Source organism: Ruegeria sp. AB9, assembly GCF_056542585.1.
Genome location: NZ_JBQGAA010000013.1, coordinates 56569 through 112689, shown reverse-complemented (window position 1 = coordinate 112689; position 56121 = coordinate 56569). Strand labels below are relative to the sequence as shown.

The 56121-nt window shown below is 59.2% G+C and carries 55 protein-coding genes (1 of these 55 only partly in view); 23 read left to right on the top strand and 32 right to left on the bottom strand.

Annotated elements, in window-relative coordinates; genetic code table 11:
• Positions 1–81 precede the first annotated feature (81 nt).
• Entirely contained in the window at positions 82–525 is a 444-nt protein-coding gene (locus ACR0K5_RS20260; RefSeq protein WP_480631349.1) for a type II toxin-antitoxin system Phd/YefM family antitoxin, read from the top strand.
• A 74-nt stretch (positions 526–599) separates the two neighbouring features.
• Here ACR0K5_RS20260 and ACR0K5_RS20255 read toward each other — a convergent pair whose 3' ends face one another.
• From ACR0K5_RS20255 to lepA, 5 genes are all read right to left on the bottom strand, one after another.
• Positions 600–1052 carry a hypothetical protein gene (locus ACR0K5_RS20255; protein WP_480631348.1) on the bottom strand — a complete coding sequence of 151 codons (453 nt, stop codon included), beginning with the start codon at positions 1050–1052 and terminating at the stop codon, positions 600–602.
• 106 nt (positions 1053–1158) lie between these two features.
• Positions 1159–1479: a hypothetical protein gene (locus tag ACR0K5_RS20250; protein ID WP_480631347.1), complete on the bottom strand. Its 321-nt coding sequence runs from the start codon at positions 1477–1479 to the stop codon at positions 1159–1161.
• A gap of 80 nt (positions 1480–1559) precedes the next feature.
• Positions 1560–1913, bottom strand: a complete 354-nt coding sequence (locus tag ACR0K5_RS20245) for a hypothetical protein (protein ID WP_480631346.1) — start codon at positions 1911–1913, stop codon at positions 1560–1562.
• Between the two features lie 558 nt (positions 1914–2471).
• Positions 2472–3329, bottom strand: coding sequence for a DUF2971 domain-containing protein (locus ACR0K5_RS20240; RefSeq protein WP_480631345.1), 858 nt, complete (start codon positions 3327–3329; stop codon positions 2472–2474).
• 136 nt (positions 3330–3465) lie between these two features.
• Positions 3466–5265, bottom strand: coding sequence for a translation elongation factor 4 (lepA, locus tag ACR0K5_RS20235; protein WP_480631344.1), 1800 nt, complete (start codon positions 5263–5265; stop codon positions 3466–3468).
• Positions 5266–5384: 119 nt separating this feature from the next.
• Between lepA and ACR0K5_RS20230 the strand changes: the two genes are divergently transcribed.
• The 3 genes from ACR0K5_RS20230 (at position 5385) to ACR0K5_RS20220 (ending at position 7968) form a co-directional block, all read left to right on the top strand.
• On the top strand, positions 5385–6470 hold the full coding sequence (locus ACR0K5_RS20230; RefSeq protein ID WP_480631343.1) for a hypothetical protein: 1086 nt from the start codon (positions 5385–5387) through the stop codon (positions 6468–6470).
• A 169-nt stretch (positions 6471–6639) separates the two neighbouring features.
• Complete coding sequence (locus tag ACR0K5_RS20225; RefSeq protein WP_480631342.1) at positions 6640–6948, top strand: hypothetical protein; 309 nt, start codon at positions 6640–6642, stop codon at positions 6946–6948.
• Positions 6949–7014: 66 nt separating this feature from the next.
• Positions 7015–7968 (top strand): LysR family transcriptional regulator, encoded by a 954-nt coding sequence (locus ACR0K5_RS20220; protein WP_480631377.1) that lies wholly within the window; start codon positions 7015–7017, stop codon positions 7966–7968.
• On the opposite strand, the gene ACR0K5_RS20215 is transcribed toward ACR0K5_RS20220, so the two are convergent.
• Entirely contained in the window at positions 7965–8408 is a 444-nt protein-coding gene (locus tag ACR0K5_RS20215; RefSeq protein WP_480631376.1) for a low molecular weight protein-tyrosine-phosphatase, read from the bottom strand. The genes ACR0K5_RS20220 and ACR0K5_RS20215 overlap by 4 nt on opposite strands.
• A gap of 28 nt (positions 8409–8436) precedes the next feature.
• Between ACR0K5_RS20215 and ACR0K5_RS20210 the strand changes: the two genes are divergently transcribed.
• Both ACR0K5_RS20210 and ACR0K5_RS20205 read left to right on the top strand, forming a co-directional pair.
• Complete coding sequence (locus ACR0K5_RS20210; RefSeq protein ID WP_480631341.1) at positions 8437–9135, top strand: NAD-dependent deacylase; 699 nt, start codon at positions 8437–8439, stop codon at positions 9133–9135.
• Positions 9136–9196: 61 nt separating this feature from the next.
• Positions 9197–9805: an HdeD family acid-resistance protein gene (locus ACR0K5_RS20205; RefSeq protein WP_480631340.1), complete on the top strand. Its 609-nt coding sequence runs from the start codon at positions 9197–9199 to the stop codon at positions 9803–9805.
• A 92-nt stretch (positions 9806–9897) separates the two neighbouring features.
• Here the strand turns inward: ACR0K5_RS20205 and ACR0K5_RS20200 are convergent, their stop codons facing one another.
• The 4 genes from ACR0K5_RS20200 to meaB all read right to left on the bottom strand — a co-directional run bounded on the left by ACR0K5_RS20200 (position 9898) and on the right by meaB (position 12612).
• Positions 9898–10371 (bottom strand): copper chaperone PCu(A)C, encoded by a 474-nt coding sequence (locus tag ACR0K5_RS20200; RefSeq protein WP_480631339.1) that lies wholly within the window; start codon positions 10369–10371, stop codon positions 9898–9900.
• Between the two features lie 39 nt (positions 10372–10410).
• Entirely contained in the window at positions 10411–10761 is a 351-nt protein-coding gene (locus ACR0K5_RS20195) for a hypothetical protein (protein WP_480631338.1), read from the bottom strand.
• 406 nt (positions 10762–11167) lie between these two features.
• Positions 11168–11455: a 50S ribosomal protein L28 gene (gene rpmB / locus ACR0K5_RS20190; protein WP_008756960.1), complete on the bottom strand. Its 288-nt coding sequence runs from the start codon at positions 11453–11455 to the stop codon at positions 11168–11170.
• 185 nt (positions 11456–11640) lie between these two features.
• Entirely contained in the window at positions 11641–12612 is a 972-nt protein-coding gene (meaB, locus tag ACR0K5_RS20185; RefSeq protein WP_480631337.1) for a methylmalonyl Co-A mutase-associated GTPase MeaB, read from the bottom strand.
• A 173-nt stretch (positions 12613–12785) separates the two neighbouring features.
• Between meaB and hrpB the strand changes: the two genes are divergently transcribed.
• The 3 genes from hrpB (at position 12786) to ACR0K5_RS20170 (ending at position 17432) form a co-directional block, all read left to right on the top strand.
• Positions 12786–15239, top strand: coding sequence for an ATP-dependent helicase HrpB (gene hrpB / locus ACR0K5_RS20180; RefSeq protein ID WP_480631375.1), 2454 nt, complete (start codon positions 12786–12788; stop codon positions 15237–15239).
• 166 nt (positions 15240–15405) lie between these two features.
• A complete protein-coding gene (locus ACR0K5_RS20175; protein ID WP_480631336.1) occupies positions 15406–15864 on the top strand; it encodes an NUDIX hydrolase in 459 nt (152 codons plus the stop codon).
• Positions 15865–15953: 89 nt separating this feature from the next.
• The gene (locus tag ACR0K5_RS20170) at positions 15954–17432 is read left to right on the top strand and encodes an inorganic phosphate transporter (protein WP_480631335.1); all 1479 of its coding nucleotides are present in this window, start codon (positions 15954–15956) and stop codon (positions 17430–17432) included.
• Positions 17433–17441: 9 nt separating this feature from the next.
• Here the strand turns inward: ACR0K5_RS20170 and ACR0K5_RS20165 are convergent, their stop codons facing one another.
• The 3 genes from ACR0K5_RS20165 to ACR0K5_RS20155 form a co-directional block, all read right to left on the bottom strand.
• Positions 17442–18416, bottom strand: a complete 975-nt coding sequence (locus tag ACR0K5_RS20165) for a 2-dehydropantoate 2-reductase (protein ID WP_480631334.1) — start codon at positions 18414–18416, stop codon at positions 17442–17444.
• A gap of 79 nt (positions 18417–18495) precedes the next feature.
• Positions 18496–19458 carry a pirin family protein gene (locus ACR0K5_RS20160; RefSeq protein ID WP_480631333.1) on the bottom strand — a complete coding sequence of 321 codons (963 nt, stop codon included), beginning with the start codon at positions 19456–19458 and terminating at the stop codon, positions 18496–18498.
• 121 nt (positions 19459–19579) lie between these two features.
• Positions 19580–20410, bottom strand: a complete 831-nt coding sequence (locus tag ACR0K5_RS20155; protein ID WP_480631332.1) for a phytanoyl-CoA dioxygenase family protein — start codon at positions 20408–20410, stop codon at positions 19580–19582.
• A 220-nt stretch (positions 20411–20630) separates the two neighbouring features.
• On the opposite strand from ACR0K5_RS20155, the gene ACR0K5_RS20150 reads away from it, so the two are divergent.
• Together ACR0K5_RS20150 and ACR0K5_RS20145 are read left to right on the top strand one after the other, a co-directional pair.
• Complete coding sequence (locus tag ACR0K5_RS20150) at positions 20631–21119, top strand: twin-arginine translocation pathway signal (protein WP_480631331.1); 489 nt, start codon at positions 20631–20633, stop codon at positions 21117–21119.
• A gap of 6 nt (positions 21120–21125) precedes the next feature.
• The gene (locus tag ACR0K5_RS20145; protein WP_480631330.1) at positions 21126–21719 is read left to right on the top strand and encodes a ferric reductase-like transmembrane domain-containing protein; all 594 of its coding nucleotides are present in this window, start codon (positions 21126–21128) and stop codon (positions 21717–21719) included.
• Here ACR0K5_RS20145 and argF read toward each other — a convergent pair.
• Together argF and ACR0K5_RS20135 are read right to left on the bottom strand one after the other, a co-directional pair.
• Positions 21716–22642, bottom strand: coding sequence for an ornithine carbamoyltransferase (gene argF, locus ACR0K5_RS20140; protein ID WP_480631329.1), 927 nt, complete (start codon positions 22640–22642; stop codon positions 21716–21718). The two genes, ACR0K5_RS20145 and argF, sit on opposite strands and share 4 nt — an antisense overlap.
• 72 nt (positions 22643–22714) lie before the next feature.
• On the bottom strand, positions 22715–23902 hold the full coding sequence (locus ACR0K5_RS20135; protein ID WP_480631328.1) for an acetylornithine transaminase: 1188 nt from the start codon (positions 23900–23902) through the stop codon (positions 22715–22717).
• Positions 23903–24174: 272 nt separating this feature from the next.
• Here ACR0K5_RS20135 and ACR0K5_RS20130 point away from each other — a divergent pair, with 272 nt between their 5' ends.
• Together ACR0K5_RS20130 and ACR0K5_RS20125 are read left to right on the top strand one after the other, a co-directional pair.
• Complete coding sequence (locus ACR0K5_RS20130) at positions 24175–25059, top strand: DMT family transporter (RefSeq protein ID WP_480631327.1); 885 nt, start codon at positions 24175–24177, stop codon at positions 25057–25059.
• A 105-nt stretch (positions 25060–25164) separates the two neighbouring features.
• Positions 25165–26400: an MFS transporter gene (locus ACR0K5_RS20125; protein ID WP_480631326.1), complete on the top strand. Its 1236-nt coding sequence runs from the start codon at positions 25165–25167 to the stop codon at positions 26398–26400.
• Here the strand turns inward: ACR0K5_RS20125 and ACR0K5_RS20120 are convergent.
• Positions 26397–27200, bottom strand: a complete 804-nt coding sequence (locus ACR0K5_RS20120; protein WP_480631325.1) for an ABC transporter permease — start codon at positions 27198–27200, stop codon at positions 26397–26399. The genes ACR0K5_RS20125 and ACR0K5_RS20120 overlap by 4 nt on opposite strands.
• 126 nt (positions 27201–27326) lie before the next feature.
• On the opposite strand from ACR0K5_RS20120, the gene ACR0K5_RS20115 reads away from it, so the two are divergent.
• Together ACR0K5_RS20115 and ACR0K5_RS20110 are read left to right on the top strand one after the other, a co-directional pair.
• The gene (locus tag ACR0K5_RS20115) at positions 27327–27902 is read left to right on the top strand and encodes a GcrA family cell cycle regulator (RefSeq protein ID WP_480631324.1); all 576 of its coding nucleotides are present in this window, start codon (positions 27327–27329) and stop codon (positions 27900–27902) included.
• A 5-nt stretch (positions 27903–27907) separates the two neighbouring features.
• Positions 27908–28552 (top strand): NUDIX hydrolase, encoded by a 645-nt coding sequence (locus tag ACR0K5_RS20110; protein WP_480631323.1) that lies wholly within the window; start codon positions 27908–27910, stop codon positions 28550–28552.
• Between the two features lie 2 nt (positions 28553–28554).
• Here the strand turns inward: ACR0K5_RS20110 and ACR0K5_RS20105 are convergent, their stop codons facing one another.
• Positions 28555–29631: a DUF2235 domain-containing protein gene (locus ACR0K5_RS20105; protein ID WP_480631322.1), complete on the bottom strand. Its 1077-nt coding sequence runs from the start codon at positions 29629–29631 to the stop codon at positions 28555–28557.
• A complete protein-coding gene (locus ACR0K5_RS20100; RefSeq protein ID WP_480631321.1) occupies positions 29609–31900 on the bottom strand; it encodes a xanthine dehydrogenase family protein molybdopterin-binding subunit in 2292 nt (763 codons plus the stop codon). Before ACR0K5_RS20100 ends, ACR0K5_RS20105 begins: the two co-directional genes overlap by 23 nt.
• Positions 31901–32014: 114 nt before the next feature.
• Between ACR0K5_RS20100 and ACR0K5_RS20095 the strand changes: the two genes are divergently transcribed.
• The 4 genes from ACR0K5_RS20095 (at position 32015) to ACR0K5_RS20080 (ending at position 37664) form a co-directional block, all read left to right on the top strand.
• Complete coding sequence (locus tag ACR0K5_RS20095; RefSeq protein ID WP_480631320.1) at positions 32015–32743, top strand: dienelactone hydrolase family protein; 729 nt, start codon at positions 32015–32017, stop codon at positions 32741–32743.
• Between the two features lie 79 nt (positions 32744–32822).
• Positions 32823–35984, top strand: coding sequence for a valine--tRNA ligase (locus tag ACR0K5_RS20090; protein WP_480631319.1), 3162 nt, complete (start codon positions 32823–32825; stop codon positions 35982–35984).
• A 144-nt stretch (positions 35985–36128) separates the two neighbouring features.
• On the top strand, positions 36129–37292 hold the full coding sequence (locus ACR0K5_RS20085; RefSeq protein ID WP_480631318.1) for a benzoate/H(+) symporter BenE family transporter: 1164 nt from the start codon (positions 36129–36131) through the stop codon (positions 37290–37292).
• Between the two features lie 39 nt (positions 37293–37331).
• Positions 37332–37664 carry a DnaJ family domain-containing protein gene (locus ACR0K5_RS20080; protein WP_480631317.1) on the top strand — a complete coding sequence of 111 codons (333 nt, stop codon included), beginning with the start codon at positions 37332–37334 and terminating at the stop codon, positions 37662–37664.
• Here the strand turns inward: ACR0K5_RS20080 and ACR0K5_RS20075 are convergent, their stop codons facing one another.
• The gene (locus ACR0K5_RS20075; protein WP_480631316.1) at positions 37665–38447 is read right to left on the bottom strand and encodes a crotonase/enoyl-CoA hydratase family protein; all 783 of its coding nucleotides are present in this window, start codon (positions 38445–38447) and stop codon (positions 37665–37667) included.
• Between the two features lie 66 nt (positions 38448–38513).
• Positions 38514–39644: an SMP-30/gluconolactonase/LRE family protein gene (locus ACR0K5_RS20070; RefSeq protein WP_480631315.1), complete on the bottom strand. Its 1131-nt coding sequence runs from the start codon at positions 39642–39644 to the stop codon at positions 38514–38516.
• A gap of 27 nt (positions 39645–39671) precedes the next feature.
• On the opposite strand from ACR0K5_RS20070, the gene ACR0K5_RS20065 reads away from it, so the two are divergent.
• On the top strand, positions 39672–40787 hold the full coding sequence (locus tag ACR0K5_RS20065) for a pyridoxal phosphate-dependent aminotransferase (RefSeq protein ID WP_480631314.1): 1116 nt from the start codon (positions 39672–39674) through the stop codon (positions 40785–40787).
• A gap of 128 nt (positions 40788–40915) precedes the next feature.
• Here the strand turns inward: ACR0K5_RS20065 and ACR0K5_RS20060 are convergent, their stop codons facing one another.
• The 6 genes from ACR0K5_RS20060 to ACR0K5_RS20035 all read right to left on the bottom strand — a co-directional run bounded on the left by ACR0K5_RS20060 (position 40916) and on the right by ACR0K5_RS20035 (position 49725).
• Positions 40916–42106 carry a pyridoxal-phosphate-dependent aminotransferase family protein gene (locus ACR0K5_RS20060; protein WP_480631313.1) on the bottom strand — a complete coding sequence of 397 codons (1191 nt, stop codon included), beginning with the start codon at positions 42104–42106 and terminating at the stop codon, positions 40916–40918.
• 51 nt (positions 42107–42157) lie between these two features.
• Positions 42158–42790 carry a bifunctional 4-hydroxy-2-oxoglutarate aldolase/2-dehydro-3-deoxy-phosphogluconate aldolase gene (locus tag ACR0K5_RS20055; RefSeq protein ID WP_480631312.1) on the bottom strand — a complete coding sequence of 211 codons (633 nt, stop codon included), beginning with the start codon at positions 42788–42790 and terminating at the stop codon, positions 42158–42160.
• Positions 42791–42793: 3 nt separating this feature from the next.
• Positions 42794–44599, bottom strand: coding sequence for a phosphogluconate dehydratase (edd, locus tag ACR0K5_RS20050; protein WP_480631311.1), 1806 nt, complete (start codon positions 44597–44599; stop codon positions 42794–42796).
• 2 nt (positions 44600–44601) lie between these two features.
• Positions 44602–46047 carry a glucose-6-phosphate dehydrogenase gene (zwf, locus tag ACR0K5_RS20045; protein ID WP_480631310.1) on the bottom strand — a complete coding sequence of 482 codons (1446 nt, stop codon included), beginning with the start codon at positions 46045–46047 and terminating at the stop codon, positions 44602–44604.
• A gap of 149 nt (positions 46048–46196) precedes the next feature.
• Positions 46197–48440 (bottom strand): phosphoenolpyruvate--protein phosphotransferase, encoded by a 2244-nt coding sequence (gene ptsP, locus ACR0K5_RS20040; protein ID WP_480631309.1) that lies wholly within the window; start codon positions 48438–48440, stop codon positions 46197–46199.
• 46 nt (positions 48441–48486) lie between these two features.
• Positions 48487–49725, bottom strand: coding sequence for an aspartate kinase (locus tag ACR0K5_RS20035; protein ID WP_480631308.1), 1239 nt, complete (start codon positions 49723–49725; stop codon positions 48487–48489).
• A gap of 165 nt (positions 49726–49890) precedes the next feature.
• Between ACR0K5_RS20035 and ACR0K5_RS20030 the strand changes: the two genes are divergently transcribed.
• Complete coding sequence (locus ACR0K5_RS20030; RefSeq protein WP_480631307.1) at positions 49891–50247, top strand: hypothetical protein; 357 nt, start codon at positions 49891–49893, stop codon at positions 50245–50247.
• Here the strand turns inward: ACR0K5_RS20030 and ACR0K5_RS20025 are convergent.
• From ACR0K5_RS20025 to ACR0K5_RS20005, 5 genes are all read right to left on the bottom strand, one after another.
• The gene (locus ACR0K5_RS20025) at positions 50241–50879 is read right to left on the bottom strand and encodes an SDR family oxidoreductase (RefSeq protein ID WP_480631306.1); all 639 of its coding nucleotides are present in this window, start codon (positions 50877–50879) and stop codon (positions 50241–50243) included. The two genes, ACR0K5_RS20030 and ACR0K5_RS20025, sit on opposite strands and share 7 nt — an antisense overlap.
• Positions 50880–50881: 2 nt before the next feature.
• The gene (locus ACR0K5_RS20020; protein WP_480631305.1) at positions 50882–51337 is read right to left on the bottom strand and encodes a DUF1178 family protein; all 456 of its coding nucleotides are present in this window, start codon (positions 51335–51337) and stop codon (positions 50882–50884) included.
• 72 nt (positions 51338–51409) lie between these two features.
• A complete protein-coding gene (locus ACR0K5_RS20015; RefSeq protein ID WP_480631304.1) occupies positions 51410–51871 on the bottom strand; it encodes an NUDIX hydrolase in 462 nt (153 codons plus the stop codon).
• A gap of 139 nt (positions 51872–52010) precedes the next feature.
• On the bottom strand, positions 52011–52754 hold the full coding sequence (locus tag ACR0K5_RS20010) for an EcsC family protein (protein ID WP_480631303.1): 744 nt from the start codon (positions 52752–52754) through the stop codon (positions 52011–52013).
• Between the two features lie 52 nt (positions 52755–52806).
• Complete coding sequence (locus ACR0K5_RS20005) at positions 52807–53301, bottom strand: GNAT family N-acetyltransferase (protein WP_480631302.1); 495 nt, start codon at positions 53299–53301, stop codon at positions 52807–52809.
• Between the two features lie 71 nt (positions 53302–53372).
• Here ACR0K5_RS20005 and ACR0K5_RS20000 point away from each other — a divergent pair, with 71 nt between their 5' ends.
• Together ACR0K5_RS20000 and ACR0K5_RS19995 are read left to right on the top strand one after the other, a co-directional pair.
• Positions 53373–53978, top strand: coding sequence for a flavin reductase family protein (locus tag ACR0K5_RS20000; RefSeq protein WP_480631301.1), 606 nt, complete (start codon positions 53373–53375; stop codon positions 53976–53978).
• On the top strand, positions 53978–54616 hold the full coding sequence (locus ACR0K5_RS19995) for a CatB-related O-acetyltransferase (protein WP_480631300.1): 639 nt from the start codon (positions 53978–53980) through the stop codon (positions 54614–54616). The genes ACR0K5_RS20000 and ACR0K5_RS19995 overlap by 1 nt, the downstream gene beginning before the upstream one ends.
• A 31-nt stretch (positions 54617–54647) precedes the next feature.
• On the opposite strand, the gene ACR0K5_RS19990 is transcribed toward ACR0K5_RS19995, so the two are convergent.
• Positions 54648–56121, bottom strand: partial view of a SulP family inorganic anion transporter gene (locus ACR0K5_RS19990; protein WP_480631299.1) — the 3' portion only. It continues 161 nt past the right edge of the window; 1474 of the gene's 1635 nt are visible here — the last part of the coding sequence; the start codon falls outside the window, past its right edge; it ends in the stop codon at positions 54648–54650.

The following is a 56121-nucleotide window of genomic DNA, read 5'->3' as shown; positions in this document are numbered from 1 at the left end:
CGCGCCATTAGGTGAAAATTGCACGGTTTGTACAACTCTCGGACCACCAATCTTTCGAATCGTACACATGGAGATTCGCCGATGCGTTGCACCATTTCCCATGCCCGTGCCCATCTGGGCGCGCTCGTCACCCGTGCACAGGACCCGCGCGAGGTGATTATTCTGACCCGGCACGGCAAACCGCTGGCCGCTCTGGTCTCAATTGCCGAGGTGAACCGGATCTGGCATTTACAGGATGATGATGAGATCGGATGGAAGCACCCGCTGTCGGGTATTCGCGGGATGTGGTCGCGGGGACGCAACATTCCGGGGATGGAACCGGGACCGGACGGCACCTATGTCACCGCGCGCGAGGCCGCGCTGAAAGTTCGCGAGATCCAGATGACCCGTGCCGAGGAACGCCGCATTCTTGCGCGGGGCGGTCTGGATCCTGTCGAAGGCGGAGAACTGGCCGCCCGGCCCGCCTCCTCGCTGTGGAGACGATGGTTCAGTTTTGTGAGAAGCGGCCCGACCCGACCGGGGTAACCTACTACCCTCCACCGCAGTCTGTGTGCAGCGGCGGTACATACCCCCTACAATCCGACCGGGCCGGACACGCTTCAGTTCACCTGACGTTCCAGAACGGTGCTGTAGGTCGTTCCTCGACGCAGGCTACGGAAGTCCGCATAGATTTTGCCGTCCTGATAGCGGGCATCGATCAGGGCGTTCACACCGACCTCGGGATCGGCCGAACTTTCGACGATGCTGACCCGGGTCGGATCATCCAGGCTGATGGTACCGGTCACATCCATGACTCGCCAATCCTGTGAGGCATTCGAACGCCACTTGCTGGGGCCCCAGAACACGTTGTCCTGCTGCTTCTGGATGTCCAACACCCACTCGGCATCGTTAAAGCGCGGGGCGTCCCCGGTTGTGGTCCGGTTCGGGCCGACGGTGGTATAGCTTCCCGTCCATGTGCCGCGCAGGTCAGGCATGGTATCGGCCAACGCGGCCGTTCCAAGGGTGAGGGTCGTGGCCAAAGCGGCTGCTCCGGCAGTCATATATCTGGTCATGGGCTCTCTCCTTCTGTCTGGTAAACAGATTGGGAGAGCCCGGGCGGGTTGCAACTTACCTAAGGGAAACTTCATGATTGGTTCAGAGGAGGCTTAGACTTGGAACTCAGGCCCAGGCCAGAGCTGTCCCAAAAATGACCAGCGCGATGCCGATCCCCTCGCGATAGGAAAAGTTTTCGCCGAACAGGAAATACGAGGCGATAGCAATCAGCACCACCTCGGCCCCCAGAATGCCGGTATAGATGATGCCCAGCCGTTCGTTGCGCAGCGCGGCGAGTTCCAGCGTTGCGGCGGCCAGCAATGTAGCGACGATCAGAAGGGTCAGACCAACACCGGGAAGTTTCCACCAGAACTTCATCGAGATCATGGCAACGGAATAGAGACCCGCCGAGCCGAGGGCGATGATGGGAATCATGGATGTTGACATAGGGGCCTCCTGCCGAGGTTGCCGTGGGGTCAACACTAGCAGGTCGGCAGGGTTTAGGCTGTGAGGCTGGTCACAGTCGGTCAGAACACAATCGCGATAAGTTCGACCAGCCCGATCAGACCGAGCAATACATTCGACGTCAGGATCAGCCCTTTCATGTTACGCGCCTTCAACCCCCGGGCGAAACTGGTCTGCGCAAACTCCTCGGTCATGTCACCCCTCAGATTCTCGACGTCTTCCAGCGCGGTTTTGCCGGCAAGAACACCATAGGCCGTCACCGCGATCACCAACACGATCAACGGCAGAGCAACCCCCTCGGGTCCAAACCCGATGATTGCGGCGATGGCGACATAAGCAAAGATCGAGGTGCGCATGACGTCGTAATAATGGTCGAGACGATGCATCGAAATATGAGAACGCAGCTGCGGGTCCATAACACTTTCCCCTGTGAAAAACTTGTTTGGAATGAGGGGAGTGTATCACTTTTTTCGGGATTTCAGAAATATGGACATTCCTGCCCGGATAGTAAGGCGGGCTTCAGCCCGCCTTACAAACTCAATGGCAGTGATAGGGCTTTGAGCCAGCGTGGCAGCATTGCCCCGGAGGTGAGCTTTTCCGGCACCCGCCGCCATGCGCGAAAGCCGTCGTTGCGGTAAATGTGGTGATGATTGCCAATAGAATTAAATGACGCATTTGAAACTCCAGTTTTACTCATAAATCAATACGTTAACAAAGGTTAACAGGCTGGAGCTTTGCTGCAAGTGTCATTTTGATATTTTTTGACTTTCTGGACCTGCACCACCGACCACGAACGGGCGGAGCCGCCCGGGCGTAAACGCGCTTGCAACGGTTGATCAAGGGCGATGAGGGCCGCGACCGACCCGAGGGGAGGCGCAAACGCGCCGCCCCATGGGGGCGGGTCGGCGCGGCCCGGCGGTGCCGCCGGACGGGAGGTCAAAAAAAGAATATTGCCTCGGCATAGTCTGTATAAGCTAAGTGATCTCCGTCTCGTTAAACCCAAATCTATCTTCAGCTCTAGACAGCTTCAAAACTTGGACACGTGAATTCACTATTTCTTTGATAGTCTGAATAGTTTTCTCTTCCGCTCGCAGGCCAATTATTACGCCTTGAACTTCTAGTGAAGGAATGTGGTGATACTTCGGGTCCGCATTAGAAGAGTCGAATAATCGCCACTCATTTTCATAAGACCAATGCTTACTTTTCCGCAGATAGATCGCCTCCATAACCTTTTCAGGTGTCGTTGAATCTTTGAGTTTACCCGTGTATTTATTTGCAAAGCGCATTATGTCGAGCGTTGTTAATACCGGTCTGAAATCTTGATATACAACTTTAAACGGCACGATATCGTTAACGTAGTCGACCGCATCCGCACTTAAACGATATACTAAGCAAATTCCTTTGTGGTCGTTTGCATAATGAGCCCACATCGGGATATTCTGTCGCTCTTCAGAAAAACACGCAAGACGCCCCAAACGGCCCTGATCTTTAATTATCTTTTGCCCGGCAGCAATTTCAGCCTTTGCCAGCGTAACGCTTGGTCGCAGCTTTCTCGCATGCCAACGATATTCACCTCTGGTAAGCCGCCTCTTAACTAATTTCTCTATCCGCTTTTTTGAGAGTGATGGTTTTCGTCCATGTATGCTCTTTAGAAGTTCTAGCACACTTCTAGTATTGGAGGCCTCATAAGAAGGCCTGAAGTCGAAAGGGTCGTTCAAGTTACTAACGGAACTTAGAAATACTTTCCCTTGCAGGGCTTTTTCAATTTCATCCTCAAAATGCGATGTTCCATTCGGCCTATATCTGTAGAGCCAATCGGGAAGCGGTGCCAACACTAAACCTACTCCAAGGCTTTTTATTCAACAGTCAAAGATGAAATTTAAAAGAAAACAGTGCAGGCTCCATTTTTAACGCAGAATCAAAAAAATAGCAGCGATACCATAAACCACATTGAAAAAAATGGACAGCCTAGCTGTCCATCTTCAACGCTGAAATAAACGCCTCCTGCGGGATATCCACCTTCCCGAACTGGCGCATCTTTTTCTTACCCGCCTTCTGCTTGTCCAGCAGTTTGCGTTTCCGCGTGGCGTCGCCTCCGTAACATTTCGCGGTCACGTCCTTGCGCAGGGCCGAGAGGGTCTCGCGGGCGATGACCTTGCCTCCGATGGCGGCCTGGATCGGGATTTTGAACATGTGGCGCGGGATCAGGTCTTTCAGTTTTTCGCACATCGCCCGGCCCCGCATCTCGGCCCGGTCGCGGTGAACCATGGTCGACAGCGCATCGACAGGTTCGTCATTCACCAGCACCGACATCTTGACCAGATTATCCTGCGTGTAGCCGGTCATCTGGTAGTCGAACGAGGCATAGCCCTTGGTCACCGATTTCAGGCGGTCGTAGAAGTCAAAGACCACCTCGTTCAGCGGCAGGTCATAGACGACCATGGCGCGGGAGCCCGCATAGGTCAGGTCCAGCTGGATACCACGGCGGTCTTGGCAGAGTTTCAGCACGTCGCCGAGGTATTCATCAGGCACCAGAATGGTCGCCTTGATGCGCGGTTCCTCGATATGGTCGACCTTGGAGGGGTCGGGCATGTCGGCGGGGTTGTGCAGCTCGATCATCTCGCCGTCTTTCATGTAGACGTGATAGATCACCGACGGCGCGGTGGTGATGAGCTCGATATCGTATTCGCGTTCGATGCGGTCTCGGATGACCTCAAGGTGCAACAGGCCCAGGAAGCCGCAGCGGAAGCCAAAGCCCAGCGCGGCCGAGGTTTCCATTTCAAAGCTGAAGCTGGCGTCGTTCAGGGCCAGTTTGTCGATCGCGTCGCGCAGGTCTTCGAATTCGGAACTGTCGACGGGGAAGAGCCCGCAGAACACCACCGGTTGCGCAGGCTTGAAGCCGTCCAGCGCAATTTCGGCGCCGTTGCGGTCATTGGTGATGGTGTCACCGACGCGGGTGTCGCGGACCTGTTTGATCGAGGCGGTCAGAAAGCCGATCTCACCGGGGCCAAGCGAGTCCACCATCTCCATCTCGGGGCGGAAGACGCCGACGCGGTCGACATGATGCAGGGTGTTGTTCGACATGAACTTGACCCGCATCCCCTTTTTCAATGTGCCGTCCATGATACGGACCAGAACGATGACGCCGAGATAGGCGTCGTACCACGAATCCACCAGCATCGCCTTGAGCGGCGCGTCCAGATTGCCCTGCGGCGCGGGCAGTTGCTGTACGATGGCTTCCAGCGTTTCATGGATGCCCTGCCCCGTCTTGGCACTGACCTGAATGGCGTCGGTCGCGTCGATGCCGATCACATCCTCGATCTGTTCCGCCACGCGGTCACAGTCGGACGCGGGCAAATCGATCTTGTTCAGCACCGGCACGATCTCATGATCAGCGTCGATGGCCTGATACACGTTGGCCAGCGTCTGCGCCTCAACCCCTTGGGTCGAGTCCACGACCAGCAGAGAGCCTTCGACCGCGCGCATGGATCGCGAGACCTCATAGGCAAAGTCTACGTGACCGGGGGTGTCGATCAGGTTCAGCACGTAATGCTCGCCATTATCGGCGGTGTAATCGATGCGAACCGTGTTGGCCTTGATGGTGATGCCACGCTCGCGCTCGATATCCATGCTGTCGAGCAGCTGTTCCTTCATGTCGCGGTCCTTGACCGTTCCGGTCTCTTGGATGAGCCGGTCAGCAAGGGTGGATTTGCCATGGTCGATATGCGCGACGATGGAGAAATTGCGGATATGAGCGAGGTCTGTCATGGGTTGGGGATATGAGAGAGATTGAAGGGCGGGTCAATAGAGACGCGTCAGAGTTTTAGTGCCTGGCTTGTTGAACAAAGCGATTGCCGGCGGGAAAGATCAAATTGCAGGAGGTACGCGTGGGCGATTTGGGCTATGAAGAATTGAAGGAGAATCTACTAGTCCTCCCAACTGTTGCCGTTAAGGCAGTTGCTGCGCGTACAGCACTACAAGAACTTCCTTATGCTTTTGAGTTGTCAGGTCACAGCTGGAATAGAATCGGTGGTCAACAATTTCTGCTAGCTTGCTTCAGAGCAAGTATTGTTTCCGGGCTCGCGGCCACAAGGCCGAATCCGGAGATACTGGCTCTCAATGCCGATGTGGTCACCAACCTAAATGCTGCCTCCGTAAGAGGCTTAGTCGGCAATGGTCCCAAAGAAGCCGATAGCACCTTCTACGCGGCCCTCTCTTCTACCTTCGACGTTAGCGACATGATTCAAGAGCTCTGTAATCACCTCACAACTTATCATTGGGATGGCTTGCAAGAGCGCAGTACCGACGCCTCCGCCCTTACCGTTGCACCTGAAAACATTGAACAAGTGTTCGCCTCCAAACTATGGTATGGCGAGGCACCTGAACATTACGCTAGCTTGTCCCAGCAATTCTTCGACAATGCCCTCGGGACGCCGTGGGAATTTTGGGCTGAGTGGTACGAGGGGATGTTGAACGGCATACCATTGGAATGGGAGCTACAGCGACGAGTTGCGCTGATTGACGATGGTGTTTGGAGGGTAGGCCCCGAAGCCGTCGCGGAAGAAATCGGGCGCATTCGGGCGCGATGGGAAGTCGAGAGAACTCTAACGCGACTAAAGGAAAGCCTGAGCGTTCAGACACCCGCGCGTCACGGTATTGGAGGGAACAACCCTCCTGAGAGCATTCAAGATGAGCGTTTGTCCAGCGCGGTTACATTGATTTGGGAGGCAGCCGAAGAGCTCTCGACCGCGATGGAGCAGGAAAGTCCTGCTCGCGAGTGGATTGCGGCAATCCTTCAGAAGCTGAAGGTTGGTTGTTTGGCATTTGCCAAGTGGATTGGACGCAAGGCTGATCTTGCGGTGGATACGGCCATTGTTACAGCGATCAAACAGGGCGGGCCGCTGGTGGGCGGCTACTATGCGCTCGACAAGCTAATCAAAGCTATCGAAGAATGGTTGCCGTTCTTGCCCTAACCGGTGCCTGCCTGAAGCCCGACCTGCGGGTTGGTGAGGAACGCGCTGGCGCTCACGCAATCACTTTTTCGCACCACATGATTGATCCCGAATCCAGTTTGATTCATACTCCCGCGCAGACCGAGAGGGGCATCAGACCCCTCCGGGCAGGCAAAAACGAGGCATGAGCATGAAACAGTTCCTCTTAATCGCATTTTGCGCCACGTCGTTGACGGCGGTGGCTCCTGTCGCGGACGCGGCGCAGATCAAGCGGGCGTGTCTGGCGTCGGACCGGTCGGCGGCGACGCGGGATCGGTGCAGTTGCATTCAACGGGTGGCCAATCAGGCGCTGACCCGCAGCGATCAAAAGACAGTGGCCAAGTGGTTCACCGATCCGCATCAGGCGCAGGAATTGAAGATGTCGAAAACGGCGCGCGATGATGCGCTGTGGGATCGGTATCAGAACTTTGGCCAGATGGCACAGGCGATCTGTAGCTAACCCCTTCAGAACGCTTGACCTGATCCACGCTGCGCCCCAGAAATGGCGCAGCGAAAGGTGTATCTTATGGTGATGAAAGGTCTGACCCTACGGGGCCTTGAGGTATTCGAGGCTTTGGCGCGGACGGGATCGGTGGCGCAGGCCGCCGAGATCACCGGGCTCAGCCAGCCCTCGGTCAGCCAGCAGTTACGCAATCTGGAAAAGGCCCTTGGCACCGAACTGGTGGACCACGGGCGCCGACCGATGCGCCTGACACAGGCAGGTCGCAGTTTCCTTGCGCGCGCCGAGGCGGTTCTGGCCGAGCTGCAAATGGCACAGAGCGAGCTGTCAGTCATGGACCTGGGGCATCTGACCACGCTGTCCATCGGATTGATCGACGATTTCGACAATGATCTGACCCCGCGGCTGGCCACTTTGCTGGCCGACAGCCTGACCCGGTCGAATTTCAAGCTGATCACCCTGTCGAGCCTCGATCTGTTCGAGGCATTGGCCGAGCAACGCCTGCATATGGCCGTGACCGCCCATAGCGGTGAGGTGCTGGAGGGGGTGGTCGAGTATCCTCTGGTCCGCGATCCGTTCATTCTGGTGGCACCACAAGGATCTGGCGGGGTTGACGCCGTGCAGGAGAAGCTGCCGTTTCTGCGCTATGCGCGCGAGCAGCTGATCAGTCGGCAGATCGAGGCGCATATGGCGCGCGGCACGCAGGAGTTTGAGGAGCGATTCGAGATCGGCTCACACATGGCGCTGATGGCCATGGTTGCGCGAGGCCTGGGCTGGGCAATCACAACGCCACTGGGCTTCATGCGCGCGACACGATTCCATGAGGGGCTGGAGGCCTACCCTGCCCCGTTCGGGGATTTCTCGCGCAGTATATCACTGCTGGCGCGCACGGATTGGTCCGACCAGGTACCTCAGGAGGTCGCGGGCATGACACGGCGTCTGATGCAGAAACAGATCGTGGACCCGGCGCTGGCCAAACTGCCCTGGCTGAACGGGCCGCTGCGGGTGATCGGCGGTTAACTGTCCAGATGGGCGGCAAGGCCCTCGACCGCCGCTTCGATCAGGTCCAGGGCGCCATCAAAATCCCTTGTATAATACGGGTCCTGAACATGGTCGGCCCCAGTTTCAGGGGCAAAGTCGGTCAGCAGGCGTACGGGCGTGTCGCTGCCGGCGGGGCGCAAATCCTCGATATCCGCGATGTTGTTGTCATCCATGCCGATGATCAGGTCGTACCGAGTGAAATCGGCGGCGGTGAACTGACGGGCACGCAGGTCACTCAGGTCGATGCCCCTGACCTTTGCAGCTGCCTGCATCGGACCATAAGGCGGGTTACCCGCGTGCCAGCCCATGGTTCCGGCACTATCGGTTACGTGATGCGGTGCACGGGCGCGAAAAACGCCTTCTGCCGCAGGGGAACGGCAGATATTGCCCAGGCAGACAAAGAGGATACGGTGTGACATGGGCCATGGTGTAACGTGCGGAGGTGAAATGGAAAAGATCGTCATTCTGACCGGGGCCGGAATTTCCGCCGAAAGCGGGCTGAGCACCTTTCGTGATGAAGGCGGATTATGGGCGCAACATCGGATCGAGGATGTCGCAACGCCGGAAGGATTCGCGCGCGACCCCGCACTAGTTCAGAGGTTTTACAATGCCCGGCGCATTCAGGCCGCCAAGGTTCAGCCCAATGCCGCGCATGAATCACTGGCCCGACTGCAACGGGACTGGCCCGGAGAAGTTGTAATTGTCACCCAGAACGTGGACAGCCTGCATGAAGCGGGCGGAGCGAAGGATGTCATCCACATGCACGGAACGTTGGCTGGCGCGTTATGCGCGGCCTGCGGACATCGGTGGACCGCCCCGACTGAAATGGCGGTTGGTGAACCCTGCCCCGCCTGTATGCAGCCCACCGCCCGGCCTGATGTGGTCTGGTTCGGCGAGATGCCCTTTTACATGGACGCGATTTATGATCATCTGGCCAGCACGTCGCTTTTTGCTGCCATCGGAACCTCTGGTCAGGTTTATCCGGCGGCGGCATTTGTACACGAAGCTCAGGCGGTGGGTGCCCGAACGATTGAGATCAATCTGGAACCGACGCCGGGCGCATCGGGGTTTGACGAACGTGTAATTGGCAAGGCGACTCAGACAGTGCCGCGATGGGTCGACCAACTGCTTGCGCCGCACTCTTAAGGTACAGACAACGCTTGCTTAATTTGTTTAAACTATCTCCGAAACGACTGGAGGACGAGCCATGACTGATCAAGACCCCCGGACCGGTGAAATTCTGGATGACGGCAGCATGGCCGGGCGCGACATGCTGGGCGAGCAGCTTTCCAGCCTGTGGTGGACCTTTCTGCTGCGCGGGGTGCTGGCCGGGCTTGTTGGTGTTGCGGCACTGTTCTGGCCGTCGAGTAGCATCGCGATACTGCTGCGGCTGGTCGGTGTGCTGCTGATCCTCGATGGCGGTCTGACGCTATTGGGGGTCGGGAGGCGCGGCGTTCTGGGCGGCGCGGCAATTGGCGCGCTTCTGATCGGGCTTATCCTGCTGATCTGGCCGGAAGGCACTGTCAAGCTGGCCTTTTTCCTGTTGGGCGCATGGGCCCTTATCATTGGAATCGGATCTCTGGCGGCCTCCGGGCAAATGCATGAGAGAGACCCCCAGCGCGGTTCCATGCGTGTATCAGGGTTTGTCGCGCTTGTCGTAGGGCTCATTTTGATGATCTGGCCAGCGGTCGCCCTTGTTGCGCTGGGATGGGGTATCGCATTCTCGGCACTTGCCATTGCCGCCGTCATGTTTTGGCTGGCTTCCAGATTCCGTCAGGCCGGCGACCGTGTCGGCATGAAGACCGTCAACAAATAGCATTTGCGACAGCTATAAGAAAAACAGGTCGGGCAGAGCCCGACCTGACGCATGGATGACGGCCGCAGCGCGGCCTGAAGACAGACGTTGCCTTAGTTCGAATGTGATCCGTGGCCGCCCTTGTCCTGACGCTCCAGATCGACTGGGATTTCGACTTCGATCTCGCCAGCCTTTTCAAAGATCAGCGTTACAGGAACCATGGCATCCTGCTCAAACGGAGCGGTCAGCCCCATGAACATCACGTGGTCGCCGCCGCGTTTCAGCATGTGGGTCTCGCCTGCCGGAATGGCAAAACCTTCTTCGACATGCACCATCTTTGCCACACCGTTATCATCGACCTTGTGAGTGTGCAGCTCGACCCGGGCTGCGGCATCCGAAATCACGCCGACCAGACGGTCGTCTGCATCACCTTGATTCTCGATCATCATGAACGCGGCACCGGCTTTGGCGGTCTTTCCCGACGACCGCGCATAGGCGTCATCGACTTTGATGGTGCCTTCGGCAAACGCGGGGACGGCCAGTGTCACAGCAGCCAGAGTTGCAAGCAGAGTAGTTTTGAGGGACATCGTGCCTCTCCTGTATGTCAGAATTGAAAAAGATTGGTTTCAAACAAATACAGGTGGCGCGCGGGCCGGGGTGCCGGGAACTGGCAAGGCGATCTGATTCACCAGATGTCGCAGCGGCGCAGGCTGCGTCTGCTCCGGCGCCATAGGCATTGATGGATGGGCGACAGCAATCGCTCCCATCAGGGACAGCGCATAGTCCGGGCAATAATGCGGCGGTGCGGTTGGTTGCCCGTCTTCGTCCATATAGACAACGACCGGTCCGGTGCCCGTGCACAGCACCATCTGACCCACGGCCCTGTCCATACCACGCGAAACAGCAAGACCCTGCCCGGTCAGAACCAAAAGCAGGGACAGAACAAAAGGTAGGAATCTTGTTATGGCAGGTCTCATCCTGACCCGGGTATAGGTCAGTCAGCAGAGTAGCTTCAAGCGCCAAAGGGTCGCGCTTGAAGCTGGTCTCAGTAATCAATTCCCGGTCTTTTCACCTTGCTTGTATTGAAGCTGGTATGTGACCGGTTCACCCTGCGCTGCATCCGCGTGCAAGCCGAAATTGCTTTGCGAAAAACCGCGGCCAGAAACAGGAAAAGGTAGAAACTTTTTAACGTCATAATGCGGCCCCCGCCTGATGAATGACTGTGACGTTAGGTCAGTTTCAAATCTCTGTATGTGAAGAAATTCACCAATGAGCAAAAATAATTTCGAATTTGGGAACAATGCGAAGTGACTACGATCAACTCAAAAAGAAAAAGCCCTGCACCACGGGGTACAGGGCCTGAAATATCATAAGCGAAAAGGCTTAGGCCGAGGCTTGTGCCTTGGCGATTTCCTTTTTCACTTTCAGAGCGTTCGCGGACAGCTCATCGTCCTTGGCTTTGGCCAGGAACGCGTCCAGACCACCACGGTGATCAACCGAACGCAACGCAGCTGCCGAGATTCGCAGCTTTACACCGCGGCCCAGAGTCTCGGACTGCAGGGTTACGTCGTTCAGGTTCGGCAGAAAACGACGACGAGTTCTGTTTTTGGCGTGGCTGACATTGTTGCCAGTCATCGGGCCTTTTCCGGTCAGTTCGCAACGGCGCGACATGGTTTCTTCCTTTGTTTCTGGAGGCCGGGCACAAAGCCCTCGGCCAAATCACAAGGGGCACAACCCGAAGTCGCGCCCGAAAACTGGTTGGATGCGTGTAGTGGGAATCACGGGGAGGGTCAAGACGGCCTGCGCGAAATCTTTCATTTTGCGCAGTCGGATGGGCCTCTGCCCCGGCCAACCCCTCACGTCAGTGAGCTGAGCAGTTCTTCGGCTGCGCTGACCGGGTTCAGATGCCCGGCGGAGACTTCGGCGTTCAGGCGCTCCATTTCGGCCTTGGCTTGCGGCGTGTCGAGGCGGGCGAGAAGGGCGTGGCGCACTTCCTGATCGAACCAGTAACGTGCCTGCGCGGCGCGGTTGGCCTCCCAGATACCATTGTCGCGGCGCCATTGGACCAGGGATTGCATCTCATCCCAGGCTTGTTCCAGCCCATGTTCTTCTACCGCTGATACGGTCATCGCCTTGGGGAAGCTGTCGGGGTCCTGAGGGCGTTTGCGCAGCAGTCGCAGCGCACCGGCATAGTCAGCGCAGGTCCGTGTTGCAGTGGCCTTCAGGTCGCCATCCGCCTTGTTGATCAGGATCACATCGGCCATCTCCATGATGCCGCGTTTGACGCCCTGCAATTCATCGCCGCCTGCGGGGGCCAACAGCAGCAGAAACAGGTCCGACAACTCGGACACTACCGTTTCGGACTGCCCTACGCCGACTGTTTCAATCAGCACCACGTCATAGCCCGCAGCCTCGCATAGGGCGATGGCCTCACGGGTACGTCGGGCAACACCGCCAAGGTGGCTCTGGCTGGGGGACGGGCGGATAAAGGCGTTCTTTTCGCGGCTCAGGCGTTCCATCCGGGTTTTGTCTCCCAGAATCGAGCCGCCTGAACGGGCAGAGCTGGGATCGACCGCCAGAACCGCGACGCGCAGCCCCTGCCCCGTCAGCATCATACCAAAGCTTTCGATGAAAGTGGATTTGCCCACCCCAGGCGTGCCCGACAATCCGATCCGCAGCGCCTGACGCCCCGATCCGGCAAGCTGCGCCAACAGCTCGCTGGCCTGTGCGCGATGATCGGCGCGGTTGCTTTCCACCAGAGTAATTGCGCGCGCCAGCGCCCGGCGCTCGCCCTTCAATATCCTGTCGCTGAGGCTGTCTGTCTGCATTCTTGTCCCAATCCTTGAGGCAGGAATAGTTGCCGTGCTCCGGGGGCATTTGTCCAGACCGGAGGCAGCAGGAAATACGATCAATGCCAAAGCTGCGTCATTTCGTGCGGGGCGAGCAACCGACAGCCGCGCGGGAACTGGACGCCACTTGCGCGATGGCGGATAAGGGCCGGATGACGATACGCCTGCCCATCAACGACGCCATTCCGGAACTGCTGAGCACTTTGCGTGCGCACGGTCGCGCAGTACTGCAGGCACCACCCGGGGCGGGCAAGACCACTCGGGTTCCTCTGGCAATGCTTGAGGCGGGCCTGTGCGACGGCAGGATCATAATGCTGGAGCCCCGGCGGCTGGCGGCCCGTGCCGCGGCCGAGCGGATGGCAGAGACATTGGGAGAGCGCGCAGGCCAGACCGTCGGTTACCGCGTGAGGGGTGATGCGAAAGTGTCCAAGCACACCCGGATCGAGGTGGTGACCGAGGGCATCCTGACGCGGATGCTGCAATCTGACCCGGACCTGCCTGGCATCAGCGCGGTGATCTTCGACGAATTCCACGAACGCTCGCTGAATGCCGACCTGGGGCTGGCCTTGTGCCTTGAGGTAACTGGCGCGCTGCGGGACGACTTGATCCTGCTGGCCATGTCCGCCACGCTGGATGCGGACCCCGTTGGGCAGTTGATGGCGGCCCCGCTGGTCACATCAGAGGGACGCAGCTTTCCGGTCGAGACACGCTGGCTGGATCGGCCGTTGGGGCCACAAGCGCGACGACTGGATGCGCTGATCGATCTGGTGACGCAGGCCGAGCGAGAGACCCGCAAGACAGGCGGCGGATTGCTGGTATTCCTGCCCGGGGAGGGTGAGATCCGTCGCGCGGAAGCTGCATTGAACGGACGATTGCCCGACAGTTGCGTGGTGCGCCCGTTATTCGGAGCCATGCCTTTTGCGGCCCAGCGCGCGGCGGTTGCCCCATCGGAGCAAGGCCGCAAAGTGGTGCTGGCGACATCAATTGCCGAAACCTCGCTAACGATCCCAGATATCAAGGTTGTCGTGGACATGGGGCAGGCCCGACGGGCGCGGTTCGATCCGGGATCAGGCATGTCGCGGCTGGTGACCGAACGGGTGACACGGGCCGAAGCCACACAGCGCGCAGGACGTGCAGGACGTGTGGCCGAAGGGGTTTGTTACCGGCTTTGGTCGAAGGGGGAAGAAGGCGCGTTGGCCGCCTACCCGCCCGCCGAGATCGAAGCGGCGGACCTGACCGGGCTGGCGCTGGAGCTGGCCCTGTGGGGTGCTGGCGCCGCCGACCTGGCCTTTTTGACTCCACCTCCCGAGGGAACGATGGCCGAGGCGCGGGCCTTGCTGACAATGCTGGGCGCGCTGGATGCCAATGGGCGGATCACCGATCACGGGCGGGCGCTGGCGGCGCTGCCGTTGCATCCCCGGCTTGGGTATATGCTTGTGTGTGCCGGGTCAAACGCGGCGCCTTTAGCCGCGCTGATGGCAGAGCGTGACCCCCTGCGCGGCGCGCCGGTGGATATCACCTTGCGGCAAGAGGCGCTGCGCGACCCGCGCGCCTTTCAACGAAACCGCGTCTGGCAGGTAAACATGGGGGCCGTGGATCGGATCAATGCCGAGGCCAAACGATTGCGGAAACAGACCAAGGGCGAACCCGGTGACCTCAGCCCTGCCGCCATGGCCGCGCTGGCCTATCCCGACCGCATTGGGCAGCGGCGAAAGGGCGATGCACCGCGTTACGTGCTGTCGGGAGGAAAAGGCGTCGTTCTGGACAGCGGGGATTCACTGGCCAACGCCCCGTTTCTGGTTGTTACCGACACCGATGGTAACCCACGTGAGGCGAAAGTGCGGATGGCAACCCAGATCTCGGAGCGGGACATCCGCGATCTGTTCGCGGACCAGATCGATTGGGTCGAGAGCTGCGCATGGTCAAAACGTGAGCGGCGGGTTGTGTCGCGGCGTCAGGAGCGGTTCGGCGCAATCACGCTGGATGACCGTATCTGGAGGGACGTCCCGGACGACACCGTGGCGCGCGCGATGCTGGATGGGGTGCGCGACCTGGGCGTGCGGCTGAACGGTGCCGCCGCACGGTTGGCGGCCCGGGTCGAGTTGGTGCGTGCAGATGACGTCGAGCTGCCTGATTTCTCGGTCGAGGGCCTGATGGACGCACTGGACGACTGGCTACTGCCCATGTTGTCAGGTGTCAAAAGCGCGGAGGACTGGAAGCGGTTCGATCTGCTGCCTGCCCTGCGCGCGCGGCTGGATTGGGCGCAGACACAAGAATTGGACCGCCGCGCTCCGGGGTCATTTGAAACGCCGCTGGGGCGCAAGGTACCGATAGATTACAGCGCTGCCGTGCCCGAAATATCGGTTCGCTTACAGGAAGTGTTTGGTGTGACCCGGCATCCGGCGATTGGCGGCCAGCCTTTGAAGATCACTCTGCTGTCACCAGCACAGCGCCCGATCCAGATAACACGCGATCTGCCCGGGTTCTGGGCGGGATCTTATGCGGATGTGCGCAAGGACATGCGCGCGCAATACCCCAAACATCCCTGGCCCGAGGACCCGACACAGGCCGATCCAACGCTGAGAGCCAAGCGCAGACGCGAATAGAGCTCTCAGAAAATTCCAAACTTTGGCTAAAAAACCACATATTCAGCAAATAAACCCTCAAATATCGGTCAAATTCGGTAAAAACCGGAAGATTCAATTGAAACTCACCATTTCTATTGTTAAATCGTATCAGCTTTGAAGGCACAGTGTGGATCGACAAAAACTGATGAGTGCATGGCTGCAAAATATCTGGGAAGAGTTTGGACGACCTCTGTTCCTGCGCCCACGACGGGTGCAGTTTGCAGCGTTGTGCACCCGCATTCACGACGGTCAGGACGAAGTTTTGTTGATCACCAGCCGTGACACCGGACGTTGGATCATCCCGAAGGGTTGGCCTATTGATGGCTTGAACGGGGCGGAAACAGCCCTGCAGGAGGCTTGGGAAGAGGCCGGAGTGCGCGCGGATGCGGTTCATAACGATCCCGTCGGCCATTTTACTTACGACAAGATCCTCAAAGACGGATCGGCGCAGCCGGTTTTGACCAGTGTCTACCGGATTTCGGTGCGCGCTCTGGCCGAAGAGTTTCCCGAGGCCGATCAGCGCGAACGCAGTTGGTTTTCGCCAGCTGACGCGGCCACACGGGTACGGGAGCCCGAGTTACAAACCTTGCTGCGCCAAGTTTAACGAGTTCGCAACTATTTGATGACGCCCGGCTTGCTCCTGTAGCGGGAAACCGTTAGCTGCGGGCGATCTTCCAACACCTGACCAAGTTCATGTCTGACACGAATCCAAAACCACGCTGGCAAACGCTGGACAGCGACCTGCACCGGATTTCGCGTGTCGAAACCGCTAATATCCACGTCTCACGCCACTTGCTGGCACCGGGGATCGCGCTGGCTTTCATGGTGCTGGCCGGACTGACCGCGGCAGTTCTGTTTGGCCAGTCGGATGGCAGCTATATCGTCGTCGCGGCGGCTGCGTTCGGGGCCTATATGGCGATCAATATCGGCGCCAATGACGTGGCCAACAATATGGGCCCTGCGGTTGGTGCGAACGCGCTGACCATGGGCGGCGCCATTCTGATTGCCGCCATTGCCGAAAGCGCGGGAGCATTGCTGGCGGGCGGTGATGTGGTCTCGACCATCTCCAAGGGGATTATCGATCCGGCCTCGGTACAGAACAGCGATGTGTTCATCTGGGCCATGATGGCGGCGCTGATATCGTCGGCCATGTGGGTCAATCTGGCGACCTGGGTCGGTGCCCCGGTGTCCACCACGCACTCGGTCGTGGGCGGGGTTATGGGGGCCGGGATTGCAGCAGCGGGTCTGAGCGCGGTGAGCTGGGGCACAATGAGCACGATTGCGGCCAGTTGGGTGATCTCTCCGGTACTGGGAGGAGTGATCGCCGCCGGTTTTCTGGCGCTGATCAAGGCCAAGATCCAGTATCAGGACGACAAGATTGCCGCGGCGCGCAAATGGGTGCCCATCCTTGTGGCGGTGATGGCAGGGGCCTTTGCGACCTATCTGTCAGTCAAGGGCCTGAAACGGATCGTGAAAATCGATCTTGAGCTTGCGCTGCTGATCGGGTTAGGCGCAGGGCTGCTGGCCTGGTCCGTTACTGTCCCCTGGGTCCGGCGCAAATCCGAGGGGCTTGAGAACCGCACACGCTCGCTGAAAACCCTGTTTGGCCTGCCCCTTGTGATCTCGGCCACGTTCCTGAGTTTCGCCCATGGCGCCAATGATGTGGCCAATGCGGTTGGCCCGCTGGCAGCGATTGTTCACGCGGCTGAGTTCGGCGATTTCGCCTCGAAGGTTTCGATTCCTCTGTGGGTGATGATCATTGGCGCGTTCGGGATTTCGTTCGGTCTGTTTCTGTTCGGCCCCAAGCTGATCCGGATGGTAGGCAGCCAGATCACCAAGCTGAACCCGATGCGTGCCTTTTGCGTCGCCCTGTCGGCAGCAATCACGGTGATTGTAGCCAGTTGGCTGGGTCTGCCGGTCAGTTCGACCCATATTGCCGTTGGTGCAGTCTTTGGCGTCGGCTTCTACCGCGAGTGGCATTCTGAGCGTCGGCGCAAGCAGGCAAACCTGCAGCGTACTGCCACCCAACAACTGGCCCCGGAAGAACATCGCCGTCGTAAGCTGGTACGGCGGTCGCATTTCATGACCATCGTGGCAGCATGGGTTGTGACCGTGCCAGCCGCAGCAACCATGTCGGCTGTAATCTACTGGGTGCTGACCGCATTCGTCTGACGGATGCCGTCAGAGCCTGATCTGTTCCGGTGACAAAGGGTGATCGGGTGCATGTTTGATCAGGTCTGACACCTGCGTGCAGATGGGCGTCGGCACTCCGGTTTCGCGGCCCATCCGGATGATATGACCTTGCAGGCTGTCGATTTCCGTTTGGCGCTCGGCCATCAGATCGTAGGCCATGGACGTTCGCGCACTCGGATCGATTGTCAGCATCCGGGCCGCAATCCGTGTAAACAGCGGTGTCGGTAGTCGTAGAATATACGGGGTCATCCAGGCCGGAAGCGGTGTGGTCGAGGCCACCGGGTGCCCCGCCGCTTTGAGTACAGTCAGCGCCTCGGCCATCTGATCCGCCATAAGATTGCGCCAGTCACGGTTCATCAGCTGATCTACAAGTGTCAGACCGGACAAGGCGTTGAGTGCGTTGTTCAGGTTGATCACCAGCTTGCCCCATTGCACGGCCTCGATCTGGTCGCTGGACGTGACGGGAAAGTCCGGGCTGCTGAGCTGCGCGGCCAGATCGCCTGGGCCGCTCTGGATGACGATCTCTCCAGACGTGGCCCGGTGATAGGTGGCAGGAGCAGTTGGCACCACATTGAACGGAACCATTCCGGCACGTACGTCGCGTCCCGGAAGAGCATCGCGCAGTGTTGCAGCGGCCTCAATCCCGTTTTGCCAGGACAGGACGGGCGCGTCCCCAGGTGCAAGGGCACTTATTTGATCGGCCATGTCCGATGTGGCACCTGATTTGACAGTTACAATGACGAGTTCGGCCTGACCCAGACAGCCTGGATCTTCGCTGAGTGTCAAAGACCCGGTCGGGACACTGTAATCAACGCCATCAAAATCCGTGACTGTCAGCCCGTGCTCACGGATCGGGTCCAGCACACGGGCACGGCCCAGCAGGGTCACGGTGTGCCCCGAGCGGACCAGCAAGGCGCCGCAGTAACAGCCAATGCTGCCCGCGCCTGCGAGGACAAGTTTCATGATACCCCCTCCGGTATACCCGGAAAGGATCACCGCAAATGGCCCGTTACACAAGCCCACTTGCCCTTGACGTCGCGCGCTAGCGGGCCAGACGGGGTTTTGTGCGCTCAAGTTCTTTGGAAATAGGGATAAATTCCTGATCGTCACCCGGCGGCAGGCGGAACGCACCATTGGCCCAATCGGCGCTTTTCCACTCACGGGTTGCGGTTTCGATCTTTTCCTTCGAAGACGAAACGAAATTCCACCAGATATAGCGGTCTTCATTCAGGGTCGCTCCGCCCAACAGCATCAACCGCGCACCCAGCGTGCCCGCCTTGACCGACAGCTTGTCGCCGGGGCGGAACACCATCATGCGGCCCTCGTCGAATGTGTCGCCTGCGATCTGGACCGAGCCTTGCGTGACATAGACGCCGCGATCTTCATGATCATCAGGCAACGGGAAGCACGCACCGGGTTCAAGCTGCACGTCCAGATAGAAGGTTTCCGACAGCATGGTGACCGGGCTGGTCTCGCCATAGGCCGAACCCAGAATCAGCTGCGCGCTGACGCCCTTGTCCTGAATCTGCGGCAGCGCGGCCTGTTTATGATGTTCGAAATCGGGGGCCATATCCTCATGCGCTTCTGGTAAAGCGATCCAGGTCTGGATACCAAAGAGGCTGTGTTTCTTGCCTCGCGTTTCCTCACTTGTACGTTCTGAATGGGTCACGCCGCGACCGGCGACCATCCAGTTGACTTCACCGGGATGGATCATCTGATGAGTACCAAGACTATCGCGGTGTTCGAACTCACCCTGATAGAGGTAAGTGACGGTGCCCAGCCCGATATGAGGGTGGGGGCGCACGTCGATGCCGCCTTCGGTGACGAACTCGGCGGGGCCAACCTGATCGAAAAAGATGAACGGCCCCACCAATTGTCGTTTCACCGAGGGCAGCGCACGCCGCACCTCGAACCCGCCCAGGTCACGGGCGCGCGGGATGATCAATGTCTCCAGTGCCGGGTTTTCCGAGACGCAGTCAGGATTGTGGGTCGGATTCCAACTCATTTCAGCGCTCCCTTCATTGCAGATTGCCAAGTTAGCCTTCGTTCGCTCATGCAGGAGATAACCGCAGAAAGCGATTAATAAAGTGCGCAAACGCACAGATTGGTTGCGTTTGCCGGTCCGACTAGTGGGGCCACAGACGAGGGAAAAAGGGTCCGTCAATCCGATCCCCCTCGCCATAACCTGCTGCCTCGAACTGCGCACGCTCTTCTTTGGCCCAGTCGCCGCGGTATCGGATAATACCATCAGGTGCAGTCATGCGAAGAGTAAAGCGGCGAACCGTTTTCGACGGGGTGGTTGATGACAGTCCGCCATGTAGCGTTCGCATGTCGAAGAAAATGCAGTCCCCAAGCTCCAAATCCCATTGCAGCAAATCAAATGCGCCAGGGTCAGCATTGACGTCGGGTGGCGGGTGATAGGTCTGCCCGGCAATTTCGGTGGGCTGATAGCTGGGATGGCCATCGGCAAACCGCACCCGCATGAACAGCTTGTCCCATAGGTGTGAGCCTTTTACGAAAGCGATGCCGTTTTCTTTTGTCACCTGTTCCAGCGGCAACCAAAGAACACACATCGTGCCTTCGAAATCGAAATAAGACAGGTCCTGATGAAAGGGTGGGCGTGAGGTAGAGCCAGCTTCGCGAAGGAACCAGTTGTCCATGACAAGATTGATGGACGGTGCCCCCAGCAACCCGGCGGCAAGCGGTGCGCAGGGCGAGTTGTGAACAAATTCGGTGAATTGGGGGATTTTGTTCCAGGCCCAGTAATCCTCGAAATAGCCGGGGGCGTCCGGATCTTTGGTGTGGCGGGTGAAATTGTCGGTTGGATTGTCAAGATCGGCGTCGATGCCTTCGCGCAGTAATGACATCCAGTCGGACGAGAATTTCGACCGGAGAACAACGGCCCCATCGCGTTGGAACGCAGAAATGTCTTCCTTTGTAACCAGGTCTGCTGTCATCGTGGAATGACCATCTCGATGTGGCTCAGAGGCCCTGAACATCGCACTACAAAGCACGATACGTCAAAGAAATTTGATTGGCCGAACCCTTCCGGGCTCACAGAACCGTGAGAGCGTTTAGTTCAATACGCACGCAGCCTCGGAATTTGACAGAAGCATGCTATGATTCAGATTGAAGCCACAGACTGACCTGAATGGATTGCGTATTGGAGGTTTCTTGATGACTGATGCGTTGCTGTCCCGTCGTTCGCTGATCACCCAAGGTGCTGCCGTTCTGGCAACCGGAGCTTCGGGTCTTTTGGTGCCTGCTCGTGCGAGCGAGCTGGCACCTACCCGATCGATGCGCGGTGGCTCGAACAACTATCGCCCGGGAGCGCCAATTGTCGAGCGGATCGGTGGCGGCGGGTTCTGGATGACCGGCACCGTGCGCCGCGCAGGAGACGGGGCCCCCCTGCCCGGTCAGCGCATCCAGATCTGGGCACATACGACCGAGGGGCATGAACGCGATCAGCGCAGCCATGGGGCAACGTTGACCGATGCCAAGGGGGAGTTCCGCCTTGAGATGCCGCAGATCGTGCCTGCCTTTGGTCAGGCGCATGGGCATCTGGCTTATGACAGCGGAGAGTTCGAGACAGTGTTTCTGCGGCCAGTCATGGCAAGTTCGAAAGACACAACTCTGGCCGCGCATTTCGTGTTGCAGCCTGTCTGAGTCTCGGTGCCGCGCAATGCTGTAATCTGGGGCGCTTTGATCGTCGCCGTCACCGTGCCGTTCGTCGCGGCCGCGTTCAGCCCGCTGTTGGCGTGGCGGCAGCCTGTCTACATCGTTGCTGGATTTGCCGGGATCATCTGTATGTGCCTGCTGCTGATGCAGCCTTTGTTGGCGGGGCGCTGGTTGCCGGGGCTGTCCGCGATGGCCAGCCGCCGCTGGCATCGGGCCTGTGGACTGGCGTTGATCGTGGCGATTGTGATCCATGTGGCCGGGTTGTGGCTGACCAGCCCGCCGGATGTTGTAGATGCGCTGCTGTTCATCTCACCCACATCGTTTTCGGTTTGGGGCGTAACCGCGATGTGGGCGGCGTTTGCGGCGGCTTTGTTAGGGATATGCCGGCAGCGGTTGGGCGTGCGGTTTCGCATCTGGCGGCTGGGCCACACAGGGCTGGCCGTTATCACCATCATCGGCAGCGTTGTGCACGCGCTGCTGATAGAGGGCACTATGGAGGTTGTAACCAAAGTTGCGCTGTGCGTGTTGGTCGTGTCGGCGAGCGCCGGGACGCTCGCCAGAATGCGGGTTTGGCAGATTCGGCGTTAAACGCCGAGGCACCAGCGCATAACCGCCTTTTGAGCATGCAGACGGTTTTCGGCCTCATCGAAAATGACCGAGTTGGGGCCATCCATGACCTCGGATGTCGCCTCTTCTTCGCGGTGAGCGGGCAGGCAATGCATGAACAGCGCATCCGGTTTAGCGTGTGACATGAGTTCAGCGTTGACCTGATAGGGGCGCAACATGTTGTGGCGGCGTTCTTTGGCCGATTGGGAATCGTGCATCGAAACCCACGTGTCGGCGACCACCAGATCGGCGCCCTCGACCGCTTTGTGCGGATCCCGTTCGATCACGATTTTCGAGCCTTTTTGGCGGGCAAGCCCCATGAACTCCTCTTCCGGGTCAAGCTGAGCCGGACCAGTAAAGGTCAGATCGAACCCGAACTGACCGGCGGCGTGCAGGAATGAGGCGCAGACATTGTTGCCGTCACCGGTCCAGACCACCTTTTTGCCTGCGATCGGGCCTCGGTGTTCCTCGAACGTCAGAACATCCGCCATGATCTGGCAGGGATGGGTGCGGTCGGTCAGGCCGTTGATCACGGGCACGTCCGAGTATTCGGCCATCTCGGTCAGGATGGTTTCGTCAAAGGTCCGGATCATGATCATGTCGACATAGCGCGACAGCACGCGGGCGGTGTCGGCGATGGTTTCGCCGTGTCCCAGTTGCATATCCTTGCCGGACAGCACCATGGTCTGTCCGCCCATCTGGCGCACGCCCACGTCAAATGACACACGTGTCCGGGTCGAAGGCTTTTCGAAGATCAGTGCCACCATGCGGTCTTTGAGAGGTTGTTCATCGTCAGGAGCTGCCTTGGGACGGCCCAAGCGCGCCTGTTTCATCACGCCCGCCCGATCGATCATGGCCCGCAGATCGGTAGAATCGGTTTTGTGGATGTCGAGAAAATGGTTCATTTTGCTTCGCTTTTGGCTGATGGCGGGCGGGGTTCCCCCCTTGCGCCCAGAATATTGGGAAAAGATGAAAGCTCAGGCAGTTGCGTGCTGGGTTTCGATCTGTTTGGCGGCTTTGTCGAGACGGATCATGGCCTGAGCGATATCGTCTTCGGTCAGGGTCAGCGGTGGCAGCAGACGGATCACGTTGTCGGCGGCGGGGACGGTGATGACCTCGTTGTCATAACCCGCGTTGACCACGTCACTATTGGTCGGCTTGCATTTGAGGCCAAGCATCAGACCAGAGCCGCGGACCTCTTCGAATACCTCGGGGTGGTCGGCGATCAGGCCCTCGAGCTTTTGGCGCAGAAGCCCGGCCTTGCGGTTGACACCTTCGAGGAAAGCAGGTGTTGCGACCTGATCCAATACAGCGCAACCAACAGCACAGCCCAGCGGGTTGCCGCCATAGGTCGAGCCATGGGTGCCCGCAGTCATGCCGCTGGCCGCGTCTTCGGTGGCCAGAACCGCGCCCAGAGGGAAGCCGCCGCCGATGCCTTTGGCGATCATCATGATGTCCGGGGTGATCCCTGCCCATTCATGGGCGAAGAGCTTGCCGGTCCGGCCAACGCCACATTGAACCTCGTCAAGGATCAGCAGCAGCCCGTTGTCATCGCAAATCTGGCGCAGCGCTTTGAGTTCGGCATCGGGCACGGGGCGGATACCGCCTTCGCCCTGAACAGGTTCGATGAGGATGGCGGCGGTCTTCTCGGAGATCGCGTTGGTGACACCGTCGAGATCGCCGAAGGTCAAATGCACAAACCCGGGCAGCAGTGGGCCAAAGCCCTTGGTCATTTTCTCGGATCCGGCGGCGGCGATACCAGCGGACGACCGACCATGGAACGATCCGTCAAATGTGATAATTTCAACCCGCTCGGGCTGGTCTTTGTCATAGAAATACTTGCGGGCCATTTTTACGGCCAGTTCGCAGGACTCCGTACCGGAATTCGTGAAGAACACCGTATCGGCAAAAGTATGTTCCACCAGCTTGTCGGCCAGAGCCTGCTGCTGCGGAATGTTGTACAGGTTCGAGACATGCCACAACGCATGGGCCTGTTCGGTCAGCGCAGCCACCAACGCCGGATGCGCATGGCCCAGCGCGTTCACAGCGATCCCGGCACCAAGATCCAGAAAACGTCGGCCATCCGCCTCGGTCAGCCAGGCGCCTTCGCCCTTCACGAATGTCAGGGGCGCACGGTTATAGGTCGGCAGAACGGACGGGATCATGGGATCATCCTTTTCAGGTAGTATGAGCCTCGTGAGTGATACACGAAGGCCCGGTTCGTCAACAGATTTGGTGAGGTTTGTGCCGAATTGGAGGGCACACAAGATCAAACAGGCCGGTTACGCAAGGATGCGTCGGCGTCGGAGCAACTGGATATGCACGAGTTTGATCATGGCGCCCGTATAGCGATGCTCGCGCGGGTTGGGAAGCCGGTAATTTGCACCGGTCATATTTTGGGCTTGCCAAAGCCTGTGCAACCGCGCACCGCTTGGCCATGTTTGAACCCAAAGGCCATAATCCACCGCTTGCCGCTGCGCTTATCTTTGTCGCTACCGCCTTTATCGCGGCGACAACGCTTTTGGCCAAGGCGCTGGGGACGGATGCCTTGGGGCCGCCCATGCATGCGATGCAGATCAGTCACGGGCGGTTTCTGTTTGCCCTGCTCGCCATCCTGTCAGTGGTTGCAATCCTGCGGCCCCGTCTGGTGCGGCCTCATTGGGGGCTTCATGTCGGGCGAACAAGTTTTGGTTGGGCCGGGGTGACATTGATGTTCGCCTCGGTCGCCTTCATTCCGATGGCGGACGCGACGGCGATATCTTTTCTGAACCCCGTCTTTGGCATGGTTCTGGCTATTCCGCTGCTTGGGGAACGGGTCGGCCCGTGGCGTTGGCTGGCAGCGGCCGTTGCCCTGACGGGCGCGCTGATTCTGCTGCGCCCGACACCCGCCAGCTTTCAGCCCGCCGCCCTTTTGGCGCTGGCGGCAGCTGCGCTGATCGGGATGGAACTCATCTTTATCAAGAAGCTGTCCGGGCGCGAGCCACCAATCCAGATCCTGCTGATCAACAACTCGATGGGGCTGGTGATCGCCACGACCGCAGTCAGCTTCGTCTTTCAGATGCCAACCCCGCAACAATGGGGTGCATTGGTGGGAATCGGCGTGCTGATGGCCTGTGCGCAGGCGTGTTTTGTCAACGGCATGGCGCGGGCGGACGCGTCCTTTGTGGCCCCGATCAGCTATGCCACGCTGATCTTTGCCGCCCTCTATGACTTGGCGGTCTTCGATGTTATCCCCGACTGGATCAGCCTGATCGGGTCTGCGACCATCTTGGCCGGCGGATTGATTCTGGTCTGGCGTGAAGCGGTGCAGCGCCGGACCTGAGAAAAAACCTGGCAGGTCGGCTCAGGGGCGACCTGTATGTCGCAAACTTTCATGAACCGCGATCCAGTGGGCACATTCTGGACAGAGTTGGTTTGAGAGTTTGCCATGCACGAGCGCCGTATTCCTGAATGGGTGCGCCACGCACCCGCCCCTTCGGTCCGCGACTTCGGAATTCTGGCCGGAAGCGAAGCCATAGTGCGCGGCATCCTCATCTCGGTCTTTCCGCTGGCGATGTATCGGGCGCTGGGGGACGCGTCCTCGGTGTCTTTCCTGTATTTCCTGGTTGGCATCATTTCGTTGCTGGTCGGGCTGATGGTGCCTTTCCTCATCCGCTTCATTCCACGCAGATGGGCGTATTCCGTGGGTTGTGTGATGTTCATCGGCAGCGCTTTGCTGGCGATAGAGGGCAGTCCGGAGGCCGTCGTCAGCGCGCTGGCTCTGAACACCGTGGCCACTGTTATCACTTTTGTTTGCTTCAATGCCTATGTGCTGGATTACATCAGCAAGATTGAACTTGGCCGTTGCGAGACCAGCCGCATGTTCTATAGCGCCCTTGGATGGACGGGCGGCCCGATGGCTGGTGTCCTGTTGATGGAGCTGTGGGCCCCTGCCCCGTTTGTCATCAGTGCTGTCGCGGCGTCGGCGATGCTGGCGCTTTTCTGGAGGATGCGTCTGGGCAACGGCAAGCTGATCACGAAGGCCCGTGGCCCCACCAAGAATCCGCTGGCCTTTCTGCCTCGGTTCTTTGCGCAACCCAGATTGGTTGCGGGATATCTGTTTGCGATGATCCGGTCCTGCGGTTGGTGGATTTATGTGGTTTACCTGCCCATTTTTGCCATAGAAAACGGGCTGGGCGAGCAGTTGGGCGGCATCCTGTTGTCATGCACGAATGCGATGCTGCTGGGCGCGCCGCTGATTCTGCGCTGGGTGCAGGCACGGTCGCTGAAAACCGCTGTGCGGACCGGATTTGCTGCCGCCGGGGGGTGTTTTGTTTTGGCGGGCATCGTCGCGGGCTGGCCAATCGCATCCGTTGTAGCGCTGGTTCTGGGGTCTGCCTGGTTGATCGTGCTGGATATCTGTGCCGGATTACCGTTCCTCATGGCGGTAAAACCGTCCGAACGCACCGAGATGTCGGCGATCTACTCCAGCTATCGCGATGTCTCGGGCATTCTGACACCCGGTGTCGCGTCGCTTGTCCTGTTGGTGACACCTGTCGCCGGAGTTTTCGCAGCCGGCGGCATGGCCCTTTTCAGCGCTTGGGCCGTCGCCGCGCGCCTGCACCCCCGGCTGGGAAGGCCAAGGCTGGCCTTGCAACCCGGAGCGCTGGTGGAACCGAGTTAAGCCTTGAGTCTGTACCCGGTACGCAGCATCAGCCACGTGATGACACCAACCACAAATGTCGCGAACGCACAGACTGCCATTCCCAGCCACGGAGAGCTGTCCGACACCCCGATCATGCCGTATCGCAAGCCATCGATCAGATAGAACACCGGATTCAGATGGGTCAGGCGGTTCAGGACAGGAGGCAGCGCCTCAACCGAGTAGAAGGTGCCCGACAGGAAGGCCAACGGAGTGACGATGAAGTTCGTAATCGCGGCCATCTGGTCAAACTTGTTCGCAAAGATACCGGCAAACAGGCCCAGCGCGCCCATGAATGCTCCGCCAAGAACCACAAATATCAGTGCGATCAAAGGGTGTTGAGGCGCGATCGAGAGCAAGACCAACAACGCAATTGAAATCACCAACGCAATCATTACGCCACGGGCAATGCCCCCCGCGAGATAGCCCAGCAGAATCTCAAGCGGCGATAGCGGAGGCATCAAAGTATCAACGATATTACCTTGCACTTTGGCGATCACCATCGAGGATGAAGTATTGGCAAAGGCGTTCTGGATCACTGTCATCATCATGATCCCAGGGGCCAGAAACAGGACAAACGGCACGCCCATGACATCGGGTCGGCTGGGTCCGATGGCGATGGTGAAGATCAGCAGAAACAGCCCCGCCGTGACCAATGGCGCCAGCACCGTCTGGGTCCAGACCGCCAGAAAGCGCAGGGTTTCGCGTTGCGCCAGCGTGTAAAGGCCCATCCAATTGACCGCTCCAAAGCGGCGCGCGGTCTGATCTGCGGGATTCTGCATGATTTGCCCTCAACCTGATTCGAAGACAGCTTGTAACTCGGGCTGCAGTGTTTAGAATAGGGGCCTGAGACGATTTCCCAAGGCGGCCCGAATCCGGGGCCGCTTTCCGCTTTTGAAAGGCTAACGATGTCCTGGACAGACGAGCGTGTAGAACTGCTGAAGAAGATGTGGGGCGAAGGCCAGTCGGCCAGCCAGATTGCCAAGGAACTGGGTGGCGTGACCCGCAATGCGGTGATCGGCAAGGTGCACCGCCTGGGCCTGTCCAACCGGGCAACAGGCGCATCCCCGGCCAAGGCGGAACCGAAAGAAAAACCGGCACCCGCCCCCAAGGCCGAGGCCAAGCCCAAACCCGCGCCCAAAACCGAACCGGCACGACCGGCCCCTGCCCCGACCGCTGAGGCGAAACCTGCCGTTCCGGCCCGCCGTCAGATCATCCCCGCAGGTCAGCCGCTGCCACCGCAGCCTTCGGCCAACGAAATCAGCCCCGAGGCGCTGGCCAAGGTCAATGAGGTCGAGAAAAAGGCCAAGAAGCTGACCCTGATGGAACTGACCGAGAAAACCTGCAAATGGCCCGTGGGCGACCCCGCCACCGAAGATTTCTGGTTCTGCGGCCTGCCGGTTGAGGCTGGCAAACCCTATTGCGAGGCGCATGTGGGCGTGGCCTTCCAGCCAATGAGTTCGCGCCGCGACCGACGTCGGTAAAGCTCATGCGCCAGGATCCGACAGCGTTGGAGGATGCCTGGCTTGCCCGGGCGAAACGCCTGCTGGCGCTGGCCGAAACCGGCCAGCATTTCACTAAGGATCCGTTCGACCGGGAACGCTATGACGAGATCGCAGCCATGGCCCGCGCCATGCTGGCAGATTTGGGTCAGGTTCCGATTTCGCGGATCGAAGGACTGGTTTCGAAACATGCGGGCGGCTATGCAACGCCCAGTATCGACATACGCGGCGCGGTGATCCGGGACGGCCGCATCCTGTTGGTGCGCGAGCGCAGTGACGGGCGCTGGGCAATGCCTGGCGGGTTTGCAGATATCGGCAGCTCACCGGCGGAGAACATCGAACGTGAGGTCTGGGAAGAAGCCGGCCTTCGGGTTCGGGCGCGACGCTTATATGCTTTGCGCCACCAGGCGCGGCACCCCTATCCGGCGGATGCACGGGACTTCTACAAGCTGTTCTTTTTATGTGACGAAATCAGCAAAAACGACCCACAGGCTGGCGTAGAAACCAGCGAGGCTGCCTTTTTCCAAATGGATGCACTGCCAGAATTGTCACTGGTACGGAATCTCAGGCGGGATGTATTGGAAGCGTTTGAAGCACTTTCCGCCGATCCCGGCGCAACCGCCTTCGACTAAACCTACTGCGCGGGGTGCGACGGCAGATTGGGCATCGCGACCCAACCGGGCAGCTCGTCGGGAGCGACAGAGACATGCAGACGTTCTGACTGATCCCGCCCCACCTTGCGGTGCTTGCGCAACAGAAAGATCTTTCCCCAGCCGCGCCATGTGCCGACCGACCGGGCGTGGGTATCTATGGGGAAGCGGTCGCGCCAGCCGTCGGGCAAGGGCAACCCATGCATTTCCGCTTTGTCCAGCATCCAGATCAGAGAGATGTTGCTGAGCGGCCGCGCCTCTTCATAGCCGTTCAACTGACCGCCTATATCGCCGTGGGTGCCGCGGAACCAGACTTGCTCGACATGCCCTCTGAACTCGGGCGTGCATTTCCAGAGAACCGGCTCGAACACCTCTCGCGTCTCATCCAGTGCCATGGCGTGATAGCCGTGGCGCGTCGCCGGACCTAGTTGGTGATTGTGAAATGCGTGGCGTTCCTCGGCCCAACGCCAGAGCAGCGGCAGGCGCAATCCCAGCGCCTTGACCGTATCCCAGACGCCGATCATCTCGATCTCGACGCCCTCATGGCAGAATTTGCGGCGGAAATCGCGGGCGGCGGTGCCGCTGGGGTTGCACTCATAGTGGCGGTAGGCCTGCAAAATGTTCCGCTCGGTTGCGTGTTCGGCCTTGAGCAGGCCAATCATGTCGATCACACCAGCCAGACTGCGTACGCCATAAGCACCCCGCGAATAGCCGATGAAAAAGATCCTGTCGCCCGGTTTGTAACGGGACGCCAGATAACCATAGGCGCGACGGATCTGTCGGTTGATGCCCCGACCCATCATCACGTCCAGCGAAGACTTCCAGCTTTCCCACTGTACGCCCGCCTCATAGAACACCGAAACCTTGCTGCCCATCTCGCAACACAGGCGCAGGGTCTGACCGGCGTGGGTTTCAAAACCCGGCTCCAGCTTGGACATGGTGCCATCCAGGATGATGACATGGCTGATCGGTTCGCGGTGCCGCGTCTCGGCAGAATGCTCGGACCGTAAAGGCCGCCCGAGCCATCCCAGAACCTTTCTACTCAGCCGCGACAGTTTCATGCGTCAGCAATTCCCATACTCTGTGAGGTGTGAAAGGCATGTCCGCCTGCCGCACCCCGTGATCCCAGAGCGCATCCTGAACCGCGTTTGCCACAGCAGCCAGCGCGCCCACAGTGCCGGCCTCGCCACATCCTTTCATTCCCATCGGGTTGGAGGTTGACGGAACCGGCGCCGAGGTAAACTCAATCATGGGTATGTCCGCCGCACGGGGCAAGGCGTAATCCATAAACGAAGCTGTGAGCAGTTGCCCATGTGCATCGTGCACAACATGTTCGGTCAGGGCCTGCCCAATGCCCTGCACCACCCCGCCATGTACCTGCCCCTCGGCCAGCATCGGATTGATTAGATTTCCAAAATCGTCAACAACGGTGTAGCAGTCGACCCACGTTTCGCCGGTGTAAGAATCGATAACGATTTCGGCAACATGCGCGCCGTTCGGATAGCTGCGCGCATCCAGATTGGCACGAGCTTCATGCTGTAACAGATCCATGCGCCCGTCGGCACGTGCCATCTCGGCAGCCTCGGTCAGGGTTGGCGTCAGGTTGGAACCCGGCGCGCGGAATGTCTCGTGGTCAAAACTCACATCACTTTCCTCGACCCCCATTTTATCGGCAAGATAAGGCGTGAATGCGGCGATCATCTTGTCAATCGTGACCAGTGTGGCGGTACTTTGCACAGTGACTGATCGCGAGCCGCCGGTTCCTCCGCCATGGGAAAGCCGGTCAGTATCACCTTGAACGACGGTGATCATGTCCGTGGGAATGCCCGTCTGATCCGACAGGAACTGGGCGTAGACCGTCTCATGCCCCTGCCCGTTCGATTGTGTGCCGACGTACAGATTCACGGTGCCATCCTCGCAAAACTCGACCTTAGAGTTTTCGGAAGGGTCCCCCAAAATGCTTTCGATATAGTAACAGAGGCCCTGTCCCCGGATCAGGCCGCGTTCGGCATCCGCGGACTTTCGGGCGGTGAAACCAGTGACCTGCTCAGCCGCTCGGCTGAGAACCATGTCGAAGTCGCCAACATCATAAGTCTCGCCGGTAGAGGAGGTGTAAGGAAAATCGCCGGGGCGGATGAAGTTCTTGCGCCGCAGCTCCCACGGGTCAACGCCAAGCTCGCGCGCTGCGCGGTCCATCGCGCGTTCCAGCACATAGATCGCCTCGGGCCGACCGGCCCCGCGGTAAGCGTCCACCTGCGTTGTGTTGGTGTAGAACCCTTCGACCCGCAGATACGTGGTTTGAACATCGTAGACGCCCATCAGCACCTTGCTGAACAGGCTGGTCTGAATCGCCTGCCCAAAATGGCTGTTATAAGCGCCGAGGTTGACCTTGCTGTGGACCCGGTAGGCGGTGATCTTGTGATCGGCGTCAAAGGCCAGCTCGGCCAGCGATGTCAGATCGCGGCCATGGTGATCGGACAGCATCGCCTCGGACCGGTCGGACATCCAGTGCACGGGCTGACCCAGTTTCATCGCGGCCACGGAAACGCAGAAATACTCTGGATAAGGCATCACCTTCATGCCGAACCCACCACCCACATCCGGAGTGGTGACGCGGATGTCATCGGCGTCGAGTTTCAGCTTTTGCGCCAGTTGCGCCTTCATCGCCCAGACGCCCTGCCCTCCATAGGAAAAGTGCAGACGCCCGTCTGACCAATCGGCCTGACAGCCACGCGGTTCCAGCGAGCTTATGATGACCCTATTGTCCCGCACATTCAGCGACACGGAATGGGCGGCGGCCTGAAAGGCAGCTTCGGTGGCCGCTTCATTCCCCAGCCCCCAATCAAATGCACGGTTATCGGGCGCTTCTGGGTGAAGGATTTCACCGCCCTTATCCACGTCCAGCTTGGCGGGACGCTCTTCGATGTCCATCCAGATCAATTCAACCGCGTCCTGCGCCTGGCTCAGTGTGTCGGCGACAACAACAGCCACCGGCTCGCCCACAAAGCGTACGCGATCCTTGGCCAACATGTGCCGATCGGGCGCTGCCGCCTTGGACCCATCGCGGTTCTGCAAGACGGCCGCGTTCAGAACCGTATCGATACCTGTTGCCGCCAGATCGTCCAGCATCATGATCAGCCGAACTCCGTCAGCAGCCCGCGCGGCCTCAAGATCCAGCGATGTGATGTTACCATGGCCGACCGGACTGCGGAAGAATGCCGCAAACAGAGCGTTCTCGGGCACCGCGTCATCCATGTAACGCCCCTGCCCGGTCAGGAACCGTTGATCCTCGGTTCGTTTGACGGGCTGGCTCTTGCCGAACTTTTCCATGGGGTACCCCTCCTGCGCGATCCTGGAGGCGAGCCTAGCCCGTGCCTCGGCGATGTCCAGCAGGGCTCACGGAAATTCGTTTGCGCCCGATGGATGTTCGGATAGCTTGCAAACATGAGCTGGACCCATGATACCGTTTTTACATTCTCCGCCCCGATGACCAGCGGACACACTGCCACCCATGACGTATATGTCGGCGGTGAAGGCCCCCCCATCCTGATATTGCAGGAGTTGCCCGGGATTGGACCCGAAACACTGGAGCTTGCCGCAAAGCTCAACGCGTCCGGCTTTCGCGTTTATCTGCCTCATTTGTTTGGGACCTTTGGAAAAATCGAGATGGCCAAGAACATGGCTCGACTGTTTTGCGTACGGCGTGAGTTCAATATTTTCGCCCGAGGCAAGCAGAGCCCCATCGCAGGCTGGATGCGTGCTTTGACCCGTGAAATCAAACAGCGCGAAAACAGCGCAGGCGTTGGTGTCATCGGCATGTGCCTGACTGGCAGCTTTGCCCTGACGCTTATGGCCGAAGACGCTGTTCTGGGCGGTGTGGCCAGCCAACCCGCCCTGCCGATCTTCGGTGGCAAGCACCTGCATATGAGCGCTCAGGATATTAGTTCCGCGTCGGCTGGCATGTCTGCAAAAGGCCCCGGTTTGGCGATGCGGTATTCCGAAGACAAGCTCGCACCGAAGAAACTGATGCAAGCGCTCGAGCAGGCATTCGGCGATCTGCTGGAAACGCTGGAATATCCGGGCAAGGACCATTCGTTGCTGACGCTGGATTTTCATGATCCGGCCTATCAACGCGTGGACGCCTATTTCAAAGCCCGCTTTGGCATGGCTTAGACGCACAGGGCCTTCCCCTTGGCGCGCGCATTCGCTATTGCAGGCGCTGACCCGAATTTGTTGACGCAGGACGCATCCCATGGCGATGGAAAAGACATTCAACGCGGCCGAGGCCGAGGCCCGCATCTATGAGGCCTGGGAACAGGCCGGAGCCTTCAAGGCAGGCGCGAACCGTTCGCGCGACGAAAGCTTTACCATCATGATCCCGCCGCCCAACGTGACCGGCGCGCTGCACGTGGGCCACGCGTTCAACAATACGCTGCAGGACATCCTGATCCGCTGGCATCGGATGCGGGGGTTCGATACCCTCTGGCAGCCGGGCCAAGACCACGCGGGTATCGCCACCCAGATGCAGGTCGAAAAGATGCTGGCCGCCACGCAGCAGCCCGGCCGGCGCGAACTGGGCCGCGAGAAATTCCTTGAGAAAGTCTGGGAATGGAAGGGCGAATACGGCGGCACGATCATCGAGCAGCTTAAGCGTCTGGGGTCCTCCTGCGACTGGTCGCGCAACGCGTTTACCATGGCCGGAGCGGCGGGCGATCCGCGCACGGGGCATGAGAACTCGGCCAATTTCCACGATGCCGTCATCAAGGTCTTCGTCGACATGTACGAAAAGGGCCTGATCTATCGCGGCAAGCGGCTGGTAAACTGGGATCCGCATTTCGAAACCGCGATCTCGGACCTTGAGGTCGAGAACATCGAAGTCGCAGGCCACATGTGGCACTTCAAATACCCGCTGGCCGGTGGCGAGACCTATACCTATGTCGAGAAGGATGAGGACGGGAACATCGTGCTAGAAGAAGAGCGCGACTATATCTCGATTGCCACGACCCGCCCCGAAACCATGCTGGGCGATGGCGCGGTTGCGGTACATCCCTCGGATGAGCGGTATGCGCCAATCGTCGGCAAACTGTGCGAAATCCCGGTTGGCCCGAAAGAGCATCGCCGTCAGATTCCGATCATCACCGATGACTATCCTGACCCCGATTTCGGCTCGGGCGCGGTGAAGATCACCGGCGCGCATGACTTCAACGACAACATGGTCGCCAAGCGCGGCGGCATTCCGATGTACCGCCTGATGGACACCAAAGGCGCGATGCGGGCCGATGGCGCGCCTTACGCCGAAGAGGCGGGCAAGGCGCAGGAATATGCACGCGGGCGTGAATTCACCGAGAACGAGATCGACGCGATCAACTTGGTCCCCGATCACCTCCGCGGACTGGATCGTTTTGAGGCACGGGCGAAGGTCGTCGAAGAAATCACCGCTGACGGTCTGGCCGTGATGATCCCCGCAGATCAAGCTGTTTGGGTGTGTGCAAGAAAAATGGAAGAAGGCGAGTCGCCTGACACGCTCGTGCCCTGCGTGGAAAACAAACCGATCATGCAGCCCTTCGGCGACCGCTCAAAGGTCGTGATCGAACCGATGTTCACCGACCAGTGGTTCGTCGACGCCGCCAAGGTCGTTGGCCCTGCGCTGGACGCGGTCAAGGATGGCACGGTCAAGATCATCCCCGAGTCGGGCGAGAAGACCTATTACCACTGGCTGGAAAACATCGAGCCCTGGTGCATCTCGCGCCAGCTCTGGTGGGGACATCAGATTCCGGTTTGGTATGGCCTCGACCTGTCCGCCGAAAGTTTCATTGACGACGAGAATGACGGCAACTTAGATCTAGTCGAGATGGGTCGCTTGCTGAACGAAGGCGGCATGTTGCATCGTGGCAATGTCATGGAGTGTGCACCCAGCCTTGAGGCGGTGACCGAGAAATTCCTGGATGACAATGCCAACATCCCCAGCCCGCTGAGCCACGCGACCGTTATTGAAGTTGCCGACAAGCAGGAGGCGATCCATCAGTTCGCCGAAAGCCTGGCTCAGTACGCGATTGAGCAAGATCCGACCAAGCTGGTCTATCCGGTTTGGCGTGATCCCGACGTCCTCGACACCTGGTTCTCGTCCGGCCTCTGGCCCATCGGCACGCTGGGCTGGCCCGAGCAGACCGAGGAACTGGAGCGCTATTTTCCGACAGATGTGCTGATCACCGGTTTCGACATTCTGTTCTTCTGGGTCGCCCGGATGATGATGATGCAGCTGGCCGTGGTCGATCAGATTCCGTTCCACACCGTCTACCTGCATCAGCTCGTCCGTGACGAGAAGGGTAAGAAGATGTCCAAAACCACCGGCAACGTCATTGACCCGCTGGAAATCGTGGACGAATTCGGTGCTGACGCGCTGCGCTTTACCAACGCCTCGATGGCGGCCATTGGCGGCGTGCTGAAACTGTCCCGCGAACGCATCACCGGCTATCGCAACTTCGGCACCAAGCTGTGGAACGCCGTCCGCTTTGCCGAGATGAACGAAGTCTTCACCGACGCCGTCCCGCAACTGGATGTGGCCGACCTGAAGCCCAAGGCGGCCGTGAACCGCTGGATCATCGGCGAAACCGCCCGCGTACGGGAAGAGGTCGACGCTGCACTGGAAAGTTATCGCTTCAACGATGCGGCGAACGGGCTTTATGCCTTCGTCTGGGGCAAGGTCTGCGACTGGTATGTGGAGCTCTCCAAGCCACTGCTTCAGGGCGAAGATGCCGAAGCACAGGCCGAGACCCGCGCCACCATGCGCTGGGTTCTGGATCAGTGCATGGTCCTGCTGCACCCGATCATGCCCTTCATCACCGAAGAGTTGTGGGGTCTGACTGGCAACCGTGCCAAGATGATCGTCCACGCCGACTGGCCGACCTACGCAGCCACCGATCTGATCGACCCGGACGCGGATCGTGAGATGAACTGGGTGATCTCGGTGATCGAAAACACCCGTTCGGCCCGTGCTCAGATGCGGGTGCCTGCTGGCCTCTACGTGCCGATGCTGGTGACCGAGATCGATGCGAATGGCCAAGCTGCCTGGGACCGCAACGAAGCGCTGATAAAGCGTCTTGCACGGATCGACAGCCTGACTAAGGCGGACGAACTACCCAAGGGCACCATTTCGATTGCAGCCCCCGGCGCATCGTTTGGCCTGCCGCTGGCGGATATCATCGACATTGGTGCCGAAAAGGAGCGTTTGGAGAAAGCCAAGAGCAAGCTGGCCAAGGAACTCGGCGGGCTGCGCGGGCGACTGAACAACCCCAAATTCGTGGCTTCGGCCCCGGAAGAGGTTGTTGCAGAGGCCCAGGCCAACCTTGCTGCACGTGAAGAAGAAGAGGCGAAACTGAACGAAGCCCTCGCCCGGCTGGCTGAAATCGCCTGATCTTAATCTTTTCACAAATACTCAGAACCAAACCCCTCGGTCGCAACTGACGGAGGGGTTTTTCTTTGCGCTCAGTACTTTCCCCCTTGTTCGGGCCGCCCCGCACTTGTTAGCACTTCTGCGGAACAATCCTCTGAGGCCCTGATGGTGCGACATTTCCCTCCGATGCAGACCGTCTCAACTGGGTTGGTTGTAGCTATAGTCGGATTCTTCAGCTCGTTCCCCATCGTCCTTCAGGGGCTGGGTGCGATGGCTGCGTCCCCGGCGCAGGCTGCGTCGGGCCTGATGAGCGCGGCAATCGCGATGGGGCTTGCGGCCATCGCTCTAAGTCTTTGGTACAAGATGCCAATCAGCGTGGCGTGGTCGACCCCAGGGGTTGCGTTGCTGGCCGTTTCCACCGCCCCGGCCGAAGGCTTCTCCGGCGCAATAGGAGCGTTTCTGTGCGCCGGGGCACTGACTGTTCTGGCCGGGCTGTGGAAACCGCTGGGACGGCTGGCAGCTGCAATCCCGACAACACTGGCGCAAGCTATGCTGGCGGGTGTTCTCTTGCCGCTTTGCCTCGTGCCGTTCAAGGCAGCGGTGGAGATACCATGGCAAGCACTGCCTGTGATCCTGACATGGTTCCTTGCCGGGCGGGTCAACCGTTTGTTCGCTGTCCCGGCCGCAGTGGTTGCGGCAGCCATTGTTGTGTCGCTGAACGCTGGCGACGCGCAACTGATGCCGAATCGTCTGATTGCGGCCCCGGTCTGGACGATGCCCTCCTTCTCGGTCGCGTCGGCCTTCGGAATCGGCGTACCGCTGTTCATCGTCACCATGGCGACGCAGAATATTCCCGGTGTCGCGGTCATGCGCAGCTATGGGTTCGCCCCGGTTCCCGGCAAACTGTTTTCGTCTGTCGGCGGCGCGAGCCTTCTGTCCGCCTCGTTCGGAGCGCCCGCGATCTGCCTGGCCGCCATCACCGCCGCGATGTGTTCGAACGAGGATAGCCACCCCGATCCAACGCAACGCTACTGGTCGGCGATCATGGGCGGCGTGTTCTACTGCCTCTTCGGCATCTTTGCCGTGGCGATCACCAGCTTTGCCTCCCTTGCCAACCCTCTGCTGATGGGCACTCTGGCGGGGGTTGCCCTGATCGGGGTATTGGCCAACGCGATTTACGCCGCGCTGGATGTCCCAGCCGAGCGGGAGGCTGCCATTTTGACGCTGGCCATCACCGCCTCTGGCATCACGGTTTTTGGTTTGGGGGCTGCGGTCTGGGGGCTTCTGGCTGGAGGTATCGCCTATCTGGTGACAAACCGAGCGCGGTGATCCCTTTCATCAGAACACTACAGGCGGTATGATACGCGCATGTTTGGAGCCTTGGGAAAACTGGTCGAACGCCAGATCAAAAAAGCGCAGGCCGAGGGTCAGTTGCAGGGTTTGGACGGCGAAGGCCAACCATTGCCCGACCGATCCTCAGAGGCCATGAGTGATCCGGCCATCGCCGCCGGTCACCGGATCATGGCACAGGCTGGTGTTTTGCCAGAGGAGTTCGACATCAAAAAGCAGCTCGACACGGAGCGGCAGAATTATGCAGCTTTGACCGGCCCAGTCGAGCGCAAGGCGGCAATGGCGCGGATTGCCGATCTGGAGATGCGCTACAACATGGCCCGCGATGCGCGGCGGGCCTTTATGCGGTGATCATTTGAAGTCGGGCTTGCGGCCCTGCATCTGCGCCATAACCACTTCCATCTGATCAGGCTTTCCAATCAGTTCCACTTGTTCAGCGGATTCCGCCATCAAAACGTCGGCCCGCGCCTGAGTTTCGGCAACTTCGATCAGGCGTTTGGCAGCGCGGATGGCCGAGGGGCTTTGGCCAGCGATACTCTCGGCAATCGCCAGAGCTTCGGTCAGCGGATCATCGGACAGTTGCGTAACAAGGCCCCAATCGGCTGCCTGCGATGCACCGATGGGGCGGGCTGTGTAGGTCAGCAGGCGCAGCACATCCGAACGAACAAGTCGGGGCAACAGAACCATGCCGCCCATGTCTGGGATGATGCCCCATTTCATCTCCATCACGGCCAATTTCGCTTCGGGGTGCGCGATACGAATATCCGCGCCCAGCGCGATCTGCAGGCCACCACCATAGGCCACGCCCTGAATGGCGCAGATCACCGGTACTGGGACACGACGCCAAATCAGGGCCAGTTCCTGCATCTCGTTGGCGTCCTCATGGCTGCGGGTCATCAGCCATTCGGTTGGGTCCATATGCGCCATCTTTGCAAAGCTTGCCATGTCGAGCCCGGCGCAAAAGCTCTTGCCCTCACCGGACAAAACCACGGCGCGGGCATCCGAGGCGGCGACCTCCTGTCCGGCGGACAGCAGCGCCTTGATCATCGCGTCATCCAGCGCGTTCATCTTATCGCCGCGGGTCAAAGTGACATGGGCAACGTGATCTTGGTAGGTGACGGATACGCGTGACATGGGGGACCTCCCGAAATTCTATTGCGGCAACCATGCCCGGACGGGCTGCGGAATACCACTGCGACGTCAGGGCATATCGCTGATGGGCATCCGTCCGAACCAAGGAGAGTCGAGGGTCATGACATAGAACTTGTCGCCTGCGATCTTGCCCCCGGTCGTGATTCCCAGGCGACCTTGCGGGTCCTGTAACGTACGCAGGATTGTACCCTCGCCATCGAACTGCACCATCATGCCACGATGGATTGGCGCCGGGCGCACTGCCGGACCCAACCTCCAGATCACCTTGCGCAGGAACGGGTATGGCATCAGCGCCTCGGATGGCACGCGGGGGCTGGCGAAAGCCATCCAATAGGTGCCGTCACCCTGAGCCTCAAGGTTGTCAGGATAGCCGGGCAGGTTTTCCAGCAAGATTTCTCGCTGGCCCGCTTTTGGTCCGGTCAGCCACAGCTTGTGCACACGCGCGCGACCTGTCTCCGCGATCAGCAGAAAATCTTCATCAGGTGAAAGGGCGACGCCGTTGGTATAAACAAATCCCTCGGCGATCTTCTCGGTGCGGCCGTCGGGCGTGTGACGGGCGACATAGCCTGTATCGGACTGTTCCCAAATGGTCAGGACCGAGGTCGGCTTGGTCCCGCCCATGGTTTCAGGGTCGAACCTGTCAGAGGAGTTCGAGAAATAGATCGTGCCATCCTGCGCTACGTCCAGCTGGTTGGCATAGATCACCGGCGCACCGTTGATGTCAGCCACCACGGTTTCCAGCGAACCCGGACCAGACCAACGCATCACACCCCGAAAGCTGTCAGCGATGTAAAGCGCGCCATCTGACCCGGCCTTGAGCCCCAGAGGACGTCCACCAAGTTCGTCGACTTCAATCGGTTCCGCCCCGTCGATGCGGTAGAGGATGCCTGACAGGCTGGTTGTGTAGACTGTTCCATCAGGCATCACCGCGATGTCTTCAGGGCCAATCTCTTCCCCCGGCAGTTGGATCAACTGCGCTGCGTCCAGCGCCGTGTTTTCAACGAAATCCCCAGTGAACCCGCTATCGTCCGACATCTCAACAGCAACAGGCTCAACGGGAACGGGCCAGAATAGAAGATAGGCTAGGCCCAGGAGAATAGCGGCAAAGAGAATGCGCATCTGCGCTCCTTTTTCAAATGTCTTTTCCAGCGCACCCAAGCGTGGTGTGCGCTTGCTCAATGAATGGGCTTGAGGTTATCTGCGGACATGACAGGACCTCGATACACCCCGCTTGCCCAATCCCTGCCCGCCACCGTGCCCTTTGTGGGCCCCGAAACGCAAGAGCGGCAGCGCGGTGCGCCGTTTGGTGCGCGTCTGGGTGCGAATGAAAGCGTGTTTGGCCCCTCGTCCCGCGCGATCGAGGCCATGTCGCAGGCTGCCTCTGAAATCTGGATGTATGGCGATCCCGAAAATCATGACTTGCGCAAAGCTCTGGCAGATCATCATGGGGTGACGCCAGAAAATATCGTTGTGGGCGAAGGGATTGACGGGCTTCTAGGGTATCTGGTGCGCCTGATCGTCGGCCCCGGAGATGCAGTTGTAACATCGGACGGGGCCTATCCGACCTTCAACTATCACGTGGCCGGGTTCGGCGGCGTTCTTCACAAGATACCGTATTCAGGCGATCACGAAGACCCCTCGGCCCTGTTTGCCAAGTCTGCCGAGGTTGACGCCAAGCTGGTCTATCTGGCCAATCCCGACAATCCAATGGGCAGTTGGCATTCCGGCGCCGATATCGTAGCCGCGATGGACGCCTTGCCCGATGGCTGCCTGCTGGTTTTGGATGAAGCTTACGTGGAATGCGCGCCAGAGGGAACGGCCGCACCTGTCAGTGTAGAGGATCCGCGTGTGATCCGGATGCGGACCTTCTCGAAGGTCTATGGCATGGCGGGTGCGCGGGTTGGGTATGCCATGGGCACGTCGGATCTGATCGCTGCCTTCAACAAGGTACGCAATCATTTCGGCATGAACCGCGCAGCGCAGGCCGGGGCTTTGGCGGCTCTAAAGGATGGCGCGTGGCTGGAACACATTCAGGCGCAGATCGCAGAGGCGCGGGAGCGGATCGGGGCGATTGCCCGCGCCAACGGATTGGAACCTCTGCCTTCGGCCACCAACTTCGTGGCGATTGATTGCGGGCGCGACGGCGATTTTGCCAAAGCCGTACTGGATGCGCTGGTCGCGCAAGGGATTTTTGTTCGGATGCCGTTTGCGGCGCCGCAGAACAGGTGCATTCGCGTAAGCTGCGGCGAGGTGTCTGATATGGATGCCTTTGCAACCGCTTTGCCCAAGGCACTTGCAGAGGCGCGGGCAAAGACAGGCTGATTTATCACTTTGGGTCCGGGCGTCAGAGGGGGGCTGTCTGCCCCCCCCTTGCGCCACACCGCGATTCCCTCCGAAGGTGTTTTTGGCCAGATGAAGAGGCCGATCGGATCCGGGACACAAGTGGGGGATCAGTTGGCCAGCACGGCAGCGGCAGCTTCGAGGGCCCCTTGGCCGCGCGGGATATCAAGCGCGGCCATGCCCGTTTCCATTCCACCCAGAATGGCCATGACCATCTGCCCGTTAACATGGCCCATATGGCCGAGGCGGAAACAGCCGTCATAGTCCTCCATCCCCAGCCCGATGCCTAGTGTCAGGCCCAGTTGGTTTTCGGTGAATGTGCGCAGGTCTGTTCCACGTCCACCCGTCAGGCGCAGAGCGGTGACGGCGTGGCTGCGGTAAGCGCGGTCGGCGACGTTCAGATGCAACGCGCCTTCTGCGGCCCATTTCTCACACGCTGCCCAAATGGCCTTTGCCAGACGTTCGTGGCGGGCCCAGACCTGCTCGATCCCTTCTGAGTTGATCAGGTCGAGGGCAGCGCGCAGCCCATACAGATGATGTGTAGGCGCGGTGCCATTGAAATACTGATAGAATAGATCGGGATTGGCGCGCGGTTGCCAATCCCAGTATTGCGAAACGCGCGGCATGGTGGCCCGCTTGGCCTGCGCCTTGTCGTTGAAAAAGACAAAGCCAACGCCTGCCGGAGTCATTAGTCCCTTCTGACAGGCAGTGACCGTGACATCGACGCCCCATTCATCCATCTCGAACCGGTCACAACCCAGTGAGGCGATACAGTCTGCCATCAACAGCGCCGGGTGGTCCAGATCGTCCAGAAGCTGGCGCAACGCCGGGATGTCGTTGCGGATCGAACTGGAGGTATCGACGTGTACCGCCAGAACGGCCTTGATCTGATGGCCATTATCCGCACGCAACGCATCTGCGATCCGGTCGAAATCCCAGGCTGACGAAGTTCCGAAGTCGATCAGCTGGACCTTGGCTCCGACCCCCTCGGCCATTTCGGCCCAGCCATGGGTGAACCGGCCCGAGGCAGGCGCCAGAACGGTTTCGCCCGGAGCAATCACGTTGGACAGCGCTGCCTCCCACGTGCCATGGCCGTTGGCAATATAGATGGCGACGTTGTGCTTTGTGCCCGCAACCCGGCATAGATCGTGGGTCAGGGCCGGCATCATGTCGATAAGTTCACCCTCATAGATATTGGGCGACGGGCGATGCATGGCCTGCAGGACTGCGTCCGGCATCACCGAAGGGCCAGGGATGGCCAGATATGTCCGCCCCTGGGAAAGGGCACCTGTCTGTGTCATGGGGTCAACCTGTTTGAATTGACGCCCACCTTAGCGAGGGGCCAAGCGGCGTCAATCCGCCAGCTTCGATGCCTCGCGCGCAAGTGTTTCGATCCCGGCCCAGTCGCCGTTTTCGACCATCTGCTTTGGTGCGACCCAGCTGCCGCCCGCGCAGACCACGTTGGACAAAGACAGGTAGTCGCGGGCGTTGGACGGGGACACTCCGCCTGTCGGACAGAAGCTGATCTGCGGCAGGGGCGCGCCGATGGCCTTCAATGCCGGCGCACCGCCCGAAGCCTCCGCCGGAAAGAACTTCAGCATGTCATAACCTTTTTCCAGCAGCGCCATCGCTTCGCTGGCTGTGGCGGCACCGGGCAGCAGCGGCAGGCCTTCGGCCTCGCACGCCGCGATCAGGGCATCCGTGGCACCGGGGGAAACGCCGAACAGCGCGCCCGCTTCTTTTGCAGCGCGGACATCATCAGGCGTGACCAGTGTACCTGCACCGACCACCCCGCCAGGCACCTGCGACATGGCCTTGATCGCATCCAGTGCTGCCGGGGTCCGCAAGGTGACTTCGAGCGCAGGCAAGCCACCAGCGACCAGAGCCTCGGCCAGTGGGCAGGCCTGTGCGGCGTCATCGACGACCAGAACCGGAACAATTGGCGCAAGAGCACAGATTTCGCGGGTGCGTTGGGTTGTCGACATCTCTTATGCTCCGAATATGCTGGCGCCGGTGTCGGCAGACCCGACATTCTGACGGAACGCGCCAAAGAGGTCACGCCCGACACCGTGTTGATTGGCTGAAAGGTCGGCGATGACGGGTTCGCGGTCCAGAACGCCTTGGGTCAGGATATCCAGCTCGCCCTTGACCGCATCGACACGCAGAAGGTCGCCGTCTTGCAGATAAGCAATCGGACCACCGTCCAGCGCTTCGGGGCAGACATGGATGGCAGCGGGCACCTTGCCTGATGCACCGGACATGCGACCATCCGTGACCAGCGCCACTTTCTGCCCACGGCCTTGCAGGATCGACAAGATAGGTGTCAGCGAATGCAGTTCAGGCATCCCATTGGCCTTTGGCCCTTGGAAACGGACGACTACTATGACGTCACCGGTGAACTCTCCGGCCTTGAAAGCGGCTTTGACCGCATCTTGATCCTGGAAGACACGTACCGGGGCCTCGACGGTCTGATGTTCGGGGGCGACGGCCGAGACTTTCATGACAGCTGTGCCCAGATTGCCGGTCAGGCGCGAGAGGCCGCCGGTGGGCTGGAACGGATCTTTGGCCGGGCGCAGAATCTTGTCGTTCAAACTGTGCCCCGCTCCGTCCTGCCAGATCAGCTCATCACCAATCAGCTTGGGTTCTTTGGTATAGTTGTGCAGGCCCTGGCCTGCCACGGTCAGCGTGTCGGGGTGCAGCAAGCCATCCTCGAGCAGCGTGCCGATCGTGTATCCCAGACCGCCTGCGGCGTGGTAATGGTTCACATCTGCCAGACCGTTGGGGTAAACCCGCGCGACCAGCGGCACCACTGCGGAGATGTCGGAAAAGTCCTGCCAGTCCAATACGATGCCACCTGCGCGCGCCATGGCGATCAGGTGGATCAACAGATTGGTTGAACCTCCGGTTGCCATCAGACCGACAATACCGTTCACAAAAGCGCGCTCATCCAAAACCTGATAAACCGGCGTGTAATTGTTGCCCAGCGCGCTAAGCGACAGGGCACGGCGGGCGCCTTCCTCGGTCAAGGCATCGCGCAAGGGGGTGTTTGGGTTGACGAAACTGGAGCCTGGCAGGTGCAGACCCATGAATTCCATCAGCATCTGGTTGGTGTTGGCAGTGCCATAGAAGGTGCAGGTACCAGGACCATGGTAGGCGGCCATTTCCGCCTTCATCAGTTCCTCACGGCCCACCTCTCCGGCGGCGAATTTCTGTCGGACCTTGGCCTTTTCATCGTTCGGCAAACCACTGGTCATTGGTCCGGCGGGCAGGAACACGGCAGGCAGATGGCCAAAAGCCTGCGCTCCGATAATCAGACCGGGGACAATCTTGTCACAGACGCCCAGGAACAAAGCCGCGTCATAGGTGTTGTGGCTGAGCGCCACACCGGTCGCCAGCGCAATCACGTCGCGTGAAAACAGCGACAACTCCATCCCCGCTTCGCCTTGCGTGACGCCGTCACACATGGCCGGCACACCGCCTGCTACCTGAGCAGTACCGCCGGCAGCGCGGATTGTGTCGCGGATCAGGCCGGGATAGCGTTCAAACGGCTGATGGGCCGAGAGCATGTCGTTATAGGCGGTAACGATGCCCAGATTGCCTGCAGTACCTGACGCCATCGATTGCTGATCTTCGCCTGCCCCTGCATAGGCATGGGCCTGACCACTGCAAGACAGATGTGCACGGGCGGGGCCTTTGGATCGCGCTTGCTCCATTCGTTCAAGATGTGGACTGCGCAGATCGGCGCTGCGGTCGATGATCCGTTTGGTGACATCGGAAATGACTGAGTGAACCATTTTTACCCTCCGATCTGACGCCAACGACGTCCATCGCGATGCATCAGCATCAATGCTTCTTCGGGGCCCGAACTGCCCTGATCATACCTTGAAGGGCGGTCGCCGCGTTGTTCCCACCCCTGAATAATAGGATCGACCCAAGCCCAGGCGGCTTCGGCCTCATCCCCGCGCATGAACAGAGTCTGGTCGCCGCGGATGACGTCCATCACCAGACGCTCATAGGCGTCCGGCGCTTGCGCCTCGGCCCCCAACGCTTCAGCGAAGCTCATGTCCAGCGCAACGTCCGACAGTCGAAAGCCCCCTGGCCCCGGGTCCTTTATCGTGGTGCGCAGGGTGATGCCTTCATCAGGTTGCAACCGGATCACCAGCACGTTGCCATGCAGCGGGCCGACATTGGGGAAAATCGTATGTGGTGGATCACGGAAGAAAACCGCAATCTCGGATTCGCGCGCCCGTAGGCGTTTGCCGGTGCGCAGGTAGAACGGAACACCCGCCCAGCGCCAGTTGCCCAGATGCACCTTGAGCGCAATGAAACTTTCAGTACGGCTGGCCGGGTTGCCGACATGATCGACATAACCGCCCTCGCCTTTTTCGGCCCGGTACTGACCGCGCGCGATGTCGGATTGGGCAACGGGTTCCAGCGCTTCGATCACTTTGACCTTTTCGTCGCGCACCGCGTTGGGCGAGAATTTCGACGGTGGTTCCATCGCGGTCAGACACAACAACTGAACCAGGTGGTTCTGGATCATATCCCGCATCGCACCGGACTGATCGTAATATGCCCCGCGCCCCTCGACACTTACGGTCTCGGCCACAGTGATCTGCACATGATCAACATGGGTCGAGTTCCAGAGCGGTTCGAACAGCGAGTTCGCAAAGCGCAACGCCATCAGGTTCTGCACCGTCTCCTTACCAAGATAATGGTCAATCCGGTAAATCTGATGTTCTTCGAAACAGGCGCGCAGGCCCTTGTTCAGCGCCTTGGCTGAGGCGAGGTCATGACCGAACGGCTTTTCGACAACAATGCGGCTGTCCGGCGTCGCAAGACCAACGTCGTGCAGCCGTTGCGCGATGCCCGAAAACAGGCTTGGGCCAACTGACAAGTAAAAGGCCCGAACGACATCATCGCGCACCAGTTTTTTCAGATCGGACCAGCCAGCTTCACCCAAAGCGTCCACGGGCACATATTCGACATGGACAAGAAACCGATCCAACGTCTCTTTGGAGAAACCCGGAGCGAATTGTTGCATCGATTTGCGAACCTGATCACGAAACCCTTCGCTGTCCATGTCGGAACGTGCCGTGCCAATAATCCGCGCGCCGTCGGGCATTTGCCCGACCTCGAAGCGGTGGTACAAGCCAGGCAGGATTTTCCGCTGTGCCAGATCACCGGTTGCGCCGAACAGCACCAGATCGAATGGCTCTACCGGAATTACGCGTGAAACCATCTCAGGCTCCTTTTGAGTTTGCCGATATCAGCTTAGCACGGTGTGAAACCCCGCAAAACCTGAAATGTTATCGCTAACATTGCCTGCCTGATAAAAAGATGCCACGAAAAAATCAAGCTTAGTTTGAGGAAACCCGGCCGTTTTACGCATTAAGTCTGATTGCGCAGCCATTCCATCACTGCAGGACGCACAGATTGTTCGCCACGATGGCGTGCATCAGCAATGATTTTGCGAACCTCTGTCAGGTTGGATCGCAACAGAAGGCTTTTGACCGGACCAATCGACGCAGGACGCATCGACAGCGTCCGTATTCCCATTGCCGCAAGGCACAATGCCTCAACCGGGCGACCCGCATCTTCACCACAGAAGCTGAGCGGCGTATCCGAGATATCACAGCGTTCCACGATACGTTCCATCAGGCTCAGGAAGCTGACATTCAGCGTGTCGTACCGGCGCCGGACCAGTTCGTTCTCACGGTCAGCGGCAAAGAAGAACTGCTTGAGGTCGTTCCCACCAATCGAAATGAAGTCCACTTCATCAAAGAACTTCTGCGGCGCAAACGCCAGCGATGGGGTTTCCAGCATCGCGCCAACTTCAAGCGTTTCAGGCAGGACATGGCCCAGTCGCTTTTCCCTCTCGATGGTTTTGTTCACCTCCCAGCGGGCTTCACGATATTCCTCGGCCTGAGCGACAAAGGGGAACATGATGGTCAGTGGCCGACCGTTCGCTGCCCTCAGCAGGGCCTGCAACTGCATCCGCATGACGCCGCGCTTGTCCAGACCAACACGAATGGCACGCCAACCCAAAGCCGGGTTCGGTTCGGCCACGTGCTTCATATAGGGCAGAACTTTGTCCGACCCGATATCGAGCGTGCGGAACACCACCCGTTTATCGCCCGCCGCGTCCAGAACGCGCTGATACTGGCTGACCAGTTCGGATCGTTTCGGCATCTGGTTGCGGATCAGGAACTGCAGTTCGGTTCGGAACAGGCCAACTCCCTCAGCGCCTGACGTGCCGAGCGACGGCAAATCAGCCATCAAGCCCGCATTCATCACCAGATTGATCCGTGATCCATCCCGCGTAACGCAAGGGGTTTCGCGGATCGAGGCATAGCGTTCCTGCGCCTTGGCCTGCATCGCGATCTTGTCACGGAAGGCACTGACCACACTGTCTTCCGGGCGCAGGTGAACAACACCCTGGTCGCCATCGACCAGAACATGGTCACCATTCAACGCCTCGGTGGTGATCCTGCCTACATGTACGACCAAAGGAATCGCCAGCGCCCTTGCCACGATCGTGGCATGGCTGCCAACCGACCCTTCTTCGAGGATTATCCCCTTCAGCGCCCGCCCGTATTCCAGCAGATCGCCGGGGCCGATATTGCGCGCGATCAGGATCGGATCGGGCGGCAGATCGGCACTATTTGTCTTGCCCTGCCCGGTCAGGATACGCAGCAGCCGGTTGCTGAGATCGTCCAGATCCGCAAGGCGTTCGCGCAAATAGGGATCGGTGACCTGCCCCATGCGTGCGCGGGCCTGAGATTGCTCTTTCTCAACCGCCGCTTCAGCGCTGAGACCCAGGGCAATATCTTCTTCCATTCGCCGCATCCAACCTTTGGAATTGGCAAACATGCGATAGGCTTCCAGCACCTTCAGCTGTTCTTTGTCGCCGCCCTGCGAAATCTCGAGCATCTTGTCGACACCGACGCGCAACTCTTCCACCGCCTCGACCAGACGCTCGCGCTCCTTGTGCGGATCTTCGGCAATGGGGTTCGTGACGACCACGCGGGGTTCGTGCAGCCAGACATGCCCTTCGGCAGAGCCTTCCTGCGCCGGGCCGCCGCGCAACAGAACCGATTGCTGGTGCAGTGGTGACAGGGCTGCACCTTCACCGACAAAGGCACCCAGCTCGGCCATTTCCGCCAGCACCATAGCCACCACTTCCAGCGCATATATTTCGTCTGCCGAAAACTCGCGCGCCTCGCGGGACTGGACAACCAAAACACCCAGCTTTTCGCCAAGGCGCTGAACCGGCACGCCAAGGAAAGACGAGTACCGTTCCTCACCGGTTTCCGGCATGTAGCGGAAGCCCTTCTCGGACGGTGCGTCGGCGGTGTTCACGACCTTGCCGAATTTGGCAACACGCCCGACAAGACCTTCGCCCATACGCATCCGCGTCTTGTGCACCGATTCCGGTGACAGACCTTCGGTCGCGCAGAGTTCGAGCGTTTCTTCATCCCGAAACAGATAGATCGAGCACACCTCGGCCCTGATACTGTCCGCTATCAGGTGGGTAATCCGGTCAAGACGTTCCTGACCGGCGGCTTCGCTCGCCATCTCTTCGCGCAGCCGCCGCAGCAGCTTGCGGGATTCTGTTTCCGTGCCGTCCGCCATGGCCCAACCGATTTAGTGTGTCAGGCGAAACCTTTGGCCGATCAGCTCAGGCCGCCTTGTCCAATTCAAAGGCATCATGCAGTGCCTGAACAGCAAGTTCCATGTATTTCCTGTCCACCAACACGGAAATTTTGATCTCGGAGGTTGTAATAACCTTAATGTTGATCCCCTCGTCCGAGAGCACCTTAAACATCTTGGCCGCAACACCCGATTGCGAGCGCATACCGATTCCGACAACCGAAACCTTGCAGACATCGATGTCTGCAACCAGCTCGGCATAGTTCAGCTCGCCCTTGTCCTTGATCGCCAGCAGCGCTTTTTCCGCGCGCGCGACCTGATCGGTCGGGCACGAGAACGTCATGTCCGTGCGGCCCTCGTCCGAAATATTCTGGACGATCATATCAACATTCACGCCTTCTTCGCTGAGTGCCGAGAAGATGGTCGTGGCAATGCCCGGGCGGTCGGCCACGGAAACAACGGTCATCTTGGCTTCGTCGCGGGAATAGGCCACACCGGCCACAACATTGGATTCCATGATATCCTCCTCGTCGCAGACCAGCGTGCCGGCCTCATCGGATTGTTCTTCAAAGCTTGAGAGAACGCGCAGTTTCACCTTATACCGCATCGCCAGTTCAACCGAGCGGGTCTGCAGCACCTTGGCGCCCAGTGACGCCAGCTCGAGCATTTCCTCGAACGAAATGCGGTCCAGCTTGCGCGCCTTTTCACAGATGCGCGGGTCGGTCGTGTAGACGCCGTCAACGTCTGTATAGATGTCACAGCGCTCGGCACCGAAGGCTGCCGCAAAAGCGACGGCGGTGGTGTCTGATCCACCCCTGCCCAGCGTTGTAATGCGGCCTTCCGGGCTGATACCCTGGAACCCTGCAACCACGGCCACGCGCATACCTTCGCCGAATTTCTGGTTCAGGTTCTCGGTCGGGATTTCCTCGATCCGCGCCTGGCTGTGCGCGCTGGTGGTCATCAGCGGCACCTGCCAGCCCTGCCAGCTGCGCGCTGGGATGTCCATTTCCTGCAAAGTCAGGGCCATAAGGCCGGCGGTGACGTTCTCACCCGAGGACACGACGGCATCATATTCTCGCGCATCGAACAGCGGCGATGTCTCATTGACCCAGCCCACCAACTCATTGGTTTTGCCCGACATGGCCGAGACGATGACGATCACGTCATAGCCTTTGGCAACTTCAACGCCGATACGTTTGGCAGCGCGGCGGATGCGGTCCAGATTGGCGACCGATGTGCCGCCGAATTTCATTACGAGTACGGGCATGGGGGCAAAAGTCTCCGCGCCTTGGATTAGCAGTTCCGTGCCTCATAAGCGAGGGGCACCGCAAGGGCAAGGGCGCAAAGGGATCGCCCCTGCGGCGCAGGGCCGCTTTACATTGTACAGGCGCGGTGTCAGCCTATGGACAACAACCAAATCAAGAGGTTCTTCATGTTTCGCCTAGCCCTTGCCTTAGCCCTTATATCGTCGCCTGCACTGGCCCAGGTCGCGAGTGTCGCCGGGACGGACGGCAAGAACGCGCTGGGTAAAATTCCCTGCGCCGCAAAGGCCGGTGATCCCGTGCAAAGCTGCAATGCTGAATTGCGCCGCCATGACGACGGCACCATAACCGTTGCGGTGGCCCTGGGTGGCGGACATGTACGCAATATCTATTTCAAGGATGGTGTGCCGGAATCCAGCAACTCGACCTCAAAAATCTCACATGAAACGCGCGGCGACTTGATGGTTGTCTACATTGAACCCGGTGAGGTCTTTGAAATCCCCAAAGCCGCGCTGACTTCTCAATAATCGTGCGGTTGCCCGTCATAGGTTTCAAAACAACCTGTGGTGCCAAGTGACAGGGCATCAAATCGTTCAATCAGGCCGGACACGGCCTGATCAACATCGATATCAGCCGCAGCACCGCCCATATCTGTCTGAACCCAGCCCGGATGATAGATGCCAACGGCAACGCCATCATCTTTGAGATCCGTCGCCAGATTCCGCCCAAGGTTCAAAGCCGCCGCTTTGGACGCGCGGTAGATATAACTGCCGCCCGGCGCGCGGGCGTGCGACGCCATTTGCGACGAGATTATCGCAACTTTACCCCCCGCTGCGCGCAGGTTAGGCAACAGGGCCTGAATGGTCAGAAAGACACCCATGACATTTATCGCAAAGCTTTGCGCCCACATGTCAGCCGGGTAGTCGTTGATCGAGTGCCCTTTGTCCAAATACACTCCGGCGTTGCAGATCAGCAGGTCGATAGGCTGATCTTTCAACTGTTTCGCCATGGCCGATTGTTGCACCGGATCGGATACATCGAGGCGAACCTGCATACTGCCGTCCCGCGCCGTTCCAATGACGTTATCCCCCCGGTGGCCATACCGCTCTGCCAGGGTTTGCCCGATGCCGCGGTTGGCGCCGGTGATCACGATTTGCATGATCAGTTGGTCTTTCTGCTAGGGACAAACGGCAACGGCGCCACTGGCACACCGTCTTCGATCAGCGATTTCGCCTCATCCGGTTTCGCTTCCCCATAAATTGAGCGGTCCGGAGCTTCGCCCAGATGGATCTTGCGCGCCTCACTGGCGAAATCCTTCCCCACATAGTCCGAGTTTTCTTCGACATGGCGGCGTATCTCGGCCAAGGCCTTCTCGATCTCGGGCGATGGGGTGGCCACGTCGATCCGTTCTTCCGGGGCGGGTAGGATTTCGCTTTTTATCTGCGCATTTCGCGCCGGGCGGACGCGCGGTGTCATGATCGCCTTTTCGACCTGCGCGCACCCGCATACCGCGCAGGTGACCATATCCGCAGCAGCCAGCTTGTCATAAGCTTTGGCGGATTGGAACCAGCTGTCGAATGTGTGGCCTTCGCTGCATTTCAACGCGTATTGAATCATGTTCAGTCCAAAAAAACGATTGGCGAATAGATACCGATCAAAGCGACAATATCAAGGCTATCTGATACGACATTAATGCGTGTAAGGCTTAAAGTCGCGCAACAATTTGGCAAGCTCGGAGGAATTGACCTTTTGTGCCGCTTTTTTGGGCGAAAACCACTTGCGCTTACGCTCGCTCTTTTCGGGAAAAGCCCGCGATAAAACCCGCACACGCACTGGAAAAACATCTACAAGGCACAAGGATGGGGGTCGGTTCGAACGGTGTTTGTGATGCAGAAACTGCCCCAATCGTGCCCCGTTGCACTGGCCAGACACGCCCGCCTCTTCCCAGGCCTCTTGCAATGCGGTGTCCTGTGGGCTCAGGCCGGGGATGAGCCACCCTTTGGGAATAATCCATCGCCGTGACTTGCGTGTCGTGATCAACAGGATCTCGGGACGACCACTCTTGATCCGGAAACACAAAGCCGAGGATTGCCGCAGAACAGGCTGCTTTGCAGCTTTGGGAAGGTCATGAAGCAACGGTCTTGCATTCATTGAATGACACACCCTTTCAGCCACATACCTCGTCGGCCTGCCAATTCGGCCCAAAACAGACTTATTTAGCGGCCAGCAACTACGAAGATACCACATAGTGTGGCACCCGCCAAGGCAGTCACGTCAAAAGCTGTATTTCTTACATACGAGTCGAGAGCTTCCGCACCAGATCGTCATGGGGGATGTCCGCATCAATCGCTAACCGCCGCAGACCGAAATGCACGCGCGCAATCTGTTGGTAGTATCGCGTGTAGACATAGTTCGTACCACCACCGGCCAACGCTCCGAGCACCGGAACGGATTGAGCTGCCAGTTTTTGCCCCAGCACAATCGAAAAGCGCGGAGCAACTGCGGCAATCAGACGTTGCATCGCCGGTCCGGTCAGGGTCAGGCGCACCGAGAAAAAGCCCAGATCCGCTCCGTCATCATGCGACAACGGTCCCGCCGCCGACAACACACGCACACAGTCGAACTTAACGTTTTCTGCAGATGGGTCGAATCCTTCACGGGCCGCAGCGCCCTGAATCGCGCGCAGCAGCATGGTGGTGGTTGCAGGCAGCTCCATCAGGGCTGTCGAAACGCCGCCCAGCCCCCCGGCCGCGCCCATGGCCGTGGTGACGGCTGTATTCACCCAAGGCTGCTGATCTGGAACAGCGCGACGCGAGCCCTGAGCCGCGTGCATAGCAAGCCACAATGCCTGCTCGGTTGCGCCGGTCAGGCCATTCCGCACAGGTTCCGGCAATTGCTCCAACAGAGCCTCAGCCGAACCGCCCAGTTTGTTCAGCAGCTTGACACCAACACCTCCAGCAGATCGGTAGTGCCCCGCCAAGCGATCCAGTTCGGCCTCGGCATCCACGTTTTCGACAAGAACCACGTTCTGCATTCACGCCCTCCTGCCTATCAACATCGGCGTTACGCAGTGTGGTTTCAATAGGTCAGCGGCTCCAGCGGGTCACGGCCCCCTGAACCCCGGACCAGACGCCGGACACCAATTCCAGCCCCAAAACCCGGTCTGGGTTGGTGGGCGGAGGCATCTTTACCCCCTGCAACCGCGCGAACCCAAACCGCCTGTAATAGGGTTCATCCCCTACCAGCATGACCCGTTGCCACCCGAGGGTTCGCCCCGCTTCGACACCGGCGTGGATCAGGTAACCACCCAGACCTTCTCCCTGATGGGTGGGGTGCACGGCCACAGGCCCCAGCAGCAAAGCATCGTGATCACCGACATGAACAGGCCAGAACCGGATCGCACCGGCCAGAATTCCCTGACCGTCGCGTGCGACCAGAGACAGGCCCGCAACCGGTGGAACGTCATCGCGCAATCGGTACGACGACAAGGCCTCACGACCCGGTGCAAAACACAGATCATAGAGGGCTTCGACCTCCCACCAATCGTCCGGCTCTTCCGGCCTGATCCCGAATTGCTGCACCCTGCCCTCTTTTCCTTGCTGGAATTCGCCCTAGCACTTCGGTACGCCTTGGGCAAACGCTTGGAGATCAGATGTTCTATCGCCCCGAAGACGGCCACGGCCTGCCGCACAACCCGTTCAACGCCATCATCACGCCGCGCCCGATCGGCTGGATCTCGACACGGGATGCGGATGGGATCAACAATCTGGCGCCCTATTCCTTCTTCAACGGCGTGGCCTATACGCCGCCACAGGTGATGTTTGCCACAACCGGCACCAAACACGATCAGAACGGTGGAAAGGACAGCGTCGCCAATATCGAGGCCACGGGTGTGTTCTGTGTGAATGTCGTTGCTCATGCGCACCGGGACGCGATGAACGCAAGTTCCGCAGGCCTGCCAAAAGAAGTCGATGAGTTTTCACATGCCGGGCTGTCACCGATCGAATGCGAAACCATCCCCTGCTCACGGATTGAAGGGGCACCTGCTGCGCTGGAATGCAAGCTGACCCAGATTGTAACCCTGCCCGGTGAAGCGAACCGGGTCGTGTTTGGCGAAGTGACAGGCGTTCATTTGCACGACGATCACATCCGAGACGGCAAATTCGACGTGACCGCGTTCAAACCTCTGGCACGGCTTGGGTACCGCGATTATTCTGTTGTGTCCGAGTTGTTCAGCCTTTCAAGACCGGATGACTAATGCCCCTACCTGAAGCATCGCGCAGATACCCAATTACCTTGCCGGGCGGCTCCGGCTATACGGGGACGGTCTTCCTGTCTCAGGCCATCGACCACCCAAGAATAGACGTCGGTGATTACAGCTATGCGTCGGATTTCGACGCGCCAGAGGATTGGGCGAAACGTCTCGCCCCATATCTGTTCCCGTTTTCCCGCGAAAAACTTGTCTTGGGTAAGTTCTGCCAAATCGCCCACGGCGTCCGGTTCATTACCTCGTCGGCCAACCACTCCATGGACGGTGCGACATGTTACCCTTTTCCGGTATTCGACCCTGAAAAACTGTTGGGGTACCAGCCGGACAGGCGGGATACTGTGATCGGAAATGATGTTTGGATCGCGTACGGCGCTTTGATCATGCCAGGCGCCAAGATCGGAGATGGCGCGATTATCGGTGCTGGATCTGTCGTACGGGGAACAGTGCCACCGTATGCAATTGTGACAGGCAATCCGGCCGAGGTACGCCGGTATCGGTTTGACACCGACAAAATTGAGCGGCTGCTTGCATTGAAGTGGTGGGATTGGCCAGTCGATCTGATCACCGAAGCCGAAAGCGCCCTGCTGACCGGAGATATCGATAGCTTGGAGCGTTTGGTCCATTAAAAAAGGCGGCCTATTCGGCCGCCTTTCACAATCAGTGCCCGCCCAGAATGCCGGTACGGACAGTGTAATCTACTGCCAGCTCATAATCCGGGTCATCATCACTGTCGACCATCAGGTGACCGGCTTTGTTCAGCAGCTTATGGCAATCCCGGCTCAGGTGGCGCAGCATGACGCGTTTTCCTGCCGCTTCATATTTTGCAGCAATGTTTTCGATGGCCTGAAGGGCAGACTGATCCACCACACGGCTTTCAGCGAAATCGACGATGACTGTTTCAGGGTCGTTCGGGACATCGAAGAGTTCGATAAATCCATCAGAAGACCCGAAGAACAGCGGACCCTGGATTTCGTAAACCTTCGCGCCTTTTTCGGTCTCGGAGTCGCGCGTGACGGCGTGAATGCGTTTGGCGTTGTTCCAGGCATAGGCCAGCGCCGAGACGATGACGCCAACCACAACCGCGACCGCAAGGTCCTCCATTACCGTCACAACGGTCACCAGAACAATGACGAATGCATCAGTCATGGGCACTTTGCGCATGATCTTAAACGAGTTCCACGCAAAGGTGCCGATCACCACCATGAACATCACGCCTACAAGCGCCGCCAGCGGGATTTGCTCGATCAGAGGCGAGGCGAACAGGATGAAGACCAGCAGGAAAAGCGCCGCTGCGATCCCGGCAATACGGGTACGGCCACCTGATTTCACGTTGATCATCGATTGACCGATCATCGCGCAACCGCCCATGCCGCCGAAAAACCCGGTCACAATATTCGAAGCGCCCTGAGCGATACACTCCTGTGAGGCTCCGCCGCGTTTGCCGGTGATCTCACCCACAAGGTTCAGGGTCAGCAGGGATTCGATCAGGCCAATGGCCGCCAGAATGACCGCATAAGGCAAGATGATTTCAAACGTTTCCCAGTTCAACGGGACCATCGGAATGTGGAAGGCAGGCAGACCGCCTTCGATTGATGCCAGATCGCCGACGCGTGGTACGTCAAGGCCAAACCCGATCACGATTGCCGCGACCACCAGAATACCGGCCAGTGGCGCCGGAATGATGCGCGTGATCCGCGGTATCACCCAGATCACCGCCATGGTCAGCCCGACAAGACCCAGCATGGTGTAAAGCTGCATCCCAGACAGCCATTCGCCGCCACTCATACCGTGGCCGGTGTTTTCCATGGTTCCGGGCACTTTGAACTGTCCCATCTGGGCCAGAAAAATCACGATGGCCAGGCCGTTTACAAAGCCCAGCATCACCGGATGGGGCACCAAACGGATGAAGCGCCCCCAATGCATCGCCCCTGCAATGACCTGCAGGAGTCCCATAAGAACAACGGTCGCGAACAGATATTCGACCCCGTGTTCGGCCACCAGTGCCACCATGACGACAGCCAGCGCGCCTGTCGCACCCGAGATCATGCCCGGCCGGCCACCGATCAGCGCGGTAATCAAACCAACCAAAAACGCGGCGTAAAGACCGACCAGCGGATGCACGCCGGCCACA

Bases quoted from the DNA above. Each gene is read 5' to 3' on its own strand.
- ACR0K5_RS20260 (WP_480631349.1), top strand. From the start codon at position 82: ATGCGTTGCACCATTTCCCATGCCCGTGCCCATCTGGGCGCGCTCGTC.
- ACR0K5_RS20255 (WP_480631348.1), bottom strand. From the start codon at position 1,052: ATGACCAGATATATGACTGCCGGAGCAGCCGCTTTGGCCACGACCCTC.
- ACR0K5_RS20250 (WP_480631347.1), bottom strand. From the start codon at position 1,479: ATGTCAACATCCATGATTCCCATCATCGCCCTCGGCTCGGCGGGTCTC.
- ACR0K5_RS20245 (WP_480631346.1), bottom strand. From the start codon at position 1,913: ATGGACCCGCAGCTGCGTTCTCATATTTCGATGCATCGTCTCGACCAT.
- lepA (WP_480631344.1), bottom strand. From the start codon at position 5,265: ATGACAGACCTCGCTCATATCCGCAATTTCTCCATCGTCGCGCATATC.
- ACR0K5_RS20225 (WP_480631342.1), top strand. From the start codon at position 6,640: ATGAAACAGTTCCTCTTAATCGCATTTTGCGCCACGTCGTTGACGGCG.
- ACR0K5_RS20220 (WP_480631377.1), top strand. From the start codon at position 7,015: ATGGTGATGAAAGGTCTGACCCTACGGGGCCTTGAGGTATTCGAGGCT.
- ACR0K5_RS20215 (WP_480631376.1), bottom strand. From the start codon at position 8,408: ATGTCACACCGTATCCTCTTTGTCTGCCTGGGCAATATCTGCCGTTCC.
- ACR0K5_RS20210 (WP_480631341.1), top strand. From the start codon at position 8,437: ATGGAAAAGATCGTCATTCTGACCGGGGCCGGAATTTCCGCCGAAAGC.
- ACR0K5_RS20205 (WP_480631340.1), top strand. From the start codon at position 9,197: ATGACTGATCAAGACCCCCGGACCGGTGAAATTCTGGATGACGGCAGC.
- ACR0K5_RS20200 (WP_480631339.1), bottom strand. From the start codon at position 10,371: ATGTCCCTCAAAACTACTCTGCTTGCAACTCTGGCTGCTGTGACACTG.
- ACR0K5_RS20195 (WP_480631338.1), bottom strand. From the start codon at position 10,761: ATGAGACCTGCCATAACAAGATTCCTACCTTTTGTTCTGTCCCTGCTT.
- rpmB (WP_008756960.1), bottom strand. From the start codon at position 11,455: ATGTCGCGCCGTTGCGAACTGACCGGAAAAGGCCCGATGACTGGCAAC.
- meaB (WP_480631337.1), bottom strand. From the start codon at position 12,612: ATGCAGACAGACAGCCTCAGCGACAGGATATTGAAGGGCGAGCGCCGG.
- hrpB (WP_480631375.1), top strand. From the start codon at position 12,786: ATGACGATACGCCTGCCCATCAACGACGCCATTCCGGAACTGCTGAGC.
- ACR0K5_RS20175 (WP_480631336.1), top strand. From the start codon at position 15,406: ATGAGTGCATGGCTGCAAAATATCTGGGAAGAGTTTGGACGACCTCTG.
- ACR0K5_RS20170 (WP_480631335.1), top strand. From the start codon at position 15,954: ATGTCTGACACGAATCCAAAACCACGCTGGCAAACGCTGGACAGCGAC.
- ACR0K5_RS20165 (WP_480631334.1), bottom strand. From the start codon at position 18,416: ATGAAACTTGTCCTCGCAGGCGCGGGCAGCATTGGCTGTTACTGCGGC.
- ACR0K5_RS20160 (WP_480631333.1), bottom strand. From the start codon at position 19,458: ATGAGTTGGAATCCGACCCACAATCCTGACTGCGTCTCGGAAAACCCG.
- ACR0K5_RS20155 (WP_480631332.1), bottom strand. From the start codon at position 20,410: ATGACAGCAGACCTGGTTACAAAGGAAGACATTTCTGCGTTCCAACGC.
- ACR0K5_RS20150 (WP_480631331.1), top strand. From the start codon at position 20,631: ATGACTGATGCGTTGCTGTCCCGTCGTTCGCTGATCACCCAAGGTGCT.
- argF (WP_480631329.1), bottom strand. From the start codon at position 22,642: ATGAACCATTTTCTCGACATCCACAAAACCGATTCTACCGATCTGCGG.
- ACR0K5_RS20135 (WP_480631328.1), bottom strand. From the start codon at position 23,902: ATGATCCCGTCCGTTCTGCCGACCTATAACCGTGCGCCCCTGACATTC.
- ACR0K5_RS20130 (WP_480631327.1), top strand. From the start codon at position 24,175: ATGTTTGAACCCAAAGGCCATAATCCACCGCTTGCCGCTGCGCTTATC.
- ACR0K5_RS20125 (WP_480631326.1), top strand. From the start codon at position 25,165: ATGCACGAGCGCCGTATTCCTGAATGGGTGCGCCACGCACCCGCCCCT.
- ACR0K5_RS20120 (WP_480631325.1), bottom strand. From the start codon at position 27,200: ATGCAGAATCCCGCAGATCAGACCGCGCGCCGCTTTGGAGCGGTCAAT.
- ACR0K5_RS20115 (WP_480631324.1), top strand. From the start codon at position 27,327: ATGTCCTGGACAGACGAGCGTGTAGAACTGCTGAAGAAGATGTGGGGC.
- ACR0K5_RS20110 (WP_480631323.1), top strand. From the start codon at position 27,908: ATGCGCCAGGATCCGACAGCGTTGGAGGATGCCTGGCTTGCCCGGGCG.
- ACR0K5_RS20105 (WP_480631322.1), bottom strand. From the start codon at position 29,631: ATGAAACTGTCGCGGCTGAGTAGAAAGGTTCTGGGATGGCTCGGGCGG.
- ACR0K5_RS20100 (WP_480631321.1), bottom strand. From the start codon at position 31,900: ATGGAAAAGTTCGGCAAGAGCCAGCCCGTCAAACGAACCGAGGATCAA.
- ACR0K5_RS20095 (WP_480631320.1), top strand. From the start codon at position 32,015: ATGAGCTGGACCCATGATACCGTTTTTACATTCTCCGCCCCGATGACC.
- ACR0K5_RS20090 (WP_480631319.1), top strand. From the start codon at position 32,823: ATGGCGATGGAAAAGACATTCAACGCGGCCGAGGCCGAGGCCCGCATC.
- ACR0K5_RS20085 (WP_480631318.1), top strand. From the start codon at position 36,129: ATGGTGCGACATTTCCCTCCGATGCAGACCGTCTCAACTGGGTTGGTT.
- ACR0K5_RS20080 (WP_480631317.1), top strand. From the start codon at position 37,332: ATGTTTGGAGCCTTGGGAAAACTGGTCGAACGCCAGATCAAAAAAGCG.
- ACR0K5_RS20075 (WP_480631316.1), bottom strand. From the start codon at position 38,447: ATGTCACGCGTATCCGTCACCTACCAAGATCACGTTGCCCATGTCACT.
- ACR0K5_RS20065 (WP_480631314.1), top strand. From the start codon at position 39,672: ATGACAGGACCTCGATACACCCCGCTTGCCCAATCCCTGCCCGCCACC.
- ACR0K5_RS20060 (WP_480631313.1), bottom strand. From the start codon at position 42,106: ATGACACAGACAGGTGCCCTTTCCCAGGGGCGGACATATCTGGCCATC.
- ACR0K5_RS20055 (WP_480631312.1), bottom strand. From the start codon at position 42,790: ATGTCGACAACCCAACGCACCCGCGAAATCTGTGCTCTTGCGCCAATT.
- edd (WP_480631311.1), bottom strand. From the start codon at position 44,599: ATGGTTCACTCAGTCATTTCCGATGTCACCAAACGGATCATCGACCGC.
- zwf (WP_480631310.1), bottom strand. From the start codon at position 46,047: ATGGTTTCACGCGTAATTCCGGTAGAGCCATTCGATCTGGTGCTGTTC.
- ptsP (WP_480631309.1), bottom strand. From the start codon at position 48,440: ATGGCGGACGGCACGGAAACAGAATCCCGCAAGCTGCTGCGGCGGCTG.
- ACR0K5_RS20035 (WP_480631308.1), bottom strand. From the start codon at position 49,725: ATGCCCGTACTCGTAATGAAATTCGGCGGCACATCGGTCGCCAATCTG.
- ACR0K5_RS20030 (WP_480631307.1), top strand. From the start codon at position 49,891: ATGTTTCGCCTAGCCCTTGCCTTAGCCCTTATATCGTCGCCTGCACTG.
- ACR0K5_RS20025 (WP_480631306.1), bottom strand. From the start codon at position 50,879: ATGCAAATCGTGATCACCGGCGCCAACCGCGGCATCGGGCAAACCCTG.
- ACR0K5_RS20020 (WP_480631305.1), bottom strand. From the start codon at position 51,337: ATGATTCAATACGCGTTGAAATGCAGCGAAGGCCACACATTCGACAGC.
- ACR0K5_RS20015 (WP_480631304.1), bottom strand. From the start codon at position 51,871: ATGAATGCAAGACCGTTGCTTCATGACCTTCCCAAAGCTGCAAAGCAG.
- ACR0K5_RS20010 (WP_480631303.1), bottom strand. From the start codon at position 52,754: ATGCAGAACGTGGTTCTTGTCGAAAACGTGGATGCCGAGGCCGAACTG.
- ACR0K5_RS20000 (WP_480631301.1), top strand. From the start codon at position 53,373: ATGTTCTATCGCCCCGAAGACGGCCACGGCCTGCCGCACAACCCGTTC.
- ACR0K5_RS19995 (WP_480631300.1), top strand. From the start codon at position 53,978: ATGCCCCTACCTGAAGCATCGCGCAGATACCCAATTACCTTGCCGGGC.